This window comes from Pseudoalteromonas sp. NEC-BIFX-2020_015 (genome assembly GCF_012952265.1).
Taxonomy (GTDB): Bacteria; Pseudomonadota; Gammaproteobacteria; order Enterobacterales; family Alteromonadaceae; genus Pseudoalteromonas; species Pseudoalteromonas neustonica.
In genome coordinates this window covers 1-57,671 of the sequence record NZ_JABCJL010000026.1, presented here as the reverse complement: position 1 = coordinate 57,671, position 57,671 = coordinate 1, and the positions used below count along the sequence as shown (strand labels likewise).

Annotated in this window: 58 protein-coding genes (1 of these 58 running past the window's edge); 32 read left to right on the top strand and 26 right to left on the bottom strand. The window is 40.2% G+C overall.

The features are described 5' to 3' along the window. The 12 genes from atpA to mnmE form a co-directional block, all read right to left on the bottom strand. A protein-coding gene (gene atpA / locus HH219_RS17185) for a F0F1 ATP synthase subunit alpha (protein WP_054206607.1) crosses the window boundary here: on the bottom strand, positions 1 to 808 show its 5' portion. The gene continues 734 nt to the left of window position 1, outside the view; 808 of the gene's 1,542 nt are visible here — the first part of the coding sequence; it begins with the start codon at positions 806 to 808; the stop codon falls past the left edge of the window. A 14-nt stretch (positions 809 to 822) separates the two neighbouring features. After that, positions 823 to 1,356, bottom strand: coding sequence for a F0F1 ATP synthase subunit delta (atpH, locus tag HH219_RS17180; RefSeq protein WP_054206606.1), 534 nt, complete (start codon positions 1,354 to 1,356; stop codon positions 823 to 825). Positions 1,357 to 1,372: 16 nt separating this feature from the next. Continuing rightward, entirely contained in the window at positions 1,373 to 1,843 is a 471-nt protein-coding gene (gene atpF / locus HH219_RS17175) for a F0F1 ATP synthase subunit B (RefSeq protein ID WP_054206605.1), read from the bottom strand. A 41-nt stretch (positions 1,844 to 1,884) separates the two neighbouring features. Further along, complete coding sequence (gene atpE / locus HH219_RS17170) at positions 1,885 to 2,112, bottom strand: F0F1 ATP synthase subunit C (protein WP_086745850.1); 228 nt, start codon at positions 2,110 to 2,112, stop codon at positions 1,885 to 1,887. 78 nt (positions 2,113 to 2,190) lie between these two features. Beyond that, positions 2,191 to 3,048: a F0F1 ATP synthase subunit A gene (gene atpB, locus HH219_RS17165; protein WP_169328155.1), complete on the bottom strand. Its 858-nt coding sequence runs from the start codon at positions 3,046 to 3,048 to the stop codon at positions 2,191 to 2,193. A 15-nt stretch (positions 3,049 to 3,063) separates the two neighbouring features. Next, positions 3,064 to 3,444 carry an ATP synthase subunit I gene (locus HH219_RS17160; protein ID WP_054206602.1) on the bottom strand — a complete coding sequence of 127 codons (381 nt, stop codon included), beginning with the start codon at positions 3,442 to 3,444 and terminating at the stop codon, positions 3,064 to 3,066. Between the two features lie 142 nt (positions 3,445 to 3,586). Continuing rightward, positions 3,587 to 4,513 carry a ParB/RepB/Spo0J family partition protein gene (locus HH219_RS17155; RefSeq protein ID WP_169328154.1) on the bottom strand — a complete coding sequence of 309 codons (927 nt, stop codon included), beginning with the start codon at positions 4,511 to 4,513 and terminating at the stop codon, positions 3,587 to 3,589. 18 nt (positions 4,514 to 4,531) lie between these two features. Beyond that, complete coding sequence (locus tag HH219_RS17150; RefSeq protein WP_054206600.1) at positions 4,532 to 5,317, bottom strand: ParA family protein; 786 nt, start codon at positions 5,315 to 5,317, stop codon at positions 4,532 to 4,534. Positions 5,318 to 5,331: 14 nt separating this feature from the next. Beyond that, complete coding sequence (gene rsmG / locus HH219_RS17145) at positions 5,332 to 5,952, bottom strand: 16S rRNA (guanine(527)-N(7))-methyltransferase RsmG (RefSeq protein ID WP_054206599.1); 621 nt, start codon at positions 5,950 to 5,952, stop codon at positions 5,332 to 5,334. A gap of 15 nt (positions 5,953 to 5,967) precedes the next feature. Next, the gene (gene mnmG / locus HH219_RS17140) at positions 5,968 to 7,857 is read right to left on the bottom strand and encodes a tRNA uridine-5-carboxymethylaminomethyl(34) synthesis enzyme MnmG (RefSeq protein ID WP_169328153.1); all 1,890 of its coding nucleotides are present in this window, start codon (positions 7,855 to 7,857) and stop codon (positions 5,968 to 5,970) included. A gap of 427 nt (positions 7,858 to 8,284) precedes the next feature. Continuing rightward, entirely contained in the window at positions 8,285 to 8,737 is a 453-nt protein-coding gene (locus HH219_RS17135) for a flavodoxin domain-containing protein (protein WP_054455842.1), read from the bottom strand. A gap of 1,386 nt (positions 8,738 to 10,123) precedes the next feature. Then, complete coding sequence (gene mnmE, locus HH219_RS17130; protein ID WP_054206596.1) at positions 10,124 to 11,488, bottom strand: tRNA uridine-5-carboxymethylaminomethyl(34) synthesis GTPase MnmE; 1,365 nt, start codon at positions 11,486 to 11,488, stop codon at positions 10,124 to 10,126. Between the two features lie 241 nt (positions 11,489 to 11,729). On the opposite strand from mnmE, the gene HH219_RS17125 reads away from it, so the two are divergent. Both HH219_RS17125 and HH219_RS17120 read left to right on the top strand, forming a co-directional pair. Next, positions 11,730 to 13,874: a TonB-dependent siderophore receptor gene (locus tag HH219_RS17125; RefSeq protein WP_169328152.1), complete on the top strand. Its 2,145-nt coding sequence runs from the start codon at positions 11,730 to 11,732 to the stop codon at positions 13,872 to 13,874. A 9-nt stretch (positions 13,875 to 13,883) separates the two neighbouring features. Further along, positions 13,884 to 15,098, top strand: a complete 1,215-nt coding sequence (locus HH219_RS17120) for a PepSY-associated TM helix domain-containing protein (RefSeq protein WP_169328151.1) — start codon at positions 13,884 to 13,886, stop codon at positions 15,096 to 15,098. Between the two features lie 109 nt (positions 15,099 to 15,207). Here the strand turns inward: HH219_RS17120 and yidC are convergent, their stop codons facing one another. The 4 genes from yidC to rpmH all read right to left on the bottom strand — a co-directional run bounded on the left by yidC (position 15,208) and on the right by rpmH (position 17,862). After that, positions 15,208 to 16,884: a membrane protein insertase YidC gene (gene yidC, locus HH219_RS17115; RefSeq protein ID WP_169328150.1), complete on the bottom strand. Its 1,677-nt coding sequence runs from the start codon at positions 16,882 to 16,884 to the stop codon at positions 15,208 to 15,210. Between the two features lie 8 nt (positions 16,885 to 16,892). Continuing rightward, entirely contained in the window at positions 16,893 to 17,168 is a 276-nt protein-coding gene (yidD, locus tag HH219_RS17110) for a membrane protein insertion efficiency factor YidD (RefSeq protein ID WP_169328149.1), read from the bottom strand. A 126-nt stretch (positions 17,169 to 17,294) separates the two neighbouring features. After that, positions 17,295 to 17,720 (bottom strand): ribonuclease P protein component, encoded by a 426-nt coding sequence (rnpA, locus tag HH219_RS17105; RefSeq protein ID WP_054206592.1) that lies wholly within the window; start codon positions 17,718 to 17,720, stop codon positions 17,295 to 17,297. A 7-nt stretch (positions 17,721 to 17,727) separates the two neighbouring features. Next, positions 17,728 to 17,862: a 50S ribosomal protein L34 gene (rpmH, locus tag HH219_RS17100; protein WP_004335215.1), complete on the bottom strand. Its 135-nt coding sequence runs from the start codon at positions 17,860 to 17,862 to the stop codon at positions 17,728 to 17,730. 505 nt (positions 17,863 to 18,367) lie between these two features. On the opposite strand from rpmH, the gene dnaA reads away from it, so the two are divergent. The 9 genes from dnaA (at position 18,368) to HH219_RS17060 (ending at position 29,739) form a co-directional block, all read left to right on the top strand. After that, a complete protein-coding gene (gene dnaA / locus HH219_RS17095; RefSeq protein ID WP_054206591.1) occupies positions 18,368 to 19,762 on the top strand; it encodes a chromosomal replication initiator protein DnaA in 1,395 nt (464 codons plus the stop codon). A 13-nt stretch (positions 19,763 to 19,775) separates the two neighbouring features. Continuing rightward, on the top strand, positions 19,776 to 20,879 hold the full coding sequence (gene dnaN / locus HH219_RS17090; RefSeq protein WP_054206590.1) for a DNA polymerase III subunit beta: 1,104 nt from the start codon (positions 19,776 to 19,778) through the stop codon (positions 20,877 to 20,879). 6 nt (positions 20,880 to 20,885) lie between these two features. Further along, the gene (gene recF, locus HH219_RS17085; protein WP_054206589.1) at positions 20,886 to 21,980 is read left to right on the top strand and encodes a DNA replication/repair protein RecF; all 1,095 of its coding nucleotides are present in this window, start codon (positions 20,886 to 20,888) and stop codon (positions 21,978 to 21,980) included. Positions 21,981 to 21,992: 12 nt separating this feature from the next. Continuing rightward, positions 21,993 to 24,419 carry a DNA topoisomerase (ATP-hydrolyzing) subunit B gene (gene gyrB, locus HH219_RS17080; RefSeq protein ID WP_054206588.1) on the top strand — a complete coding sequence of 809 codons (2,427 nt, stop codon included), beginning with the start codon at positions 21,993 to 21,995 and terminating at the stop codon, positions 24,417 to 24,419. 142 nt (positions 24,420 to 24,561) lie between these two features. Continuing rightward, positions 24,562 to 25,464, top strand: a complete 903-nt coding sequence (glyQ, locus tag HH219_RS17075; protein WP_054206587.1) for a glycine--tRNA ligase subunit alpha — start codon at positions 24,562 to 24,564, stop codon at positions 25,462 to 25,464. 1 nt (position 25,465) lies between these two features. After that, positions 25,466 to 27,535, top strand: coding sequence for a glycine--tRNA ligase subunit beta (gene glyS / locus HH219_RS17070; RefSeq protein ID WP_169328148.1), 2,070 nt, complete (start codon positions 25,466 to 25,468; stop codon positions 27,533 to 27,535). Positions 27,536 to 27,595: 60 nt separating this feature from the next. Then, the gene (locus HH219_RS17065) at positions 27,596 to 28,045 is read left to right on the top strand and encodes a hypothetical protein (RefSeq protein ID WP_169328147.1); all 450 of its coding nucleotides are present in this window, start codon (positions 27,596 to 27,598) and stop codon (positions 28,043 to 28,045) included. Between the two features lie 69 nt (positions 28,046 to 28,114). Next, the gene (locus HH219_RS22110) at positions 28,115 to 28,624 is read left to right on the top strand and encodes a P-loop NTPase fold protein (protein WP_249118542.1); all 510 of its coding nucleotides are present in this window, start codon (positions 28,115 to 28,117) and stop codon (positions 28,622 to 28,624) included. Between the two features lie 23 nt (positions 28,625 to 28,647). Then, positions 28,648 to 29,739 (top strand): P-loop NTPase fold protein, encoded by a 1,092-nt coding sequence (locus HH219_RS17060; RefSeq protein ID WP_249118541.1) that lies wholly within the window; start codon positions 28,648 to 28,650, stop codon positions 29,737 to 29,739. Between the two features lie 34 nt (positions 29,740 to 29,773). Here the strand turns inward: HH219_RS17060 and tusA are convergent, their stop codons facing one another. From tusA to fadB, 3 genes are all read right to left on the bottom strand, one after another. Continuing rightward, the gene (gene tusA / locus HH219_RS17055; RefSeq protein ID WP_054206582.1) at positions 29,774 to 30,013 is read right to left on the bottom strand and encodes a sulfurtransferase TusA; all 240 of its coding nucleotides are present in this window, start codon (positions 30,011 to 30,013) and stop codon (positions 29,774 to 29,776) included. A 198-nt stretch (positions 30,014 to 30,211) separates the two neighbouring features. Then, a complete protein-coding gene (gene fadA / locus HH219_RS17050; RefSeq protein WP_054206581.1) occupies positions 30,212 to 31,381 on the bottom strand; it encodes an acetyl-CoA C-acyltransferase FadA in 1,170 nt (389 codons plus the stop codon). Between the two features lie 4 nt (positions 31,382 to 31,385). Continuing rightward, positions 31,386 to 33,545 carry a fatty acid oxidation complex subunit alpha FadB gene (fadB, locus tag HH219_RS17045; protein WP_169328146.1) on the bottom strand — a complete coding sequence of 720 codons (2,160 nt, stop codon included), beginning with the start codon at positions 33,543 to 33,545 and terminating at the stop codon, positions 31,386 to 31,388. A gap of 194 nt (positions 33,546 to 33,739) precedes the next feature. Between fadB and HH219_RS17040 the strand changes: the two genes are divergently transcribed. The 13 genes from HH219_RS17040 to HH219_RS16980 all read left to right on the top strand — a co-directional run bounded on the left by HH219_RS17040 (position 33,740) and on the right by HH219_RS16980 (position 43,992). Next, positions 33,740 to 35,626 (top strand): transglycosylase SLT domain-containing protein, encoded by a 1,887-nt coding sequence (locus tag HH219_RS17040; RefSeq protein ID WP_169328145.1) that lies wholly within the window; start codon positions 33,740 to 33,742, stop codon positions 35,624 to 35,626. A gap of 98 nt (positions 35,627 to 35,724) precedes the next feature. Continuing rightward, positions 35,725 to 37,047 (top strand): Xaa-Pro dipeptidase, encoded by a 1,323-nt coding sequence (pepQ, locus tag HH219_RS17035; protein ID WP_054455833.1) that lies wholly within the window; start codon positions 35,725 to 35,727, stop codon positions 37,045 to 37,047. 68 nt (positions 37,048 to 37,115) lie between these two features. Continuing rightward, positions 37,116 to 37,730 carry a YigZ family protein gene (locus HH219_RS17030; protein ID WP_169328144.1) on the top strand — a complete coding sequence of 205 codons (615 nt, stop codon included), beginning with the start codon at positions 37,116 to 37,118 and terminating at the stop codon, positions 37,728 to 37,730. 50 nt (positions 37,731 to 37,780) lie between these two features. Beyond that, the gene (locus HH219_RS17025) at positions 37,781 to 39,232 is read left to right on the top strand and encodes a TrkH family potassium uptake protein (RefSeq protein WP_054206576.1); all 1,452 of its coding nucleotides are present in this window, start codon (positions 37,781 to 37,783) and stop codon (positions 39,230 to 39,232) included. Positions 39,233 to 39,301: 69 nt separating this feature from the next. Beyond that, positions 39,302 to 39,982 (top strand): flagellar brake protein, encoded by a 681-nt coding sequence (locus HH219_RS17020; RefSeq protein ID WP_054206575.1) that lies wholly within the window; start codon positions 39,302 to 39,304, stop codon positions 39,980 to 39,982. Between the two features lie 450 nt (positions 39,983 to 40,432). Continuing rightward, positions 40,433 to 40,645, top strand: a complete 213-nt coding sequence (locus HH219_RS17015; RefSeq protein WP_054206574.1) for a calmodulin — start codon at positions 40,433 to 40,435, stop codon at positions 40,643 to 40,645. Positions 40,646 to 40,719: 74 nt separating this feature from the next. Continuing rightward, the gene (locus HH219_RS17010; RefSeq protein WP_054206573.1) at positions 40,720 to 40,932 is read left to right on the top strand and encodes a calmodulin; all 213 of its coding nucleotides are present in this window, start codon (positions 40,720 to 40,722) and stop codon (positions 40,930 to 40,932) included. 135 nt (positions 40,933 to 41,067) lie between these two features. Continuing rightward, entirely contained in the window at positions 41,068 to 41,280 is a 213-nt protein-coding gene (locus HH219_RS17005) for a calmodulin (protein WP_054206572.1), read from the top strand. A gap of 325 nt (positions 41,281 to 41,605) precedes the next feature. After that, positions 41,606 to 42,199 carry a DUF998 domain-containing protein gene (locus tag HH219_RS17000; protein ID WP_169328143.1) on the top strand — a complete coding sequence of 198 codons (594 nt, stop codon included), beginning with the start codon at positions 41,606 to 41,608 and terminating at the stop codon, positions 42,197 to 42,199. Positions 42,200 to 42,214: 15 nt separating this feature from the next. Further along, a complete protein-coding gene (locus tag HH219_RS16995; protein WP_054206570.1) occupies positions 42,215 to 42,700 on the top strand; it encodes an OsmC family protein in 486 nt (161 codons plus the stop codon). A gap of 491 nt (positions 42,701 to 43,191) precedes the next feature. Further along, on the top strand, positions 43,192 to 43,404 hold the full coding sequence (locus tag HH219_RS16990) for a calmodulin (protein ID WP_054206569.1): 213 nt from the start codon (positions 43,192 to 43,194) through the stop codon (positions 43,402 to 43,404). A 71-nt stretch (positions 43,405 to 43,475) separates the two neighbouring features. Further along, a complete protein-coding gene (locus HH219_RS16985; protein ID WP_054206568.1) occupies positions 43,476 to 43,688 on the top strand; it encodes an EF-hand domain-containing protein in 213 nt (70 codons plus the stop codon). 88 nt (positions 43,689 to 43,776) lie between these two features. Then, positions 43,777 to 43,992 (top strand): calmodulin, encoded by a 216-nt coding sequence (locus HH219_RS16980; RefSeq protein ID WP_169328142.1) that lies wholly within the window; start codon positions 43,777 to 43,779, stop codon positions 43,990 to 43,992. A 101-nt stretch (positions 43,993 to 44,093) separates the two neighbouring features. On the opposite strand, the gene trkA is transcribed toward HH219_RS16980, so the two are convergent. Genes trkA through def form a run of 4 tightly spaced genes read right to left on the bottom strand, consistent with a single transcriptional unit; the run spans position 44,094 to position 48,265 of the window. Continuing rightward, on the bottom strand, positions 44,094 to 45,470 hold the full coding sequence (gene trkA / locus HH219_RS16975; protein WP_054206566.1) for a Trk system potassium transporter TrkA: 1,377 nt from the start codon (positions 45,468 to 45,470) through the stop codon (positions 44,094 to 44,096). 16 nt (positions 45,471 to 45,486) lie between these two features. After that, entirely contained in the window at positions 45,487 to 46,785 is a 1,299-nt protein-coding gene (gene rsmB, locus HH219_RS16970; RefSeq protein WP_054206565.1) for a 16S rRNA (cytosine(967)-C(5))-methyltransferase RsmB, read from the bottom strand. Then, positions 46,778 to 47,731 (bottom strand): methionyl-tRNA formyltransferase, encoded by a 954-nt coding sequence (fmt, locus tag HH219_RS16965; RefSeq protein WP_054206564.1) that lies wholly within the window; start codon positions 47,729 to 47,731, stop codon positions 46,778 to 46,780. The genes rsmB and fmt overlap by 8 nt, the downstream gene beginning before the upstream one ends. A gap of 27 nt (positions 47,732 to 47,758) precedes the next feature. Continuing rightward, entirely contained in the window at positions 47,759 to 48,265 is a 507-nt protein-coding gene (gene def, locus HH219_RS16960) for a peptide deformylase (protein ID WP_054455816.1), read from the bottom strand. A gap of 118 nt (positions 48,266 to 48,383) precedes the next feature. On the opposite strand from def, the gene HH219_RS16955 reads away from it, so the two are divergent. From HH219_RS16955 to hemF, 6 genes are all read left to right on the top strand, one after another. Then, on the top strand, positions 48,384 to 49,505 hold the full coding sequence (locus HH219_RS16955) for a LysM domain-containing protein (protein WP_064435992.1): 1,122 nt from the start codon (positions 48,384 to 48,386) through the stop codon (positions 49,503 to 49,505). Positions 49,506 to 49,534: 29 nt separating this feature from the next. Next, on the top strand, positions 49,535 to 50,620 hold the full coding sequence (gene dprA / locus HH219_RS16950) for a DNA-processing protein DprA (protein WP_169328141.1): 1,086 nt from the start codon (positions 49,535 to 49,537) through the stop codon (positions 50,618 to 50,620). Between the two features lie 29 nt (positions 50,621 to 50,649). Next, positions 50,650 to 51,123, top strand: a complete 474-nt coding sequence (locus HH219_RS16945; protein ID WP_054206560.1) for a DUF494 family protein — start codon at positions 50,650 to 50,652, stop codon at positions 51,121 to 51,123. A 110-nt stretch (positions 51,124 to 51,233) separates the two neighbouring features. Further along, the gene (locus HH219_RS16940) at positions 51,234 to 51,806 is read left to right on the top strand and encodes a topoisomerase DNA-binding C4 zinc finger domain-containing protein (protein ID WP_169328140.1); all 573 of its coding nucleotides are present in this window, start codon (positions 51,234 to 51,236) and stop codon (positions 51,804 to 51,806) included. A 36-nt stretch (positions 51,807 to 51,842) separates the two neighbouring features. Then, positions 51,843 to 52,409, top strand: coding sequence for an L-threonylcarbamoyladenylate synthase (locus tag HH219_RS16935; protein ID WP_082355725.1), 567 nt, complete (start codon positions 51,843 to 51,845; stop codon positions 52,407 to 52,409). 2 nt (positions 52,410 to 52,411) lie between these two features. Beyond that, positions 52,412 to 53,362 (top strand): oxygen-dependent coproporphyrinogen oxidase, encoded by a 951-nt coding sequence (gene hemF, locus HH219_RS16930; RefSeq protein ID WP_169328139.1) that lies wholly within the window; start codon positions 52,412 to 52,414, stop codon positions 53,360 to 53,362. Positions 53,363 to 53,397: 35 nt separating this feature from the next. On the opposite strand, the gene HH219_RS16925 is transcribed toward hemF, so the two are convergent. Beyond that, positions 53,398 to 55,005 carry a HAMP domain-containing methyl-accepting chemotaxis protein gene (locus tag HH219_RS16925; RefSeq protein ID WP_054206556.1) on the bottom strand — a complete coding sequence of 536 codons (1,608 nt, stop codon included), beginning with the start codon at positions 55,003 to 55,005 and terminating at the stop codon, positions 53,398 to 53,400. An 88-nt stretch (positions 55,006 to 55,093) separates the two neighbouring features. After that, complete coding sequence (locus tag HH219_RS16920) at positions 55,094 to 55,531, bottom strand: group II truncated hemoglobin (RefSeq protein ID WP_054206555.1); 438 nt, start codon at positions 55,529 to 55,531, stop codon at positions 55,094 to 55,096. 68 nt (positions 55,532 to 55,599) lie between these two features. On the opposite strand from HH219_RS16920, the gene aroE reads away from it, so the two are divergent. After that, entirely contained in the window at positions 55,600 to 56,424 is an 825-nt protein-coding gene (gene aroE, locus HH219_RS16915) for a shikimate dehydrogenase (RefSeq protein WP_169328138.1), read from the top strand. Continuing rightward, positions 56,421 to 56,675: a DUF1488 domain-containing protein gene (locus HH219_RS16910; protein WP_054206553.1), complete on the top strand. Its 255-nt coding sequence runs from the start codon at positions 56,421 to 56,423 to the stop codon at positions 56,673 to 56,675. Before aroE ends, HH219_RS16910 begins: the two co-directional genes overlap by 4 nt. On the opposite strand, the gene HH219_RS16905 is transcribed toward HH219_RS16910, so the two are convergent. Then, a complete protein-coding gene (locus HH219_RS16905; RefSeq protein ID WP_054206552.1) occupies positions 56,672 to 57,205 on the bottom strand; it encodes a gamma carbonic anhydrase family protein in 534 nt (177 codons plus the stop codon). The genes HH219_RS16910 and HH219_RS16905 overlap by 4 nt on opposite strands. Positions 57,206 to 57,671: the final 466 nt, after the last annotated feature.

The following is a 57,671-nucleotide window of genomic DNA, read 5'->3' as shown; positions in this document are numbered from 1 at the left end:
AAGCAACTGCTTGCTTAGACAAATCATCATATACGATTAATGCGTTTTCACCACGGTCACGGAAGTATTCACCCATAGTACAGCCCGCGAACGGTGCTAAGTACTGAAGTGCCGCTGATTCAGAGGCAGATGCAACAACTACGATAGTATTTGCTAGTGCACCGTGCTCTTCTAATTTACGTACTACGTTAGCAATAGTAGATGCTTTTTGACCAATCGCTACATACACACACTTAACGCCTGTGTCTTTTTGATTGATGATTGCATCGATTGCTAGTGCAGTTTTACCTGTTTGGCGGTCACCGATCACAAGTTCACGTTGACCACGACCAACTGGAATCATCGCATCAATAGATTTATAACCAGTTTGCACTGGCTCATCTACAGATTTACGCTCGATTACACCTGGTGCAATTTTTTCTACAGGTTCAAACCCGTCGTTATCTAAAGCGCCTTTACCATCGATAGGTGCACCTAGTGTGTTTACAACACGACCAAGTAAACCAGCACCAACAGGAACTTCTAGGATACGACCAGTTGTGTATACTTTTACGCCTTCAGTAAGATCCGCGTACGGACCCATTACTACTGCACCAATTGAGTCGCGCTCAAGGTTTAGTGCGATAGCATAACGGTTGCCTGGAAGCTCAATCATCTCACCTTGCATACAGTCAGCTAGACCGTGGATGCGGATGATACCGTCAGTAACAGATACGATAGTACCTTCGTTACGAGCTTCACTTACAACTTCGAACTTCTCAATACGTTGTTTGATCAGATCTGAAATTTCAGTGGAATTAAGTTGCATGCTCTTTTTCCCAATTACGATTGTAGTGTTGTGGCTAAGCGGTTTAATTTACCGCGAACTGAGCCGTCGATTACAGTGTCACCAGCCTTAATGATAAGACCACCAACCACTGCAGCGTCTTCACTACAATTCAGCTTAACTTTGCGTGCGAAACGTTTTTCAAGTGCCGCTACCAATGTCTCTTGCTGCGCTGCAACAAGAGGGGTTGCCGAAATCACATCTACTTCGATTTCTTTTTCGTACTCTGCTTTAAAATTAGCAAATAACTTAGCAACCGCAGGTAAAGCGACTAAACGTCCATTTTCAGCCATCACCTTCACTAGGTTCTGACCTTGTTCGTTGAGCTGCTCTGCACAAATTTTAATAAATAACTCAGCTTGTGCAGTAGCATTAGGCAATCCAGCTAAAATAGCAGATGCTTGTTCATCACTGGCAACGTGGCCAGCAAAAAACAGCATCTCATTCCAACTGTCAATAGTGCCTTTTTCAACGGCAAGTTCAAAAGCCGCTTTAGCGTATGGGCGAGCGATAGTAGTCAATTCAGACATGCTCATACCCTCCTAGTTACAGCTCAGCGACAAGTTTTTCAACGATGTCACTATGTGTGGCTTGATTGATTTCGCGCTCTAAAATTCGTTCTGCGCCAACCACTGCAAGAGTAGCTACTTGCTTACGTAGCTCTTCTGTTACACGGTTACGCTCAGATTCAATTTCAGAATGCCCTTGAGCAATAATTTTTTCACGCTCTTGCTGACCACGAACTGTTTCTTCGTCAACAATTAGCACTGCACGCTTTTTAGCTTGTTCAATGATATCTGCCGCTTGAACTTTTGCATCTTTAAGCTGTTCTGCAGCTTTCTTTTGCGCTAGTTCTAAGTCTTTTTCGGCTCTATCAGAGGCAGCTAAACCATCTTCGATTTTTTTCTGGCGAGCTTCAATTGCACCGTTTAGTGGTGGCCATACGTATTTCATACAAAATAATACGAACACCGTAAATGCAATTAATTCACCGATAAGAGTGGCGTTTAAGTTCACAACCGCTCCTCCTTAAATAGTAAGCTGTTCAAAAAATAAAATTAAAGTACGAACAACAATACCATCGCGATACCAACACCAATCATTGCTACAGCATCGATTAGACCAGCTAGGATGAACATCTTAACTTGTAGTGAAGGTGCAAGCTCAGGTTGACGCGCACATGCTTCAAGGAATTTACCACCCATGTTACCGAAGCCGATAGCTGTACCGATAGCACCAAAACCAATTAGTAGAGCAACAGCGATAAACTTAATTGCTTCAGGCATTGATAATACTTGTTCCATTTTTTTCTCCAAAGTTTCAATTGTAAATTAAAGTTAAAAGTAAAATTGTAAATATAAAAATTAATGATTATCCGAGCTTGCCATGCTTAGGTATACAACTGTCAGCATCATAAATACGAATGCTTGTAGTACGATTACCAAGATATGGAATACAGCCCAAATAAAGTGCAGTGGTAACTGCATTAAACCTACCGCGCCGATCAAGATGAAAATCAACTCACCAGCGTATAAATTACCGAACAAACGTAGCGCTAACGAGAAAGGCTTAGCAACTAACGCGATTAATTCTAGTAATAAGTTACAAGGGATTAGAAACACCATTGCTAGCTTATTATTAGAACTAAATGGGTGAAGCGTCAGCTCTTTAACAAAGCCAAGCACACCTTTAATTTTGATTGAGTAACCGATCATCAAAATAAACACACCCAACGCAAGCGCAGCGGTTAAGTTGATATCAGTAGTAGGTACAATTTTCATGTACACGTCGTGTGAATCCATACCGAAGGCAGTTTCACCAACTAAACCAGCAAATGCAGGTAAGAAATCAACCGGTATTAAATCCATTAAGTTCATCAAGAACACCCAAACAAAAATTGTTAGGGCTAGAGGTGCTATTAGTTTGCTTTTACCATGGAAGGTATCGCGTACATTATCACCAATGAACTCAACGATCATTTCAATAAAGCACTGAAACTTACCAGGTACACCCAGTGTTGATTTTTTAGCGGCACTACGGAAGATCCATAAAAATAAAAGACCTAAACCGATAGACCATGCGAGGGTATCCACATGCCATGTCCAGAATCCACTGTCCGCACATGCTTTATTGAAGGCAAGACCGGTATCGGTCGAGCACATCTTCGCATTGGTCAAGTGGTGCTGAATATGGCTAGATAGAGTAACTTCTTCTGCAGCCATGTTATATCCCAAAAGTTAATGTTTAAAAAAAACGGGTGCAAACAATCCAGTAAATAACGCCAGTACATAACTACTAAAGAAAGGTAACAAAATTACCGGAAAATGCTTTAGCACTAGCGCAAACAATATGATTGTAAGCATAAATTTTAATCCGTTACCGCGCTTTAACGAGGTATACGCTTGATTTGCTCGGCTTGCACCCATATAACGAAATGCATAAACGGCAAATACACAGTGAGGAAGTACGGCTACAACGCCTCCAGCTAATGCTGAGAGACCGGCACTTACTCCCCAACCTAAAAAAACAATTATGGCAGCTACTAAGGCTACACTACCTTGCAAACAGATTAATTTAAATGCAGCCAATTGATAAGGTGCTGCTAACTTATTATTCACGTTTAGTTAACCTTACTGGCATTCTATTTGTCATGGCATGAAAACTGGCGAAATTATACTTAATCCTGCCAGTTTTGCAACTTGAGTCGGTGCTTTGTGGTGCAAAATCGCTATAAATGTCTCGTTTTAGACATGATATTAATTAATGCTGGGAATAGTCTTGGTTTATACGGTTTAAAATCCCGTCCAATTCATCTAAGTTAGTGTAGGAAATAACCAAATTTCCTTTACCTTTTTTGTTGTAATTAATTTCGACTTTCGCGCCTAAATTATCAGCCAGTTGTTGCTCTAACTGCTTGACATCAGGATCTTTTTCTGCAGTCTCTTTTTTTGGTACAGGCTCTAGAATCGACCGTACTAACTTTTCAGTTTCTCGTACGGTTAATGCCTTTGCGACAGCAAGACGTGCAGCATCTGATTGCGCCTCGCCTTCAAGAGCTAATAAACAACGTGCATGGCCCATTTCAATATCGCCATGTTCTAACAAAATTTTAACATCGTCATTTAAATTATTCAGACGCAATAAATTTGTTACAGTAGTACGTGATTTACCCACCGCATCCGCGACTTGTTGATGTGTTAATTCAAATTCAGTTAATAAACGATTTAACGCAACCGCTTCTTCCATCGCATTTAAATCTTCACGTTGTATATTCTCAATCAACGCAATAGCAACAGCAGCTTCATCAGCAACATTTTTTATGATACATGGAACAGTATCAAGCTTAGCTAGTTGAGCTGCTCGCCAACGACGTTCACCTGCGATAATTTCATAACTTTTTTCACCTATAGGGCGAACAACAATTGGTTGAATAATGCCTTGTGAACGAATAGAACTGGCAAGTTCTTCAAGGGCTTCTTCAGACATGTCTTTACGTGGCTGATATTTACCCGATTGAAGAAATTCAATCGGTAACTTTTGTAGTTCACTTGTATTATCTAATTGCGTATCTTCTACCTGCAAAATATGTGTGCTATCCGCTTGCACTTGCATTGCACTAGGTGCTGGTTTTGATGAGCTTAATAATGCATCAAGCCCTCGGCCTAAACCGCGTTTTTTTGCAGACATGTTATTTTTACCTCAAATTTAGGCGACGATTGGGGATGTTTTTTCTTTTCTGCGCAACATTTCACCAGCAAGTGCTAAATACGCTTTTGCGCCACTTGATGTCCGGTCATAGTACATTGCTGGCGCACCAAAACTAGGCGCCTCAGCTAGACGAACATTTCGCGGGATCACAGTGCGGTACACTTTATCACCAAAATGTTGCTTTAGTTGTTCTGATACATCATTAGCCAAACGATTACGCGGATCGTACATAGTACGTAAAATCCCTTCAATTTGTAATTTAGGGTTAACCAGTTTAGCGAGTTGGGTAATTGTGTCCATCAATGCAGTTAAGCCTTCAAGCGCATAATACTCACATTGCATAGGCACTAAAATTGAGTCTGCGGCCGCCATTGCATTAACAGTCAACATATTCAGTGATGGTGGACAATCAATAAAAATAAATTCATATTGATCTGATATTTTTTCAAGCGCATTACGAAGTCGAACTTCGCGAGCAAAAAGCTCCATTAATTTAACTTCGGCGGCGGTAACATCACCATTGGCGGCAATTAAATGATATTCACCTGATGTTTCTTTAGTAACCACTTCTTCAATCGGTTTATCTTCGATTAAAAGATCATAAATTGTTGCTACATCGCTGTATTTATCTACACCGCTGCCCATTGTCGCATTGCCTTGCGGATCCAGATCAATAAGCAGCACTTTACGTTTTGTTGCTGCCATTGATGCTGCGAGATTTACCGCTGTGGTGGTTTTACCCACACCACCTTTTTGGTTTGCTATTGCAATGACTTTTGCCACAGTGTTTCTGATCCCTAGTCTTTAGATAGAATAATTAAATGCCTTTGAGCATCTAACTTTGGTACTTCCAAGGCTATTTTTTCTTCGAACTTAATACCTTTAGGTAAAGATTCTAGCTCGTCACTTGGAAATACGCCTTTTAAGGCTATAAATTTACCTGAATGATCAATTAAGTGCGAACACCAGTCAACCATATCTTGTAAAGATGCAAAAGCTCGGCTTAATACACCATCTAATTTAACACTTGGTTGATAATCTTCAACTCTAGACTGCACAGGGGTCACATTATCAAGTCCAAGCTCATGCTTTACCTGCATTAAAAAACGCACTCGCTTGCCTAAACTATCCAATAAAGTAAATTGAGTATTAGGTAATGCAATAGCCAATACGATACCCGGAAGGCCAGGACCCGTACCCACATCAATATAATGATGACCGGGTAGGTGAGGTGCAACAACTAAACTATCCATAATATGCTTAATCATCATATCCTCAGGTAAACGCACTGAGGTTAAATTATAAGCTTTGTTCCATTTATTGAGTAACTCAACATACTGAACCAATTGTTGCTGTTGTTTTTCGGTTAGCGCAATATCAGTTTGCGCTAACAAAGTAGTTAATTGTTGCTGTAACACAGTATTCCTTAATAGCTACGCAATTTTACGTAGTAGGCCTTGCTTCTTCAGATAAACTAATAATAGCGAAATCGCTGCTGGCGTGATACCTGAAATACGCGATGCTTGACCGATTGTATCTGGACGCGCCTCGGTTAATTTAGCAACCACTTCATTTGATAAACCCGAAACTGTCGAGTAATCATAATCTTTAGGCAAAATAGTTAACTCATGACGAAGTTGCTTATTGATCTCATCTTGTTGACGAGCAATATACCCTGCGTACTTAGTATGGATCTCAACTTGCTCTAATGCAGTTGCGTGATCAAATTCAGATCCCAACCCTTCGATCGCCATTAGATCGTTATAGCGGATCTCAGGTCGGCGTAACAATTCTTCTAAACTTGCTTCTCGAGTTAATGGTGTTTTTAGTAACCCATTAACTTGATCAATAGCTACGTGATCTTTATGGATCCACGTTTCTTTGATCCGTTGAGATTCTTTTGCAATGATATCCATTTTTTCATTAAATGCTTGCCAACGATCATCGTTAACTAAACCAAGTTCACGACCTTTTGCAGTTAAGCGAATATCCGCATTATCTTCACGTAGTAATAAACGGTATTCAGCACGACTCGTAAACATACGGTACGGCTCTTTAGTACCTAACGTGGTTAAATCGTCGATTAATACGCCTACATAGGCTTCATCACGGCGCGGTGTCCAAGGTTCTTTTCCTTGTACTTGTAATGCAGCATTCATACCTGCAATTAAGCCTTGAGCGCCAGCTTCTTCATAACCTGTTGTACCATTGATTTGTCCAGCAAAGAACAAACCATCAATAAATTTAGTTTCTAACGATTTCTTTAAATCGCGCGGATCAAAGTAATCATATTCAATAGCGTAACCTGGACGACAAATATGGGCATTTTCAAAACCAGTAATTGATTGCACTATTTCTAACTGCACATCAAAAGGTAGACTTGTTGAAATACCATTAGGGTAAAGCTCATAAGAGGTTAGGCCTTCAGGCTCTACAAATATTTGATGCTTGTCTTTGTCAGCAAAACGTACAATTTTATCTTCAATAGAAGGGCAATAACGTGGGCCTATCCCTTCAATAACACCAGAGTACATTGGAGAGCGGTGTAGGTTATTACGGATCACTTCATGGGTTTTTTCATTTGTATATGTAATATAACACGCTATTTGTTGTGGATGATCTGACTCTTTACCCATAAATGAAAATACAGGCGTAGCAGTATCTCCCGGCTGCGCTTCCATTTTACTAAAATCAACAGTCCGGGCATCAATACGTGGAGGTGTGCCTGTTTTTAAACGATCAACACGAAATGGTAATTCACGTAAACGATTTGCTAATGCAATAGAAGGTGGATCACCAGCACGGCCACCTTTAAAGTTTTCTAAGCCAATATGGATTTGGCCACCCAAAAAAGTACCAACGGTTAATACAACTGAAGGTGCACTGAAGCGTAAACCCATTTGGGTAACAACACCGATTACTTGATTATTTTCAACCACAAGATCATCACATGATTGTTGGAAGATTTTTAAGTTATCTTGTTTTTGCAAAATGTCTTGAATTGCTGCTTTGTAAAGTGCGCGATCTGCTTGTGCACGAGTTGCACGAACTGCTGGGCCTTTTGAAGAATTTAGAGTACGAAACTGGATCCCGCCTTTATCGATGGCTTGTGCCATTGCACCACCTAGCGCGTCTATTTCTTTTACTAAGTGGCCTTTGCCAATACCGCCAATTGCTGGGTTGCATGACATTTGACCAAGGGTATCCATGTTGTGAGTCAGCAGTAGGGTATTCATACCCATTCGAGCAGCAGCTAATGCGGCTTCAGTACCTGCATGGCCACCACCAACAACGATAACATCAAAACTTTCGTGAAAAATCATTTAGGGATCCTACTTAAATCAACCAGCAAACTTCCAAGGGGAGCGTATTCTACCTATAAATTTACAGAAGATAAATGATTAAACTGTGCTCAAGATCTAAGTAAGTGATCTCTAATAATATAAAGGATCTTTTAAAGAGATCTTTTATTATTATTACTACTACTGATCGCTATTTCTGTTGATAAGGTCTAGTTTATAATTAAAAACATAAAGTTAGATCGGATCTAAAGGTGTTTATATGATCGGATCAAGCTCCGTATAAGCTCTGATCAAAAAGGCACTTTATGCACAGGGGGTGATCGAATAGATCTTATCCCATGGATAACATACCTTTAAAACGCAGTTAGATCATAGCTTATCCACAATCCGATCTAAATTATCAGTAAATTGTGGGTAACTTTATATTTATGATCATTATTAAGAGCGGCTATTTAGCAATACCGCATTTATCGATCCAGCTCGGTAACCAAGCCAAAGCAGTATCTTCTGGTAATTCTTCATCAAGGATATTGAGCTCTAAGCGTTCTGCAACACAGTTAGCACCTTTACTGAGTAAAAGCTGCTCTAAATTACGTCCCGCAAGGTTGTAAGTGTCATAACTTGTATCGCCTAAACCAATAACACTAAACTTTAAGCCTTTTAAATCAGCTGCTTGATTTACATTATCAATGAAAGCTAGCAGGTTTTCAGGGTAGTCACCTGCGCCATAAGTTGAAGTGCAAAGTAACCAGATCGTGTTTTCTTTATTTATACTAGAAAAGTTAGGTTGATCATGAACTTCAGTATCGATCCCTTGGCTTATTAATTGCTCTGCAAGTTGTTCGCCCACGTACTCTGCAGATCCCATCTGACTGCCAATAATGATATTAACTGAATCCATAACTTTTGATGATCGCCTACTTATTAAGATACCGTTTATGATAACTGAGTTTACTCATCAGTAAAGTACAGAATGGATCTTTGTATAAGTATTTTTGCTACTTTTTTATTCCAATATCATTTTATTAATTTAAGTTTTTGTTTTTAATGAATATAATAACTTATTCCAAATTGTAATCATCTGATCAAGTTGTTGATAAATAGTGGGAAAGCTATGGTTGAATGCATAGGTTAATTCATCGTTTGTAGCTAAGTTATTGATCATAAAATTTTATACAGTGTGTTCTGCGATTATAAAAATGATTTAACACAGGAGATCTGATTGTGGATAGATCTCCTGTTGATAACGATCGTTTAGGGTTAATAAATATTTATAATTTTTCGATCTTTATCGGTTCGGTAGATCTATTTCTATAAATTTTTATAAAAAGCAGTAAAAAAGGGTTAGAAATTAGATGATCCTGCAAATTATTTCAAGGGATCGTTATATTTCTAGCGATTAATTTGGAGAAATGTCCAAAAAAATAGTGATTGTGGATAACTTATAAATTTAAAATCTAAATTTTGAATAATTGAGAAGTGATATTGATGACAGTTTTTAAATATTTGCCTATTACTACAGTAAATCTTCACGGATAACCGTTAGGTTTATGAGTGAGGGAAGGGGATTTTTAAATCGATTACTGTGGTTAAGTAGGATTTAATAGATAAAAGTAGGCTTAATTAAAGTGCTTTTTTTGACATAAATTTGTGATCAATACCTGTTTTATTGATAAGGAATAGTTATTTTTCCAAGCCATCCACCAGCATTTATTGATTAATATAAGGGGGTTTTAACAATACTAAAGGGCTTTTGTCATTACGCAATGATCATATGCTGAGCTAAATATATAGATTACAGTGACTGCAATGTTTAATTTATGGCTTGCCTGCATCAATCCATTGGCCTATTAGCACATCACCAAAAGGCTATTACAGAATGCCATGCTCGAGAAATGATTGACTCTAATAAAGGAGGTAGAGCAATTGCCGAGAGCAACTACATGTCAAAGTTTCTGCCTGTTATCACTGCATTTATCTTTCGCTATAAATGGTCATTAACTTAACACGATTGGTATAGTGACGTGATATTGATTTTTTACCGCATTAATAGGAAAGTTAATTGGTTTATAGACGAAGAAAAGTAACATTGTTTGGTATTGTATTATCCGCGAACCTCAGCTGAAATAAGTAATAAAATGGCGTTGGTTAGTATAATAGTGATGCCTAAATCGCTTTTAACTCCAACGACGCTCGTATCTTGAGGTGGCTTGGGTATATGACTGATGGAATCAAAAACTGAACGTAAATAGAGTGAAAATACACTCCATTTACGTTTATTAGGCTTTTACTTACCGATACAAAATGAGCTAAATATCTTTCCAAGTAAGTCGTCAGAGGTAAACTCTCCGGTGATCTCGTTTAAATAATTTTGTGTTAAACGTAGTTCTTCAGCGAGTATTTCTCCGGCTATGTGCATTTCTAATTGATCTTTACCTACGTGCAAATGATGTGCCGCGCTTTCTAAAGCATCTAAATGACGACGGCGTGCCATAAAACCACCTTCTGTTGCGCCTTGAAAGCCTATACATGCCTTTAAGTGAGTACGAACTAACTCTATACCATCAGCATTTTTAGCGCTTAAGCTGATCACTGGATATTGTTGTTCTTCTGCCATACCAACCGTATCGCCAGATAAATCGGCTTTATTTCTGATCACTGTAACGCCCATGCCCTCAGGAAGCTTAGCCATAAATTCAGGCCAAATAGTATGCGGGTCGGTGTCTTTCGTATCAGTGCCATCAAGCATAAACAACACGCGATCGGCTTGTTTTATTTCATCCCATGCGCGCTCAATACCTATTTGCTCAACTTTATCAGGGCTTTCGCGCAGGCCTGCTGTATCAATAATATGCAGCGGCATGCCATCAATATGGATATGTTCACGTAGTACATCACGGGTGGTGCCTGCTATCTCAGTTACGATGGCGGCTTCACGTCCAGCAAGGGCATTGAGCAAGCTAGATTTCCCCGCATTAGGGCGACCAGCAATAACGACACGCATACCTTCTCGCATGATACTGCCCTGCTTGGCTTGATTAGTGACGTTATTTAACTGTTCAATAATGCCGTTTAAATCACCAGAGACTTTACCATCAGATAAAAAATCGATTTCTTCATCTGGAAAGTCAATGGCAGCTTCTACGTACATACGCAAATGAATGACTTTTTCTACCAAAGTGTCGATACGCTTAGAAAACTCACCTTGTAGCGAGTGCAGGGCGCTTTTAGCGGCTTGTTCGCTGGTGGCATTGATTAAGTCGGCGATGGCTTCTGCTTGAGTTAAATCCATTTTATCGTTCATAAATGCACGTTCAGAAAACTCACCAGGCTTGGCTAATCGCACACCTTCTATTTGGCTTATCTCTTTTAGTAGCATATCAAGCACAACAGGGCCGCCGTGGCCTTGTAGTTCAAGTACGTCTTCGCCTGTGAATGAGTTAGGGCCCGCAAAGTAAATTGCAATTCCCTGATCAAGTTGTTCGCCAGCAAGGTTTTTAAAGGGTACATAATCGGCATAACGTACCTTAGGACAACGACCAATGATTTTTTCAGCAACGGTTTTTACTAAACTGCCAGAAACGCGAATAATACCTACGCCACCTCTTCCGGGGGCGGTCGCCTGTGCTGCAATAGTGTCTTGATTGATCATGCTAATAATTTGCCAATTTTATGAATAACGATATGTGCGTATTGTAACCTATGGCTTTATAGCATGCGAATAGCAGGGCAATAAAAAGCCAATTAAAGAATCGGTTAAAACTTCTTGGTGGTAGAAACTTAAACGCTGTGTAAGGTTTATATTTATTTAAATTTAAGACATAGCAACCTCATTGCAAATGATAATCGCATTTATTATCATGTATTAATTATCACTTCATCATTATTATTTTATGCGTTTATCACCTTTAGTACTGGCTATAATTACAGGTTTTTCAGCTTCATCTATTGCTTCAGAACAAACAACAACAGAACAAGAAAAAATAACAGATATTGAAAAAATCTCTGTTATCGGGCGAGCATTTTCTTTATATCGGCCTATGGATTCAAGTTTTGGCACTCGAACAAACACAGAGATTGAAAAGATCCCACAATCTATTCAAATACTTCCGCAAGAGTTAATAAATGATCAGGCAGCCCGTCAAATTACCGATTTATATAGCAATATAGCCGGTGTAAATGCATTTAGTTACTCAGGCGTGACGTTTCGTGGTTTTCGCCAAGATGAAATTTTATATGATGGTGTAAAAGGTGATCCATTTAATGGTTTTGCTGTTCCTCAGTTATTTAATATTGAACAAATCGCGGTATTAAAAGGCCCTGCAGGGGCCGTTTATGGCAGTGGTAATCCAGGTGGAATCATCAATTATGTAACTAAAAAACCAAAATTTACCGATAAGCATAGTATTGAGTTTGAAGTTGGCAACGATGACTTTTTTAGTGGCGCATTAGAAAGCACAGGCACGCTTAACGATAATTTAGATAATCATGCTTATCGTGTCGGCCTTTATCGTGACTCAGAAAAGCCGTTTCGCAATAATACGAGTAGTGACAATACCATTGTTGATCTTGGTTATACCTGGTTAATTAGTGGTGCTACAGAGTTGACGGCGCAGTACACTTACATAGAACAAGAATTAGGTGGGGCCCGTTTACGTGGTGTACCTGCGGATGATGAAGGTAATTTTCTTGCCGATATAAGTTGGAATCATAATGAAGCAACCGATTTTCAAAATGTAGAAGCTCATGTTTACCAAGCAACACTTAAACATGAAATTAATGATATTTGGCGTACCGATATAACTGCACGTTATTTTGATAATGAAGAAGTGCAAAACTACCATGAGCCTAGGGGCTTAGTAGATACTGACGAAGATGGTGTTGTTGATTGGACTCACCGTGAGTTTCGAGATCAAGTTAGGGAAAATAAGGGTTTTAGCTTAACAGCCAATGCTGTTGTTGAATTTGAACTTGCTGATATGCAGCATCAAATGTTATTTGGCAGTGATTTTTATGAGCATGATTTTAATAGTACCTATCGCACTGCAACGCAACAAAGTCGAGGCGGCCCAGTTACTGGTTTAAGCTTACTTAATTCTGAGTACGGTTTAACCTCAGGGGCTGATTATGCACTCGATACCATTACTCCCAGACTTGGCCGCACAAATAGCTCTCGTTTAGGCTTTTATACCCAAGATCAATTAGATGTAACGGATAACTGGAGTATTACTGCGGGCTTAAGATACGATCGCTTTGAAGATAAGGATGAGCTTAATCAAACTGAGTTTTCAGACAGTGACGTAACTTATCGCATTGGTACTAGCTACAATATTAACGATGTCTTTTTTCCATATGCATTGCATGGAACTGGGTTTGTCCCTCAAAGTGCCAGTAATCAAGATACCGCTAAAGGCGGCCCTTATTCACCGGAAGAAAGTCGCATTAACGAGCTAGGCCTACGCACTAAATTGCTGAATGATAGCCTTGCCGTAAATATGGCTGTTTACGATATTGTTCGTGAGAATATTCTTCAACCAAGCTTATTAGGTGACGTAGCTAAAGATGGCGTTGACGATTTAGTCGCTATTGGTGAAGTGCAAAGTAAAGGTTTTGAAGTTGAAGTGGTGGGTGATATTACAGAATATTGGGTTGTAACTGCCAATTATGCTTATAATGATACCCGTATTACTGAAGCAAGCGATAGTATTCGTAATCAAATACCTAACAGTGACAAGTTTGCTAACGCACCACAAAATACGACAGGTATCTGGACTCGTTATGAGCTACCGACCTTATATTCTTCTATTTCTGCTGGTTTAAACTATGTAGATGAACAATTAAGTTTAGGCGGGCAAGCGGTTAAATCATACACTGTTTATAATATGGCATGGCAAACCACCATAGATAATTGGCAATGGCAATTATCAGTTAAAAACCTGTTTGATAAAGAATATGCGTCAAGTGGGTTTATTGAACGTACAGGGCATTTTCCTGGTGAGCCACGTCGTATTTATTTGAGCGCTAAATACAACTTTTAATCGTGCTGTGTGAAAGCAAAAAGTTGGTTTAATTTACACTCCTGGGCAGGACTCTTTGTAGGGGTTCTGCTTTTTGTTATTTGTTTTTCAGGAACATTAGCAACGTTAAGTCATGAGATAGAGTACTTAAGTGATAAAAAATTTCGGGCAATTAGCAATTCGGGTGAAACCAATTATATAGCTATTGAGCACACATTAAATAAGACATACCCCAGTGCGCAAATTCTCTATATTCACAGACATAAGCAAGATTATTTAGCTACTGAAGTTGCTTTAAAATATCATGATGAATTTTTATTTGTTTACCTTGATGGTGCGACAGGTGCGTGGTTAGGAGAGGGGAAATGGGCACGTGTATCGCGTTTTTTGCGCAATTGGCACATGAACCTTTCATTAGGCTGGATCGGTAAGTTAATTGTCACCTCTTTAAGTTTGCTATTGTTGGTTTTATTTATATCTAGCTTTTATGTTTACCGTCAGTGGTGGCTTGGGTTCTTTAAAAAGCCAAGTCAGCTATTAAAAACCAAGCGCAGCAGTTGGGCTGATTGGCATAAGTTACTCGGGCTATGGAGTTTGTGGTTTATCGCTGTAATGTCGATAACAGGCACATGGTACTTGATTGAACATGGCTTGCAAACGGCTAGAATTGATCATTATGTAGCCGAACCCAGCGCATTGCGTGATTTGCGAAAAGTGCCTGTTCAAGAGTCAAGTGCCCCATTACACGTAGCTACCTTAACGCACAAAGCGCTGCAAGCTTTTTCAAGTTTGGATATTCGTTATATTCGCTACGGGAAAAAGGCAAATCAAGCTGTAGAAGTTAGAGGGTATAACAATGATATATTACTTAGGCTCCGTGCTAATCGAGTTTATTTACACCCAACAACAGGAGTTGTACTCGGGATTCAAAAAGGAGAAAACCTACCAATCATTGCGCGTATTAAAGATACGGCCGATCCTCTTCACTTTGGTAATTTTGCAGGAATTGGCACAAAATTAATTTGGACTATTTTTGGTTTGGCTATGAGCTTTATTAGTGCCACTGGCATGTATATGAGCTGGCTTAGAGTTAAGCGCAAAGTTACATTGACTAAATGGTTAGGCGTTGCCGGTGGTGCTGCCACAGTATTGGTTGTAGCTTCTGTGATTGTGACCAGTGTCAGTTTTAGTGTTCGTACAGTACCTGATTTACTTTTTGCTCCTGCTTTAGCACGCCCTAAATGAATGTTCTCTAGCGCTGTTTGCACCTTTTTTAACTCGCTAGAATAGTTAAAGAGATAAGCAGGCAATAAAAAAGGCGACCTAAGTCGCCTTTATCTAAGTAAACGAGCAATTAGCCCCTTACTTTTATTCCTTGTTTTTCCATACCGCGATAAATATAGAGCATTTGTGCGATAGAGATAAGGTTTGATACTAACCAGTAAAGTACTAGACCTGATGGGAACCAAAGGAAGAACACTGAGAAGATAACCGGCATAAAGGTCATCATCTTTTGTTGCATTGGATCGGTAACCGTCATTGGTTGTAGCTTCTGCGTTATAAACATACTCGCACCAAACAAGATTGGTAATACGTAGTATGGGTCTTTCGCTGATAAGTCAGTTAACCATAAGAAAAACTCAGCATGGCGAAGTTCTGTAGATTCTAAAAATACATAAAACAACGCTAAGAAGATTGGCATTTGTAGCAAAATAGGGAAGCAGCCACCCATTGGGTTTACTTTCTCTTTCTTGTACATTTCCATGGTCGCTTGGCCGAACTTTTGACGGTCGTCACCATATTTTTCTTTAAGCGCAGCCATTTTAGGCTGAAGGGCACGCATCTTCGCCATTGACGTGTATTGCGCTTTAGTTAGTGGGTACATTAATGATTTAACAATAATAGTAATGGCGATAATAGCCAGACCCCAGTTACCTAAACCACCAATGCTGATATCAAATAATCCAAAAAACGAACCTTCACCCGAGTATAAAAATTTAAGTAGTTCGAATAAAGGCTGTGAGATAAAAAATAACCAACCGTAATCGACTGTTAAATCTAAATTAGGGTGAAGCGCTTCTAATTTATCAGACTCTTTCGGGCCCATATAATAAGTAGCACTAATTTTAGCTTGCGTACCAGCTTGAATATTAACAGGTTCTGCTTTAGTACCAATAATGGCTGCGGTGCCATTTTTTATTACGCTGTAAAGGGTATTTTGTTGGTCTTGTGCAGGCACCCAGGCACTTACAAAATAATGCTGAATAAAGGCAATGTAACCACCAGTCGTATTAATGCTGAGGTTTTTATCTGCCATATCTGAAAAGCTGTATTTTTCATATGGTTCATCGGCACTACCGTAAGCGGCACCAAGGTAGTTTTGATCAACTAAGCTGCCTTTTTCTTGTATTGTACGTTCTACTTGTGTGTAAAGTTGTACTTGAATAGGTGAGTTAGTTACGTTGTTAACAGTGTACTCAAGGGCAACATCATATTGGCCTTTTTTGAATACATACGTTTTTGTAAACGTCACACCGTTGCTATCAGTAAATGTTAAAGGAACGCGAAGTTCATCACCATTCATCGTGAAGCTTTTTTGTTCGGTGCTATAAACAGGTCGACCTTCTGTTGAAGCATCTGGGCCATTTAAACCTGCTAAACCACTTTGCGAGAAGTATTGGTTGCCATCAAACTCACCTAAAAGCATAAATGGTGTTTCTTCACCTTTTACTTCTTCATATTGGAGTAGGTCTGATTCAACAATATCACCACCGCGGGTATCAATTTTTACAGTGAATACGTCAGTTGTAACTTCGATTACAGAGCGTTTTGCACTGGTTGCTGCAGTTGGTAACTCACCATCTGCTGATGATGGAATATAATCATCAGAATTAAGCGAATTAGATTTTAGTGTTTGTGTGTTGGCACTAGGATCGACTTTTGGTGCATTGTAATCACTATTCCATTCTTGGAATAATAAAAATGATACAAGCATCAAGCCGATGAATAAAAACGTGCGTTGCGATTCCATAACAGCTCTTATTTCTCGTGTTGGTGGTTAATATGGGTTATTTTTTCAGGCACGGGATCATCCCCGCCTGAATGTAAAGGATGGCATTTTAATATGCGTTTAATCGCTAACCAACTCCCTTTTATTAATCCATGCAAATTAATTGCTTGAATAGCATAAGTGGAGCAGGTTGGATTAAAGCGACAATGCGGACCTAATAGCGGACTAATCCACTTTTGATAACCCCGAATTAATAACACTAAACAGCGCTTTGGAAAAGCAACAAGTGGTTTGATTAACCTCATGATGTTCATGCCTCTGCGTAATATTTAGTGGGTGGATACCATGAATTTAAACACCCTAAATGGAATTTTAAATGCATGATTAAAAGGTGAGCTAAAGATACCTTAATTAACCCTATAATTCTATTGCTATTGGCTTTGTTTATTGGATTTAGCCGATTTGTTAGGGCGTTTTTTAAAGGGTGGTGGTTTAGGCGCATCAGGTTTACAGCGTTCATTAATTTTACGCCATAACTTACCGAGTTGTTTAGTTAGCTCTTCATTTGACTGTTCATCAATACCACTTTTAACCATCAAAACAATATCGATATTATCAATAGTGTGTTGGTTTAAACGAAAACTTTCGCGAGCAAGACGTTTAATACGGTTTCGTTGGCAAGCTTTTTTAACCCGTTTTTTAGCGACAGTGAGTCCTAAGCGAGGTTTTGCTTGGTCATTGGGTTTTGCTAATAAGGTAAAAAAAGGAGTTGCGGCCCGAGCGGGTTCATTAAAGATGCGAGAGTAATGCGAGGGAGTTAACAGACGTAACTCCCTGCCAAAGTTAAAGTCTTCCACTTATATATTAAGCAGAAAGAACTTTACGGCCTTTAGCGCGGCGACGAGCTAATACTTTACGGCCATTTACAGTTGCCATGCGAGCACGGAAACCGTGTGCACGTTTGCGTTTTAAAACGCTAGGTTGAAAAGTTCTCTTCATAACAATTCCATCCGATCGGTTAAAGGTTAAAACATCCTATGCAGGTCGCGATCCTGGCACAGGTGCCATTGCGAGCGCGAGATATTATAGACGAAGGCCCATAAAGTCAATCATAATTACATTAATAGTATAAAGGTATAATAGATCTAAGCTGGGGATCTATTAGGATCCTTATTATAAAGAAGTTTTCCACAGCCACTGTATAAAAAGTGCATAAAAGCTTGGGGTAACTAAAATAGATCGTAGGTTTTAATCGCGATCTAACGTGTTTTTTGTTATGATCATCCTTTGGTTGGGAAAATAATATTCATTTAAAATCAGTGTTTTAAATGTTTTTTGTGCAGAGATCATCTTTTTAAAAGAAATCAATCTTGTACTTGTGGATAAAGTCCCTTCATAATACTCGGTCTTGGGTGAAATAAATGCCTAATTTGTAGTCGTAAATGTTTAATTTTCCATCATTATTGATGACCGGGAATGAAACTGAATCTTTGGGAGTTTAACTGTGTATCTGTCGGTTTGGCAAAGTTGTTTATATGTATTGCAAGATGAACTGCCTTCGCAGCAGTTCAGTATGTGGGTAAGACCACTTCAAGCAGAAAGTACCGAAGATACCCTGACGATTTATGCGCCTAATCGTTTTGTTCTTGATTGGGTGAGAGAAAAATATTTAAACCGGATTAATGAACTACTTGTAGAAATCTGTAAAGACGAAGCACCAGAGTTACGTTTTGATGTAGGCAGTAAACCAATTTTGAATACTCAGGCAGCGACTGCACCTGTAGTTGATAATTCATCGGTTACTTTTTCGCAACCAGCAAGTCGTCAGCAACCTAAAGAAGCTAAAGCTGTTGTAGAGCCTGCGCCTAAATCTGCTTATAAATCGAATATTAAAGAAAACTATACTTTTGACAGCTTTGTAGAAGGTAAATCTAATCAGTTAGCTAAAGCTGCGGCAACGCAAGTAGCCGATAATCCAGGCGCTGCTTTTAACCCTGTATTTATATACGGTGGCACTGGCTTAGGTAAAACGCATTTATTACATGCGGTTGGTAATGGTATTTTGGCAAATAAGCCAGATGCAAAAATTGTTTACATGCACTCAGAACGTTTTGTGCAAGATATGGTGAAAGCACTGCAAAATAACGCTATCGAAGAATTTAAACGTTATTATCGTAGCGTTGATGCTTTAATGATCGATGATATTCAGTTTTTTGCTAATAAAGAGCGTTCACAGGAAGAATTTTTCCATACTTTCAATGCGTTACTTGAAGGTAATCAACAAATTATTTTAACCTCTGATCGTTATCCAAAAGAGATTGAAGGGGTTGAAGATCGCCTTAAATCGCGTTTTGGTTGGGGTTTAACTATCGCAATAGAGCCGCCAGAGCTTGAGACGCGAGTTGCAATTTTGATGAAAAAAGCGCAGCAGAGTAAAATTAATTTACCGCATGAAGTTGCCTTTTTTATCGCAAAAAAATTACGTTCAAATGTACGTGAATTAGAAGGGGCACTTAACCGTGTTATTGCCAATGCAAACTTTACTGGTCGTCCAATTTCTATCGATTTTGTAAAAGAAGCATTACGTGATTTACTCGCCTTGCAGGACAAGCTAGTAACAATAGATAATATTCAACGCACAGTTGCTGAGTATTACCGTATTCGAATTTCCGATCTTCTGTCAAAGCGCCGTAGTCGTTCTATAGCGAGGCCTCGCCAAGTAGCAATGGCATTGTCTAAAGAGTTGACTAATCACAGCTTACCGGAGATTGGCGATGCATTTGGCGGGCGTGATCACACGACTGTGTTACATGCATGTCGTAAAATTAAATCACTACGTGACGAAAGCCACGAAGTGAAAGAAGATTATCAAAACCTAATAAGAACATTGTCATCTTAAGGCTGACTTTATTATGCAAATAACCATATCAAGAGATCAATTCTTAAAACCTTTAGTGCAAGTATCGGGTGCAATCGAGCGCAAACATACTTTGCCGATTCTATCTAACGTTTTGTTAGAGGTTGAAGATGGTCTGCTTTCAATGACAGGTACAGACCTAGAAATTGAGCTCGTCGCAAACGTGTTTGTTGGCGACGATGTTGATGATACAAAATTGACTTTGCCAGCTAAAAAATTACTCGATATTTGTAAAAGCTTGCCAGACGGTTCAGAGCTGACATTAGCAAGTCAAGATCATCAGTTATTACTGACCAGTGGTAAAAGTCGTTTTTCATTAACAACGCTTGCTGCTGAAGACTTCCCTAATTTAGAGCAGTGGGACGGCGAGGTTGAGTTTCAGCTAACCCGACTTGAGCTGCGAAAATTACTTGAAAGCACCCATTTCTCAATGGCAAACCAAGATGTACGTTATTACTTAAATGGCATGTCGTTTGAAGTTGATAATGCAGACATTAAAACAGTCGCAACAGATGGTCACCGTTTAGCAATCGCACAAAAGCAGTTGCCGCAGTCATTAAATACTCAGCGCCAGTTAATTATTCCGCGTAAAGGCGTGCAAGAAATTATGCGATTGATGGTTGCTGATGATGAGTTAGTAACAATTCAGTTTGGTGCTAACCACATTCGTATTATTGACACTGAATTTACTTTTACCAGTAAATTAGTTGATGGACGCTTTCCTGATTACCGTCGTGTTTTACCTCGTGGCGGAGATAAAGTGATTACTGCAAACCGCGAGTGGTTACGCAGTGCGTTTCAACGAGTATCAATATTGTCGAACGAAAAGTTTAGAGGCGTACGTTTAAACTTATCGAATGGGCTATTAAAAATTACAGCCAATAACCCAGAGCAAGAGCAAGCAGAAGAAATTGTTGAAGTTGGGTATCAAGGTGATGATTTAGAAATAGGCTTTAACGTTTCCTATGTACTTGATGTATTGAATACACTTAAAACAGAAGATGTATTATTTACGCTTGCCGATTCGAATAGTAGTGCATTGATCGAAGGTGCGGGTGATGAAGAAGCCATGTACGTTGTTATGCCTATGCGCTTATAGTCACTTATGAGTTTAAGTCATTTGAGCCTCAGTCATTTTCGTAATATTGAGGCTCTCACATTAGAGCCAATTGATGGAATAAATGTAATATATGGTGAAAACGGTAGTGGTAAAACGAGCCTTTTAGAGGCGATATATTTCCTTTCTCATGGCAAATCATTTCGCACGCCTAAACACCGAAGTATCATTACTCACCATCAAGAAAAATTTACCATTCATGGTCGTAAGTCTCTTTACAATTTATCGATACCAATTGGTATTAGTAAAACACTCAGTGGTGAAACAGAATTAAAAATACAGGGTAAATCTAGCCGTCGAGTGTCTGAACTTGCTCAGTTAATGCCTGTACAGGTAATTACTCCTGAAAGCTATTCACTGTTTTTTGGCGGGCCTAAAGAACGGAGAAAGTTTTTAGATTTAGGATTGTTCCACGTGGAACAAGACTTTTTTTATCTCTGGCAATCGTTCAATAAAGTATTGAAACAACGTAATGCACTACTGAAAAGTAAGCCTAAGAATTATTTTGACCAAATCAAGTTTTGGGATAAAGAATTTGTTAGACTGGCAGAACAAATAAATAATTTACGAATTGCGTATATAAGTAGGTTTAAGCAGCAGTTTTTTGGTAAAATGTGTGCAGAATTAACGCTTATACGCGATTTAGAAATAAGCTTTTATGCTGGATGGAAAGAGAGTGAATCTCTAGCCGATGCTCTTGAGCAAAGTTTTGAGCGCGATAGTCGCCAAGGCTTTACAAATAAAGGGCCACATAAAGCTGATTTTAGTTTTAGTGTCGCTGGCAACAGTGTTGAGAATACATTCTCACGCGGTCAACTCAAACTATTGCTTTATGCGTTAAAAGTAACGCAAAATAGTTTGATTGAGTCAGAGACAGAAAAGCAATCAATATTGCTAATAGATGATTTACCTTCGGAGTTAGGGGAAGATACGAAAGAGAAAGTCGGCCAATTACTGTCGCACTGTCGCTCTCAAATATTTATCTCTGCTATTGAATCCGAAAGTATTTCTGCTGTGGTGGAACCCATGCAACGAGAACTACAAATGTTCCACGTGAAACATGGCAACCTAATAACAAGATAAGTGGGATTAACCATGTCTGAGAATTACGATTCGTCGAGTATTAAAGTACTAAAAGGATTAGACGCAGTAAGAAAGCGTCCTGGAATGTATATAGGGGACACCGATGATGGCACAGGCTTACACCACATGGTGTTTGAGGTCGTTGATAACTCTATCGATGAAGCCTTAGCAGGTCATTGTGATGACATCTATGTGACAATTCATTTAGATGGTTCAGTCTCTGTTCGAGATAACGGCCGTGGTATTCCAACGTCTATTCATGAAGAAGAAGGTGTATCAGCTGCTGAAGTAATTATGACAGTACTGCATGCTGGTGGTAAGTTTGATGATAACTCATATAAAGTATCAGGTGGCTTGCACGGTGTTGGTGTTTCAGTAGTTAATGCGCTTTCAGAAAAATTAAAGTTAACAGTTCGCCGTGAAGGCAAATTGCATGAGCAGTTTTATACAATGGGTGTTCCTGACGCGCCATTAGCTGTAATTGGCGATTCAGAAACAACAGGTACTGAACTGCGTTTTTGGCCAAGTGCTGAAACATTTACTAACTTAGATTTTCATTACGATATTCTAGCTAAGCGTTTACGCGAATTATCATTCCTGAATTCAGGTGTGAGTATTATTTTAAATGATGAACGCGAAGAGAATAAAAGTGACCACTTCAAATATGAAGGGGGTATTCAAGCGTTTGTAGAATACTTAAATCGTAACAAAACACCTATCCATAAAGGTGTATTCCACTTTACTCACGAACGTGAAGAAGATGGAATTAGCGTTGAAGTGTCAATGCAGTGGAATGATGCTTACCAAGAAAACATTTACTGTTTTACAAATAACATTCCACAACGTGATGGTGGTACTCATTTAGCCGGTTTCAGATCTGCGCTAACACGTACACTTAACAACTATATGGAAAAAGAAGGCTTTAACAAAAAAGCTAAAACAACCAGTAATGCCACCGGTGATGATGCCCGTGAAGGCTTGACTGCAGTTGTAAGCGTTAAAGTTCCTGATCCTAAGTTCTCATCACAAACGAAAGATAAGCTAGTTTCGAGCGAAGTTAAATCCGCGGTAGAACAAGCAATGGCTGAGAAATTCACTGAATTCTTACTAGAGAATCCAGTGGATGCGAAGATAGTTGTTGGTAAGATCATTGATGCTTCGCGTGCCCGTGAAGCCGCGCGTAAAGCCCGTGAAATGACTCGTCGCAAAGGCGCTATGGATTTAGCTGGTTTACCAGGTAAGTTAGCAGATTGCCAAGAAAAAGATCCAGCACAGTCTGAACTATATATAGTGGAAGGGGACTCTGCTGGCGGATCAGCCAAGCAGGGTCGTAACCGTAAGAATCAAGCGATTCTTCCGCTTAAAGGTAAAATACTAAACGTAGAAAAAGCGCGTTTTGATAAGATGCTTTCTTCACAAGAAGTAGCAACCCTTATCACTGCACTTGGTTGTGGTATTGGCCGTGATGAGTATAACCCTGAAAAGTTACGCTATCATCGTATTATTATCATGACCGATGCTGACGTCGATGGTTCGCACATTCGTACACTACTATTGACCTTCTTCTATCGTCAAATGCCAGAAATCGTAGAACGCGGTTATATTTATATTGCACAACCACCACTTTATAAAGTGAAAAAAGGTAAGCAAGAGCGTTATATTAAAGATGATCCCGCGCTTGTCGACTACCTAACTTCATTAGCATTAAATGGTGCTGCATTGTATACCAGCGCAGATGCATCGGCACTTGAAGGTGAGGCTTTAGAATCGATTGTTCATGATTACCAAAATACTGTAAAAGTTATTGAGCGCTTAAAGCGTAAATACCCGAACACAGTGATGGAACGTTTAATTTATCAAACAGAACTAAATGAAGCTGATTTGTCTGACGAAGCCAAAGTCATTGCATGGACTAATACCCTTGTTGCCGATTTAGTTGAGCGTGATGAAGATGCGACAATCTTTGCTGCTGCAACTGAGCACGATACTGAGCGTAACTTGTATTACCCAGTGATCAATATTCGCCAACATGGTGTTGATAAAGCACATGTACTAAGCCATGACTTTATCTCTTCACGTGACTATAAGCGCATCGCAGTGACGGGTACTAACATTGCCAATATCCTAAGTGAAGGCGCATATATACAACGTGGTGAGAAGACACTAGCCGTTGATAATTTTGTCGATGCATTAGAGTGGTTAATTACTGAATCTAAGCGTGGCTTATACATCCAACGCTATAAAGGACTGGGTGAAATGAATCCGAGTCAGCTATGGGAAACTACTATGGATCCTTCAGCTCGTCGTATGCTGCAAGTAACCATTGAAGATGCCGTTGGTGCAGACCAGTTATTCGCTACGTTAATGGGTGACCAAGTTGAACCGCGTCGTGAGTTTATCGAAACGAACGCACTACGCGTAGTTAACCTCGATGTTTAATTCTCTTTGAGAATCAAAAAAGGAGCCTAAAGGCTCCTTTTTTATTGGCTGCAATTGCACAAACTGCTTAAAACCTGACTTCGCACAAGGTATACTGAGTGTAATTTTCACGCTACATCACAGCAGATACTAAAAGCCAAATATGCAAAAATATGACGTTAAAACCTTTCAAGGTTTGATCCTGGCTTTACAGGATTACTGGGCACAGCAAGGCTGTGTCATTATTCAGCCACTCGATATGGAAGTAGGCGCAGGGACATTTCACCCGCAAACATTCTTAAAATCTATTGGTCCAGAGCCAATGTCGAGCGCGTATGTACAACCATGTCGCCGTCCTACCGATGGCCGTTATGGTGAAAATCCAAATCGCTTACAGCATTACTATCAATTCCAAGTGGTATTAAAACCATCACCAGAGAATATTCAAGAGCTTTATTTAGGCTCTTTAGCCGCTGTAGGCATTGATACACTTACTGACGAAGTTCGCTTTGTAGAAGACAACTGGGAGTCACCTACATTAGGTGCATGGGGTCTTGGTTGGGAGATTTGGTTAAACGGCATGGAAGTAACACAGTTTACTTACTTTCAACAAGTGGGTGGCTTAGAGTGCTCTCCTGTAACGGGTGAAATCACCTACGGACTTGAGCGCCTAGCAATGTACATTCAAGGCGTTGACAGTATTTACGATCTTGTTTGGGCTGATGGTCCAATGGGTCGTGTTACCTATGGCGATGTTTTTCACCAAAACGAAGTTGAGCAATCAAAGTATAATTTTGAACATGCTAACGTTGAAGATCAGTTTGCACAGTTTGATAAATGTGAAGCGCAAAGCCAAAAGCTAATTGAAGCTGGCTTACCATTACCAGCGTATGAGCAGGTAATGAAAGCATCGCATGCATTTAACTTGCTTGATGCACGTCATGCAATTTCAGTGACAGAGCGCCAACGTTATATTTTACGCGTTCGAGCGTTATCTAAAGCATGTGCACAAAGTTATTATGATGCACGCGAAGCGCTTGGTTTCCCGCTGTGTAAGGATAAGTAGCATGTCAGCACAAAATTTATTAGTCGAAATTGGCACTGAAGAGTTGCCACCAAAATCACTGCGTAAACTTGCAGAAGCATTTGCTGTAAACTTAACCGCTGAACTTGCGAGCTTAGAGCTTACTCACCAAGGTGTTAGTTGGTATGCATCGCCTCGTCGTTTAGGTTTACAAGTAACAGCATTAGAAGCTAAGCAACAAGACAAAGAAGTTGAAAAACGCGGCCCTGCAACTAAAGCTGCATTTGATGCAGAAGGTAACCCAACTAAAGCGGCAATGGGTTGGGCTCGTGGTTGTGGTATCGAAGTAAGTGAAGCACAAACACTTGAAACCGATAAAGGCGCATGGTTACTACATATTGCCAAAGTTGCAGGTAAAGACACTACTGCGTTAATGAATGATGTAGTGAATAAAGCGTTAGCAAAATTGCCTATTCCAAAGCCAATGCGTTGGGGCGCGAATAAAACACAATTTATTCGTCCTGTGCATACCGCCACTATTTTGTTTGGCGATAAGCTCATTGAGGGCGAAGTACTTGGTAAAGCAATTAGTAACCAACTACAAGGCCATCGTTTTCATCACCCAGAAAAAATTAGCATTAACCATGCTGATGATGTTTTTGAGGTGCTTAAGTCTGCACATGTTGTTGCTGATTACGAGGAGCGCAAAGCGCAAATACGTAGCCAAATTGAAGCAGCTGCAAAAGCAGTTAATGCCGTTGTTGCAATGGATGAAGATTTACTTGAAGAAGTAACTTCACTTGTTGAATGGCCAGTTACCTTGACCGCAACATTTGAAGAAGCATTTTTAGATGTACCAGCCGAAGCGCTGATCTACACCATGAAAGACGATCAAAAATATTTCCCGTTACTAGATCAAGATGGCAAATTACTTAACAAGTTTTTGTTTGTGTCAAACATTGAAAGTAAAAACCCAGCCGTTGTAATTTCTGGGAATGAAAAAGTAGTGCGCCCACGTTTGGCTGATGCGCAGTTCTTTTTTGAAACAGATAAAAAGAAAACACTTGAAAGCCGCCTAGAATCACTTGATAGCGTATTGTTCCAAAAGCAATTGGGCACGCTTAAAGATAAGTCTGAGCGTATTGCACAACTTGCCGGTTATATTGCTGAACAACTTGGTGCAGATAAAGCCCTTGCAGAGCGCGCTGGTTTGTTAAGTAAAACTGACCTAATGACTGAAATGGTCATGGAGTTTACTGACGTTCAAGGTGTTATGGGGATGCACTATGCACGTCATGACGGTGAAGCTGAAGATGTAGCCATGGCACAAAACGAGCAGTACATGCCACGCTTTGCCGGTGATAGCTTACCAACAAACTTGATCAGTTGCGCCGTTGCGATTGCAGATAAGTTTGACACGCTGGTGGGTATATTTGGTATTGGCCAAGCGCCAAAAGGAGATAAAGACCCATTTGCTCTTCGTCGTGCAGCGATTGGTGCACTGCGTATTATGGTTGAGAAAGAGTTGTCATTAGACATTCTTGATCTGGTTGCTAAGTCGCAAAGTTTGTTTGGCGAAAAGCTAACAAACGCAAATGTATCAAACGATGTATTTGAATTTATGCTAGGGCGCTTCCGCGCTTGGTATCAAGACGAAGGCATTGAAGTAGACGTAATTCAAGCTGTGTTAGTACGCCGTCCAACTAAACCAGTTGATTTTGACCGTCGTGTTAAAGCCGTAAGCCACTTCCGTACGTTAGACGCGGCAGAAGCGCTTGCAGCAGCAAATAAACGTGTAAGTAATATTCTTGCTAAGAATAACATTACAGCACAAGGCACTGTTGATGAGAGTTTATTAAGCGACGACGCTGAAAAAGCGCTTGCAGCACAAGTCGCAAAATTTGCCACTGACCTTGCTCCGCTTTATGCTGCGGGCGATTATCAAGAAGCATTAGCACAACTTGCGGGTATCCGTGAAAGTGTTGATAACTTCTTTGATAATGTGATGGTAATGGCAGACGATGAAGCCGTTAAGCAAAATCGTTTAGCACTGTTAAGCCAATTAAGTGGCTTATTTTTAGATATTGCTGATATTTCTGTACTGCAGAAGTAAGTTCAGCGTAGCTTAAAAAGCCAGCAGCTATGCTGGCTTTTTTGTATAAGAGGTTAACTAATGAAACGAATTATTACGCTTGCGCTCGCAAGCTTATTAACCGCATGTTCAAGCCAACTACAAATGCCTGATATTAGCGATGTACTACCAAGTAAAGAGCTTGACCGTACTATGTACTTACGCGGTGACTTCAATTTATGGGACGCAGAAACGCAATATGCATTTACTCAAGTCGCGCCTGCGCTTTATCAAGCGAACGTAAAGTTTTCAACACCGGGTAAGGTGTACGAATTTAAAATTGCCGATATGGATTGGAGTGCTGGTTATAATTGCGGATTCAGTGAGCAAGATCCAACAGGCCAATCGCTGACGTTAGGACAAAGTGTTATTGCCGATTGTGACACTACTTATAATTACTTTAGCTTCACCCCAGCAATAAAAGGCAGCTACATCGTCAGCATTGATTATAGTGACTATGATCAACCGAAAGTGACGATAACTAAAAAATAGCTGTCAGCTTTAAGCCGTCAGCTTTCAGTTGCCCGAGTGAATTTTTAGATTTGTGACAAGGACGTTAGAATGAGTATTAAGCAGTGGAATGAAGAAGTAAATATTAATGGTGTTACTTATCCTGCTGATCAGTTAAATAGAAAGCAAGATGCTGAACTTCTGACTAAGATTCTTGTTCGTCGCTCAAACTCGAATAGAGAAAAGCCTAATAAATCTTCTTATGTAATTAACGTTAATGCTGAATGGGGCGCAGGTAAAACTTATTTCGTAAAACGTTGGGCTGAAGACTTAAAGCACGAGCATCCTGTAGTGTATATAGATGCTTGGTCAAATGACTTTATGGACTCACCCATTATTACAGTACTTGCTGAAATACAAGAGCAACTTTTAGAAACAATCAATCAAAGCCATTTAACCCAAGCCAAAAGAAAAAGCTTTAAGAATATTGGCATATCAGTACTACCAAAAATTCTAGCTGCGTTAGTTAAACGCTATGGTGGATTTGATATTGAAGATTTATTTGTTGATGAAAGCTCTGACAAGAAGCTACGCCATCAACACAAAGCAGTAAATCATTAGATTTATCCGCAGCAATGGAAGCAATGGCATCTCAAGCATTCAAAGAACATAGTGATTATAAAAAAGGTGTAAAAGAACTAAAAACAACAATTAAAGAGTTAGTTAAATACTCCATTGAAAAACCTAAAAATGGACTGCGAGCAACAGCCCCTGATTACCCTGCATTCATTTTTATTGATGAGTTAGACCGTTGCCGCCCAACTTATGCAGTAGAAATGCTTGAAGCTATAAAGCATATCTTCGATATTGAAGGGTTAGTAATAGTTGTTTCAACACATACAGAAGAACTGCAGCACACAATAAAAGCATTATACGGGAGTGATTTTAATGCAACTGACTACCTTAAGCGGTTTTTTGATACTAAGTATCACCTTGACGTTAGCGTATCTGCAAGCTTAATAAAAGCTAACTGTGATATTTCAATACTTAACGATGGTGGATTGAATGGTCGAGGGGTAATTTTATTTCCTTATGTTCTTAATGATAATAATGAATTAAAAGAAAATGTATTGCTTTTAATTGCCTCCATTGCTAGCTGGCAGGAGTTGTCTCCGCGAACGGCTATTCAATTTGCTGAACGATTGCTCACTTCAATAGAGTTAGTAGAGAGCCATAAAACTATAGATATTGTACTTTTATCTGTCCTGTTGTGTCTTTATGTAACTAGCAATCCAGAATATGATGATATTATTACAAAATTAAAATTAGATAATCCAAATTTTGATATGCAAACTAGGAGCTCGAAGTTACGCCTTGCTGAGCAGAACTTCGATTTAGAAAACTCACTAAATATCCTTACTAATAACAGCGAAGAGACAAGACTATTTGAGCAACAGTTCTGGTTATCTGAGAATGAAATTATTAAGTTTAAAATGAAAAAAACTAGCTTTACAGGCTTTAATTTTTTGTTATACATAAAAGTAATTAAGAAAGTTTTAAATCGTAAAGAAATTAATAATACTGACTACTTAACTAACTTTGGCTATGACGGAAGAGGTGCAATTGACAACAGTAAGTTGTTGGAAGCCTATATGACATATTATGGTTTAAATAAGTGTCAAATTACCTATTACTTGAATTTAATAAGCTTAACAAATAAATTTGCTGATAGCTGATAGCTGATAGCTGATAGCTGATAGCTGATAGCTTTTACAACCCTTTCTTCACTAAATACCTATACGGTACGGCATCTACTTCTTTGGCTATTAGGGTGTGATCCATAAACATGCAGAAGCTGGGTATGTCGCGGGTAGTGGAGGGGTCGTCTGCGGTGATTAATAAGGTTTCGCCATTTTCCATTTTGCGTACCGCGCTTCTGATCATCATGACAGGCTCTGGGCAACGTAGGCCGATGGCGTCTAATTGGTGATCGGGGTTATCAAAACTCATGGTTGATTTACCTTAGCGTATGCGGTCGCATTTAATGGTTAATTTAAGGCTGCTAGTTTAACGACCTGAACGCGATAAATAAAGTCACTTCAATGATACATATCAAGGCCAATCTGGGAAACGAATCATAAAAAAGCCGTACTGAATTAATCAGTACGGCTTTTAATCACCAAGAGATGGTTTACGTGTTCAAACTAATTAGTCTTGAACACGTTCAAATATAGTCGCGATGCCTTGGCCTAAACCAATACACATGGTCGCTAAACCGTATCTTGCGTTTTTATCTTCCATTAAGTGAATCAGCGATGTGCTAATACGCGAGCCTGAACAACCCAGAGGGTGACCAAGAGCGATAGCACCGCCGTTTAAATTCACTTTCTCATCAACTACATCAGCAAGACCTAAGTCTTTTAATACCGGTAGTGATTGCGCGGCAAATGCTTCGTTAAGTTCAGCTACGTCGATGTCATCAATAGTGATACCAGCTTGTGCAAGTGCTTTTTTACTCGCTGGTACTGGGCCGTAACCCATAATTGATGGATCGCAACCCGCAACCGCCATCGCTTTTACGCGGGCACGAATTGGCAGGCCAAGAGCTTTCGCTTTTTCTTCGCTCATTACTAACATCGCAGATGCACCATCAGAAAGAGCTGAAGACGTACCGGCAGTTACTGAGCCCGATGCAGGATTAAACACAGGGCGAAGCTGTGATAAGCCTTCTACTGTTGTTTCTGGGCGAATTACTTCGTCATCTTCAACTAAAATCAGTGAGCCATTATCATCATGACCTTCCATTGCGAGGATTTCGCGACGGAAACGACCTTCAACTGTTGCTGCATGAGCACGCTGATGCGAACGATATGCAAATTGGTCTTGCTGCTCACGGCTAATGCCGTGAATTGTTGCTAGGTATTCTGCTGTTAAACCCATTGAACCAGATGCTTGCGCGATTGAAGTTGCAAGACCTGGATGGAAATCATTACCGTGAGTCATTGGTACGTGACCCATGTGCTCAACACCACCAATTAGGTAGGTGTCACCCGCGCCAGTCATAATTGCGCGAGCAGCGTCATGTAATGCCTGCATTGATGAACCACATAAACGATTCACCGTTGTTGCAGGAACTGAATGCGGAATGCCTGCAAGCAATGATGCATTACGTGCAACGTTAAAACCTTGCTCTAAAGTTTGTTGTACGCAACCCCAATAGATATCGTCAATCGATGCTGGATCAACGGCTGGGTTGCGATCAAGTAAACCCTTCATTAGGTGAGCACTTAAATCTTCGGCACGCTTGTGTTTAAATACACCGTTTTTAGAACGGCCCATTGGCGTGCGAATACAATCTACAATTACTGGAGTATTCATGGTCTTATCCTTCCACCTTATAGAAAATACGGCCTTCTTCAGCCCATTTGCGAGTTTGCTCAGATACTTGGTAAATCGCACCTAGGTGAGCGTATTTGTCTGCGGTTGCAACAAAGTTAGCTAGCCCAGTTTGATCTAAGTAACGGAACGCACCGCCTCTAAATGGAGGGAAACCGATGCCGTAAATAAGTGCCATGTCAGCTTCTTGTGGAGAAGCAACAATGTTTTCTTGTAAACAAAGTAGCACTTCGTTGATCATTGGCACCATACAGCGATCGATAATTTCTTGTTTATCAAACTCTTTTGGTGCATCAGTGATTGAACTCAGTAGCTCAACTGCTTGTGGATCTTGGGCTTTTTTCAAGCGGCCACGACGATCTGGCGCATATTGGTAGAAACCCGCTTTGTTCTTTTGACCAAAACGTTTTTCGTTAGCGAATACTGAAACTGGATCTTTTTCTGCTCGTGACATGCGCTCAGGGAAACCATCAGCCATAACACCTGTACAATGATATGCAGTATCAATACCTACAACATCAAGTAAGTATGCCGGGCCCATTGGCCAACCAAACACGTTTTCCATTACTTTATCTACTTTGGCAAAGTTAGCGCCTTCGACAACTAATTTACTAAAGCCTGCAAAGTATGGGAATAAAACGCGGTTTACAAAGAAACCTGGGCAGTCATTTACAACAATTGGAGATTTACCTAGTTTTAAGGCGTAATCAACGACGGCATTAATGGTTTTTTCCGAGGTTTTCTCGCCGCGGATAATCTCAACTAATGGCATTTTAGGCACAGGGTTAAAGAAGTGCATACCACAGAAGTTTTCAGGCTTTTCAAGGGCAGTCGCTAACTCATCAATACGAATTGTTGATGTGTTTGAGGTTAGAATCGTACCTGCTGGCATATCTTTTTCAAGACCTGCAAGCACCGCTTGTTTAACTTTAGGGTTTTCAACAACGGCTTCAACTACGATATCAGCGCTTTGTAAATCGCTATCGTTAAGAGTTGGTTTGATTTTACCTAACGTCGCAACCATTTTGTCCATCGTCATATGACCACGTTGAACTTTTTGGCCTAAAAACTTAGATGCTTCGGTCATACCTAAATCAAGCGCATCCTGCTGGATGTCTTTCATTATGATTGGCGTGCCTTTATAAGCCGATTGGTAAGCAATACCACCGCCCATAATACCAGCACCAAGTACAGCTGCTTGTTTAATGGCTACATCACTGGCTTTAGCTTGTTTGCGCGCTTTACCTTTGATGTATTGATCAGCTAAGAATATGCCTGTTTGCGCAGCAGCTTCTGGTGTACGAGCTAATTTAGCAAAGTTGGCATTTTCAATCGCCATTGCTTCGGCGCGTTCACAGTTAGCAGCTGCTTTAATAGTACGAACCGCCATGATAGGAGCAGGATAGTGGCCTTTGGTTTTACCCATTACCATACCTTCTGCCATTGCAAAGCTCATGCCTTGCTCAACGCGGTTTAATTTAAGCGGTTGGAGTTTAACATTACGTTTTGCTTGCCAATCTAGCTTGCCAGCAATCGCTAATTCAAGTGTTGATATACTTGACTCTAAAAGTTTGTCAGCACTAACTACCGCGTCAACAGCGCCTACTTTGAGGGCGTCAGCTGCACGATTTTCAGAACCGGCGGTGATCCAAAGCATGGCGTTGTCGGCGCCAACAATGCGCGGTAAGCGCACTGTGCCACCAAATCCTGGCATTATGCCAAGTTTAACTTCTGGTAGGCCAATTTTTGCGGTTGTACTAGCAACACGATAATCGGTAGCGAGTACCCACTCACAACCACCGCCAAGTGCTAAGCCGTTTATGGCGCTTAGCGTTGGGAATGGTAAATCTTCTACCGCATCAAAAACATCAGTGGCATCTTTAATCCAGGTAACTAATTCAGCTTCTGGCTTAGTGAATGTCGGTAAAAATTCGAAAATATCGGCACCAATAATAAAGTGGTCTTTATCACTGGTAAAAATCATGCCTTTGATGTCGCTGTTGGCGGCTAATTCTTTTAATGCGTAAGCGCAATCTTTCAAGGTTTGCTGAGACAAGGTGTTTACAGAACTTGCAACACAAAATTTGAACTCGGCGATATTATCCTTGATGAAAGCAACTTCAAAGGAATCGCTTTTATATAACATTATTATTCTCCCTAGTTAGTGAACTAAGACTGGTACGATGAGTTTGCATTTCAATCAGTGTGCTTGCTTTAAATTAAAAATGCAACGAAAAATTTACTAAGCGGACTTTCTACTGGTTAAAATATAGCTTGTTTGATGCTAAGGTGTAGGTGAAGTGTTTGTCTTTTATTTACCTTTGAATATTTAAGGTCATCATGAAAAAACAATTGTTAGGTTTTACGGCAGCTGCATTACTCTTTCCTTTTTTTTCTGCCCAAGCCGATTCTGCCCATAAGGCATTTTTAAGCGCTGAAAAAATAGCTAAAAATGGAAGTTATCAAGAGTTTAAAGAAGCAGCAATACAGCTCGATCATCCACTTAAGCCGTACGTTGAAAAAATGTATTGGCAACGAAACCCAAGTATTGAGCGTCAATCTGAGATAGAAAATTATTTATCAATTTACGAACACACACCATTGGAGTGGCCAGTACGTAAAGCATGGTTACAGCATTTACAAAAGCATAATCGTAAAGCTGCATATATACAAAATTACCGTACCACTAGAAATAATGAGCTGACTTGTACTTATCTTAAATACCAGCTGGATTTGGGTGCCCCAAAAAAAGCAATTTTTAATCAGGTCACCGATTTATGGGTGGTAGGTAAGTCACAGCCCAAAGAGTGTGATTCATTATTTAGCTTATGGCGCAAGCAAGGTTATATGAGTGAAGAGTTAGTGTGGCAACGTATAACTTTGTCTGCTCAAGGTGGTACGCGTAGCTTATTACCTTATTTAAAGACGTTGTTGCCTCGTAAAGAACAATATTTGGCCGATCTGTACAGTAAAGTACGCAGTGATCCAAGTTCTGCGGCGGGTTTATATCGTTATAAGCACAAATCAGTTAAAGAAGGTGAAATAGCCCATTATGGTATTAAGCGGCTAATTTGGCGTGATAAGGCTTTAGCACTTAAAGCGTGGGAAAAACTAGACGCGATGTTTGATTACACCGATGAGCAAAAAGCTGATGTGTATTATACATTTGCGTTAGCGCTTGCTTCAAGTGGCCATGAAGAAGCACGTTTTTGGTTAAGTAAAGTACCTAAAGAGCGCCAAGACCGTAAATTGATGCAATGGCAATTGGGTAATATGCTCAAAACTCAAGATTGGTCGGGCATTGTGGCGTTTTTTACTGGCAAAGAAAATCTCAGTCTTGGTCAGCAATATTGGTTGGCCTATAGTTTAGAACAACGTGGTGATAAGGAAAGAGCAAATACAATTTGGCAGGGAGTTGCGCAAGAGCGAGATTATTATGGCTTTTTAGCAGCTGCGCGCTTGGGATTACCCGTGCAGTTGAATAATCAACCTTTACTAGTGAGTGACAAGTTGATGCTTAATGTTGCTAATGCACCAGGTTTTAAACGGGCAAAAGCGTTGTATGAGTTAAAACGCTTTACTTCAGCACGACGAGAGTGGAATTATTTAACGAATACATCAAGTGAAGAAGAGAAATTGGCAGCGTCAAAATTGGCTGCCGAACTTGATTGGTACGACAGTACTATTTACACCTTAGCGCAAATTAAAGCGTGGGATTATGTGGAGCTGCGTTTTCCATTTGCCTTTCAAGATTTATTTGAGCGTTACAGTAAACGTAACCACATTGATGTGACGTGGAGTATTGCTATTTCTCGTCGAGAAAGTTCCTTTGCGCCCGATGCACGTTCACATGCCAATGCACGAGGGTTAATGCAATTATTACCTAGTACCGCTAAATATGTAAATAAGAGTAGGGTGTCAGGAAGCCGTTTAAATCAACCCAAAACCAATATTCGCTTAGGTACTGAGTATTTAGAGTATCTAAAGAAGAAAAATAAAGGTAACGAGGTGCTTGCAACAGCGTCATATAATGCAGGGTATCATCGTATAAAGCGTTGGTTGCCAGAAGAGGCAATGCCTGCGGAGTTATGGGTAGAGCTTATTCCGTATCGAGAAACACGCGACTATGTTAAGAATGTATTCGCTTATAGACAGGTATACCACACGCGTTTGGGGCGTGAGGGGAATGTATTGGCGCCTATTTTAGAAATGAAAATGGGTGGGTAAATATCCCCTCAGGTGCTTTAGCGCATCAGCTGGTGGTTTGGGGATATATGAGTCTATGATAGACTCAGTGCAAGTTAAATTTAACAGATGGGTTTACTATGGATAAATTAGCCGTTTTATACGCCGAACATATTGCAACACTGCAGCAGCGTACTCAAACTATTGTTGAGCGTGAAGGATTAGAAGGTTTAGTGATCCACTCAGGACAAGCTAAGCGCCAATTTTTAGATGACATGTATTATCCGTTTAAAGTTAACCCGCATTTTAAAGCTTGGTTACCTGTAATCGATAACCCACATTGTTGGATAGTTATAAATGGGACTGATAAGCCAAAGTTAATTTTTTATCGCCCTGTTGATTTTTGGCATAAAGTACCTGATGAGCCGCGTGATTTTTGGGCTGACTACTTTGATATTGAGCTGTTACTTAAGCCTGATCAAGTTGAAAAGCTATTACCGTACGATAAAGCAAATTATGCTTATATTGGTGAGTACTTAGAAGTCGCACAAGCGCTCGGTTTTAATATTATGAACCCTGAGCCAGTACTTAATTACTTTAACTATCATCGTGCGTATAAAACTCAATATGAGCTTGAATGTTTACGCCAAGCAAACCGTATTGCAGTTGATGGTCATAAAGCAGCGCGCGACACTTTCTTTAATGGTGGCTCAGAGTTTGATATTCAACAAGCTTACTTAATCGCTACACGTCAAAGTGAAAATGAAATGCCGTACGGCAATATTGTGGCACTTAACGAAAACTGCGCTATTTTGCATTACACGCATTTTGATCCTAAAGCGCCACACGCACATCATTCATTCTTAATTGATGCTGGTGCTAATTTTAACGGTTATGCCGCTGATATTACTCGTACCTACGATTTTAAAAAATCAGGTGAATTTGCTGATTTAATCAATGTAATGACTGATCATCAAGTTGCATTAGGGAAAGCGTTAAAGCCGGGTATGCTATATGGCGAGCTTCACTTAGATTGCCACCAGCGTGTAGCGCAAGTACTGAGTGACTTTAATATTGTTAAACTACCCGCAGCTGAAATTGTTGAGCGCGGCATTACATCTACTTTCTTCCCGCATGGACTTGGCCATCATCTTGGTTTGCAAGTACATGACATGGGCGGCTTTATGGCTGATGAAAGTGGTGCGCATCAAGCGCCGCCAGAAGGGCATCCTTTCTTACGTTGTACTCGTTTGATTGAGAAAAACCAAGTGTTCACCATTGAGCCTGGTTTATATTTCATAGATTCACTATTAGGTGATTTAGCGCAAACCGACAACAAACAGTTTATTAACTGGGAAAAAGTTGAAGCGTTTAAACCATTTGGTGGTATTCGTATCGAAGATAACATTATCGTACACGAAGACAGCTTAGAAAATATGACGCGTGATCTAAACTTAGCTTAATTCTCTAAGTTTGAATGATTGGGGCCATATGGCCCCATTTTTTTGGTTGAATATTGGTTAACTAAAGTATGTCAGAATATAAATACCCCGCAGCGGATGTGTTTCATCAAGAAGAAATTAAAAAAAGCACCTTTATTGTGCACATTGCACATACGCCCGATTTAGCCTGTGCAAAAGCATTCATTAAAAGTATTGAAGAAAAGTACAGTGATGCGCGTCATAACTGTTGGGCACATGTAGCAGGTAACCCGGGCGGTAGTCATGTGTATGGATTTTCTGATGATGGCGAGCCTAACGGCACGGCGGGTAAGCCAATGCTAAATGTGCTGGTAGGATCTGGTTTAGGAGAGATCACAGCTGTGGTTACGCGCTACTTTGGTGGTATAAAGTTAGGAACCGGTGGTTTAGTGCGAGCCTATGGTGGATCACTCAATAATGCGTTGGCGCATTTAACAACAATCTTAAAAGTCCCCAGCGTGGAGTTGATTGGTTATAGTGATTACAGTGCACAAGGAGGGATAGAGCAGCTGCTGAAAACACAGTACCAAGTACTTAATATCGAAAAACAATTTACTGCTAATATTGAATGGGTTATTACTATTGATAGCCGCCAAGCTAAGCAAGCCATAAAAGATATTTATGATTTGAGCCATGGTGCGGTTGAGTTAAGTATTAAAGAGTAAGACAATAACCATTACTCACTAACCATTACCCTATAAAAAGCGATCGCTCAATGCAATTTCGTACCATCATTAAAATTCTCGGCCAACTCGTTGTACTGTTTAGTATCACCATGGTGCCGCCGGCAATTGTATCGCTTATTTATAAAGATGGTGGCGGTGTGCCATTTGTTCTCGCTTTTATATTTAGTGTTGTTATTGGCTTACTTGCGTACTACCCAAATAGACATGAGCAAGGGGATTTAAAGGCCCGCGAAGGCTTTTTAATCGTGGTGCTATTTTGGTTGGTACTAGGTGCGTTTGCATCCTTGCCGCTAATCTTTTTACAAGAGCCAAATTTATCTTTAGCAGATGCTGTGTTTGAAGCATTCTCAGGTCTAACGACAACTGGGGCAACTGTGCTTACTGGTATTGAGTACCTTCCTAAATCAGTTTTGTTTTATCGCCAACAGCTGCAGTGGTTGGGCGGTATGGGGATAATCGTACTTGCAGTGGCTGTTTTACCTATGCTTGGCGTTGGTGGTATGCAGCTGTATCGCGCTGAAACACCTGGGCCTGTTAAAGATTCAAAAATGACGCCGCGAATAGCCGATACAGCCAAGCATCTTTGGTATATTTATGTCGCGTTAACAGTTGCCTGTACGCTTGCTTATTGGGCCGCAGGCATGGAATGGTTTGATGCGATTTGTCATGCTTTCTCTACAATTGCGATAGGTGGATTTTCTACTTATGACGCGTCTATGGGGCACTTTGATAGTCCATTAATTAACTTTATCTGCGTGGTGTTTTTAATTATCGCAGCTGTTAACTTTACGTTGCACTACGCTGCGGTATCGAGTCGTAATCTCAACGTATATTTACGTGATCCTGAGTTTAAAGTGTTTTTATTTATACAGTTAGCGCTGGTGGTTGTGTGTTTTACGGTACTGTCTTCAAATAATGTTTATGCTAACGGTGATGAAACACTCGATCAGGCACTTTTTCAAGCAGTGTCGATTAGTACTACCGCGGGGTTTGCCACGGACAATTTCTCTGCGTGGCCATTATTTTTGCCAATATTGTTGGTTTTTTCGAGTTTTATTGGTGGCTGTGCAGGCTCGACCGGTGGCGGTATGAAAGTTGTGAGAGTCTTTTTACTCTATCTGCAAGGCGTGCGAGAGTTAAACCGTTTGGTTCATCCTCGGGCTATTTATTCTATCAAGCTGGGCCGTAAAGCCTTGCCTGATAAGGTTGTTGAGGCCGTATGGGGGTTTTTCTCTGCGTATGCGCTGGTGTTCGTAATAATCATGTTAGCCTTAATGGGCACTGGTATGGATAACATTACGGCGTTTTCAGCTACGGCTGCATGTTTAAATAATTTAGGCCCAGGTTTGGGGGATGTTGCTGCCCATTATGGCGCGATCAGTGATGGTGCCAAGTGGTTATTAACGATTGCGATGGTGTTTGGGCGCTTAGAGATATTCACCTTGTTAGTATTATTTACCCCGACCTTTTGGCGCGGTTAATCAGTTATGACTTGAAAAGTATTCAGGCCATTTGTTGCATTAGAACATTGATATGTAGTTGGAAAGGATATGCCAAAAACAAAACAACAATTAAATTTAGAGAATTTAGCGCACATAACGGCTGGCAGTATTGTCGATGTAGAGGTTTTAACACCCACCACGAGTAAGCGTATTAAAACGGAGTTTGTCGGTTTTTTAAATGATAGGTTCGTTATATTAAATTATCCCTCGCCCAAGCGTTTAAGTAATGCTGGTGAATACTTAAAAGACGGTGTTGTTGTCATTGTTAGGGCTGTGCTCGAAAGCGGTGGTGGGCAGGTTATTGCTTTTCGTCAACAGATACTGTCGGTATCATCGCACCCAGCACGACTTATTTATTTAAACTTCCCAACCCAAGTTCAGCTATTTAGGTTACGCTCACAAACGCGTATTCCAACATTACTACCTGCAACAATAAAACTCAGCGATGAGCGAGAATTACATGGGGTGATTAAGGATATCTCAGTGACGGGTGTGATGTTTGATGTAAAAGGCAAAGATGACCTGACAAAATTAAAGAACACACAATGCAATATAGTATTAGATAAAAATAACAAAGGCGTCACAGAGTTTAGTGGACAAATATGCAGTATCAAAACCCATGCTACAGGCTCACAGTTTGGTATTCAGTTAACAGCAAGTGAAGAGGAAATGAAATCCTTCATGAAGGATCACTTTATTGACCTCTCAGTGCTCGAGCCGCTTGTTTAAATTTGATGATTTTCGCTATTTTGCAACAAAATGGCGAAAATCATGTAACTCTTCTCAAAATCGGTTTAATTATTTTAATAGTCATTACTTATCAGTGGTTTATTTTTAAAATTAAATTTAACTTCAAGCTATCTGTATATACATTAAGCTTTTCCGTGTTTCAAAAGATGCTCATAGAGAATGATTTTTCGTTTTGATGCTGTTTTGTGTCTTTTTCATTTTACGTAAGTCACTGATAAATTAAGTTTTAATTTTACCCTCCTTTATTTTGTTGCTATTTAGCAACAAAAAACACAATAAACACCTCTAAATTCCGCGCTAAACTCTTTAAGATTTTGATTTTGTTGAGCTTATAAATGTTGGCATCGAAGTTGTAATAGTCTAGTTGTACTGAACGAAAACATGATTACTACTTTGTTCTAAACCATAAACATTGAAGGAATATTTATTATGAATACATTAAATAAAACACTAGCACTTATCGCATTAGCATCATCTTCAGCAGCATTTGCTGCAACCGACTTTGATACGTTAGATGTTGATGGTAGCGGCGCAATCAGCCAAAGCGAAGCGTCAGTTGATGCAGAGCTTATGGCAAAGTTTGCTGAACTAGATACAGACGGTAACGGTGAGTTGTCTAAAGATGAGTTCTCAAATTCGTAATATAGGCATTCTTTTACTAAAGGGATCTCTGAAAAGGACTTCCATTCTTAATTTATCTACAAGGAATATTTATTATGAACACATTAAATAAAACATTAGCACTTATCGCATTCGCATCGTCTTCAGCAGCATTTGCAGCAACCGACTTTGACACGCTAGATGTTGATGGTAATGGCGTGATTAGCCAGCAAGAAGCATCAGTTGATGCGACTATTTCTGCAAAGTTTGCAGAACTTGATACTGACCAAAACGGTGAGTTATCAAAAGAAGAGTTTTCACAAGCTTAATACCGAATACTTAGTTTATCCTGAGTTGCCAAAGACAACCTAAATGGGAAAGGAACCTATGATAAAGGATAGCAAGGACGGCTTTAACCAGTATTGAAACCAATTTTTTGATAGTACATTGAAGGAATATTAATTATGAACACATTAAATAAAGCATTAGCACTTATCGCATTAGCATCGTCTTCAGTAGCATTCGCTGCAACCGACTTTGACACGCTAGATGTTGATGGCAATGGCGCAATAAGCCAAAGCGAAGCATCAGTTGATGCCGAACTTATGGGGAAATTTACAGAGCTTGATATTGACCAAAACGGTGAGTTATCAAAAGAAGAGTTCTCTAAAGCATAATATGATTTTTTAAAATTGATTCTTCCCTGATCATTTTACTCTAAAGCAGCCACCCTCCTGGCTGCTTTTTTGTTTGTTTATCGAACGTTTATACCCAAACCACCTCAAGATGCAGAATTCAGCGTTCCACAGGGGCTTAATATCAAGGCGTTACTTTGCAATAATGGTCGTCCCTTTTAAGAAGTAACAACGTAGAGAGTAAGCGCCTATGAAACGCCCAGAGGGTTGGTTTAAAAGCGACGCTCGCATATTGAGGTGGCTTGGGTATACAGGTTTGGAAAATAAGTTTATTATCAAGGCGTTAATTCATACATGGAGGTGAGTAATGTTATCGCTAATTTCTTCGTACGCCGCAATTATAGCCAGTATATGGATTGTGGTAGGTGTTTATGTGGCTGGTCGGTTTTACCCAAATTACAGTCATAGAAAACAATTTTGCAGTGAGCTTGGTGCCACTGGTAGCCCCACAGAAAAATTATCTCCCCTTATAAATAATTACCCACTAGGCATACTTTTTTGCCTATTTGGCTGGCATGTTCTTGCATTTGATGATGCATCTATTCTCATTAATCTAGTTGCTTGGCTAGTCATTGTTCATGGTATAGGAACTTGGGTGGCTGGTTATTTCCCTATGGATGCAGATCCTTATATAAAAACGCCAACTGTGAGTTGTAATATCCACTCTTGGGCTGGTTTTATTATGTTACTTTCATTGCTAATTGCGCCGTTGTTGGTGGTTTTTAGTGAGAGTGTGTCGGTTATTTTTCGGTGGTTTTCAGCGGTGTCGGCCGGATTTACAATTTACTTTTTAGTGTTGTTGGCTAAAGCGTTTAAGGAAAGAAAGCACGCAGGGGTTTATCAGCGTGTATCTTATGGTATTCAGCTATTGTGGCTAAGTGCATTTTCGTGGGTGATCTAAATAAGAGGAATTGAAATGTCAGAGTATCAAGTGAAAATTGACTGGACGCGCAAAGCGGATGAATTGTTTATAGATAACAAATACAGTCGATCTCATCAGTGGGAGTTTGATGGTGGTTTAAGCGTGGCGGCATCATCTTCTCCGCATATAGTGCCACTACCGTATTCGGTTGCTGAAAATGTCGATCCAGAGGAGGCATTTATCGCTTCGTTGTCGAGCTGCCATATGTTGTTCTTTTTATCTATTGCTGCAAAACATAAAATTAAAATTGATAGTTATATTGATAATGCTGTCGGCGTGATGGAAAAAGACGATGCGGGTAAAGTCGCTATGACACTGGTTACATTAAAGCCGAAGGTAACACCGTCAGAGGGGCAAGCGTTGAGCTTTGAGGAACTGGAATCTTTTCATCACCAAGCGCATGAATTGTGTTTTATTGCCAACTCAGTAAAAACTAAAATAGTCACTGACATTGTTTATTTTAGAGACACTCGGTTATAAGCAAAATTTAACCGCTTTGCCATTGTGATTTCGCACAATGGCAACAAACCACACTTTTAAGCAAAAACCAGCTCCGTTATTTTCTTTTCTGTTAAAATATATTTTCAAATCAATTAAAATCAAAGGCTTAAGTTTATTGTTTTACAGGTTTATTTTTTAAACTATGGCTATTCAGTTGCAATACGATTTTAGACACTCTAAAAGTGAGCTAAAAAAGCGTATGAAAGATAAAACTGTGTCATTTATTAAAAAACTAAGCTATTGATTATTATTGATTTAATTTTTATGTAAAGTGACTTGTTGCTAATTGGCCACAAAAAAGAGTGGTTAAACCTTTTTATTCTTCCTTTTCAACTATCAACATCATGATTTTAAACAACTATTTATAGTTGGCATCGAAGTTGTAATAGCTAGCTTGTATTGAACGAAATGAGATTGCCCCCGGTAGTTTATATAGCGTTCGTAAACATAAATATTGAAGGAATATAACGATGAATACATTAAATAAAACATTAGCACTTATCGCATTAGCATCATCTTCAGCAGCATTCGCTGCAACCGACTTTGACACGTTAGATGTTGATGGCAGTGGCGCAATCAGCCAAAGCGAAGCATCAGTGGATGCAGATTTAATGAGCAAATTTGCCGAATTAGATACCGACGGTAACGGTGAGCTTTCAAAAGAAGAGTTCTCGAACGCGTAACGTTAACCTTAGTGCCAGCGTTTAGCTGGCGAGCTTGAAACCAAGCATTGTAAATTTGAAGGAATATAACTATGAATACATTAAATAAAACATTGGCACTTATCGCATTAGCATCATCTTCAGCAGCATTCGCTGCAACCGACTTTGACACGTTAGATGTTGATGGCAGTGGCGCAATCAGCCAAAGCGAAGCATCAGTGGATGCAGAGCTAATGAGCTTATTCTCTGAACTAGATACCGATGGGAATGGTGAGCTTTCTGTAGAAGAGTTTGCAAAAGCTTAATTTTTATAAAGTGATTTCTTAAAGAGATTTTCGATACCAATATAATGAAAAGTAAAAATACTACTTTTTATTTATGAGGAATAAAACGATGAAACATATTAATACAACATTTGCTATTTTGGCCCTTGCAGCTTCATCAGCAGCATTTGCTGCGGTTACCTTTGAATCATTTGATACCGATGGTAATGGTGCTATTACCAAAGAAGAGGCATCGGTAAATACACGCCTTGTAGAGATATTTGCAGACTTAGATACTGATCAAAACGGTGAGTTATCAAAAGAAGAATTCGCCAAGGCACAATAAGCTTTCCTTAGCGGAAAATAAAATGAACACTTCATATACGTAAAAGCAGCTTAACTTGAGCTGCTTTTTTTTAATTGAACCGGTATATAAAGCATATTTTCTTATAAGAAAATCGCACTTACTTGGAATAGTTTTTCAACGACGTTGATATGCTTTTTATCAATTAAAAACATGATAACGTGATCACCAGAGTGAATAACCGTGTCGTCGTGCGCAATTAATACATCATCGTTACGAACGATTGCACCAATAGTAGTCCCTGCAGGAAGCTTGATATCAGCAATTGCACGCCCTACAACCTTTGATGTGTTTTCGTCGCCATGGGCAACAGCCTCAATCGCTTCTGCCGCACCTTTACGTAAAGAATACACATTTACAATGTCACCACGGCGAACATGAGTAAGCAGCGCTGAAATTGTTGCTTGTTGCGGTGAAATGGCGATATCAATTTCACCACCTTGCACTAAATCAACATACGCACCGCGCTGAATAAGCACCATGGTTTTTTGTGCACCCATGCGTTTGGCAAGCATGGCCGACATGATGTTTGCTTCATCGTCATTAGTCACCGCAATAAACACATCAACTTGTTCTATGTGCTCTTCCGATAGCAGCTCTTGATCGGATGCATCCCCACAAAACACCACGGTGTTATCGAGCATTTCAGACAGCTGCTCGGCACGCTCTTTACTGCGTTCGAGTAACTTTACACTGTGATTTTTTTCAAGTGAACGGGCAAGCCCTGCACCGATATTACCGCCACCTGCGATCATAATTTTTTTGTATGAACGCTCGAGCTTCTGTAGCTCATTCATTACTGCTCGAATGTGCTTAGTTGCAGCGAGGAAGAATACTTCATCATCTGCTTCAATAACGGTGGTGCCGAGTGGCTTTATTGCTTTACCTTGGCGATAAATGGCAGCAACACGCGTTTCAACGTTAGGAATATGCTCTTTTAAGGCTGATAGCGCATAACCAACCAATAAGCCACCGTAGTATGCTTTAACAGCCACTAACGAGAGCATGCCATCACCAAACTGCAAAACCTGTAAAGCCCCTGGGTAGTCAATCAAGCGACGAATATACTTGGTGACCAATTGCTCGGGTGCAATGTAGTGATCAACCGGTAAATCATCATTTTGAAATAACTTTTCACGGTACTTTAGGTATTGCTCTGAGCGAATACGTGCAATTTTAGTGGGCGTTTTAAATATACTGTAAGCAACTTGGCAAGCGACCATGTTCACTTCATCTGAACTGGTCACTGCTATTATCATATCGGCGTCTTCCGCACCGGCGCGGCGTAGTACGTCTGGGTGTGCACTGTGTCCTGTCACACCTTGCAGGTCGTACTTATCTTGCAACTCACGTAAACGGTTGCCATCAATATCAACAACCGTGATTTCGTTTTGTTCACCTACGAGGTTTTCAGCGAGCGTTCCGCCTACTTGTCCAGCACCGAGTATGATTATTTTCATGGTTTACTTGAGCTTCTTATGAGTGTTTTTTTACAAGTTTGGCATAATAGAAACCGTCGCTTTCACCGGGCAGCAATTGCAGACCTGGGTTTGCTGGCGTGTCGTTATCATGTAGCGGAATATGCTCAACGTCATTGTTGTTTGCTAAAAACTTAGCAACTTGTAATTGGTTTTCTTGTGGTAATACCGAGCACGTTGCATAAATTAAGGTACCACCGGGCTTAAGTAACGGCCAAATGTTATTTAGAATATCACCTTGTAATGTTGCAAGATCATTGATATCAGAGGCACGGCGCAACCATTTTATGTCAGGGTGGCGGCGGATCACGCCTGTTGCAGAGCAAGGGACATCTAATAAAATGCGGTCAAACTGTTGTTCGTCCCACCATTTGTGTGGTTGAGAAGCATCAGCACATTGTAAATCAGCACCTAGACCAATACGGACAAGGTTTTGTTTTACGCGCTCAAGGCGTGTTTCGTCGCAATCAAGAGCAAGTACGTCGGCATCAGCAAGCTCTAAAATATGACATGTTTTACCACCAGGGGCAGCACACGCATCTAAAATGTGCTCTTCAGCTTTTGGATCTAAAAAGCGTGCCGCTAATTGTGCTGCAGCATCTTGTACTGAACATGCGCCGGTGTCGAATTCGGGTAATGAGAAAACATCTCGTGGTTTATCTAGCTTAATGCCATCAGGAAAGTCAGCATTTAATGTGTGTGCGATATCATTGGCTGTAAGCATCTCGCTATATTCAGCTGTGTTATATTGCGCTTGATTAACACGTAACCACATTGGTGCTTGCTGTTGGTTGGCTTCTAACAGTGCTTGCCAAGAGTCAGGGTACGCTTCGGTAACTTGTTTGATAAACCAGTTTGGGTGGTTGTATAAACAGACCGGAATTTGTTTGGCTTTTTCTTCTAGCTCTTCTTGCTGGCGCTGAAAGCTGCGTAATATAGCGTTGATCAAACCTTTTAGACCCAGAGCTCTTAGCTGCTCTAAAGCATTTACTGTTTCACTGATAGCTGCATGAGGTGGAACACGCATATGTTGTAGTTGGTAAATGCCAACATACAGCAAAAACTGGAATATACGGCGCTTTCCCTTGAGAGGTTGTTCAACTAAATGCTGGCAATAATTCTCTAAGCTTGGCAAATAACGCAGTACACCGTAACAAATTTGCTGTAATAAGGCTTTATCTTTAGGGGGTAAACCTTGGCTTGCAAAAGGCAGCTCTTGATTTAGAGATGCGCCTTTATCTACGACGTTATATAAAGTTTCGGCGGCAAGCGCGCGTACGTTGGGAGCTTTACTCATTGTTTTCGCCTAATATTGTACCAGGAGTTACCCAGTCTGCTCGGCCGTTTAAAAAGTCAGTAATGGCCATTGGCTTTTTGCCTTGTGGTTGTACTTGCGTGATATTAAGTGCGTTAGTGCCACAGGCAATCACAATGCCGTGTTTATCGCTTTGTAAAACAGTGCCTGTAGGGCCTGTTTGTTCAACAACATTGGCTTGGTATACTTTTACAGTGTTTTCGCCCATTTGGGTAAAACACACTGGCCACGGATTGAATGAACGAATGTTACGTTCAATCTGTGCAGCGTCCATTGTCCAATCAATGTTTGCCTCTTCTTTAGAGAGCTTTTTAGCATAGTTAGCCAGTTCATCATCTTGTACTTGTGGTGTAATTTCACCATTAGCCAATTGAGTGATGGTGTTGATGAGTGCGCTTGGGCCTAAATCAGCAAGCTTATTGTATAGGCTGGCACTGGTCTCAGTAGCATCAATAGGGCAACGGCTAATATGCAGCATGTCGCCGGTATCTAGGCCTTCATCCATTTGCATAATAGTGACGCCAGTCTCAGTATCCCCGGCCCAAATAGCACGCTGTATTGGTGCAGCACCGCGCCAGCGTGGCAAAATTGAACCATGTACGTTTAAGCAGCCTAAGCGAGGTGCATCTAAAATAGCTTTAGGTAACAGCAGTCCATATGCAACAACAATCATAATGTCGGCATTAAGGTTGTTTAGCTCAGTGAGTGCGTCGTCACTTTTTAATGAGGACGGTTGAAAAACAGGTAATTCATGCGCCAGCGCAAGTTCTTTTACTTCACTGGCTTTGAGTTTTTTTCCGCGACCAGCAGGGCGATCAGGTTGGCTGTATACGCCAACAATTTGATGCTCTGAATCGATAAGAGCTTGTAAATGGCGCGCAGCAAAATCGGGCGTACCGGCAAAAATAATGCGTAATGGTTGTGTCACTGAACTTCCTAATTAATTCTAAGGTACTTATTGCGCTGCAAGCTTGGCTTCTTTTTCAAGTTTTTTACGAATACGTTGACGCTTTAACGGGGATAAGTAATCAATGAATAACTTACCAATTAAGTGATCAAGCTCGTGTTGGATGCAAATAGCTAAAAGTTCATCAGCATCTAAAGTGAACTCTTCACCTTTCTCATTAAGGGCTTTTACAGATACTGTTTCTGCGCGATCAACTTTTGCGTAAGAATACGGTACAGATAAACAACCTTCTTCACTGACTGTTTCACCCGCTTGGGTTATAATCGTTGGGTTGATCAACACCAAGGGTTCATTGCGTTCTTCTGATACATCAATGACGACAATGCGTTGATGAATGTCAACTTGGGTTGCGGCTAATCCAATGCCGTTCTCGTCGTACATAGTCTCTAGCATGTCTTTTACAATTTGACGAATTTGGTCGTCAACATGCGTTACTTCTTTTGCAATTGTACGTAAACGTTCATCTGGAAATCTTAAAACTTCTAACCTAGCCATAGTAACCTTTTTCACTTGTGCTTAATTTAGGGTATTGTATGCTCTTATTTTAGCCATTCGCGTTCACCTTTAACAGGTTTTGGTTGATAATAATGAAAAAACACCACAAGGAAGCTCAATGAAATACCCATTATTCGCAGCAGTGTTGGCACTAAGTACTGCATTTCCATCGGTAGCCGATGTGTTAAATATAAAAAAAGATGCGCCAAAACAGTATGTTGTAAAAAAAGGTGATACGCTTTGGGATATTTCAGCTATCTATCTAAATAAGCCGTGGTTGTGGCCTGAGCTTTGGCAAATGAATCCGCAAATTGATAACCCACACCTTATTTATCCCGGCGATGCCCTTTCTTTGATTTATGATGAGCACGGAAATCCACGCTTAGTGATTAATTCAGGTTATAAAAAATTGTCGCCACATGGACGAATTACACCAAAAGGTCGTAATGCAATCCCAACTTTGCCACTAGAACTATTACGCCCTTATTTGACTTATGAGCAAGCGCTAAGTAGAAAAGAGATAGCGGAAAAACCTTATATTTTAGGTGCTAATGTAAACACTAAAATGAACACCGAAGGTCATATTGTGTATGTTAAAGGCGAGCTTAAATTGCATGAAGCTTATGCTATTTATCGTAAAGGCAAAGCGTATATTGATCCTGAGACGAATAAAGCACTGGCATATAAATCACAATTAGTGGGTATAGGCCGCGTATTCAGAGAAGGTGATTTATCACAAGGAGTGCCTTCCTCTGTTAAAGTGACTGAGGCTAAACAGGAGATCAGAGCCACAGATTTCTTAATGCCAGCAATGCAAGGGCAAGCCTTACCTGCCTATTTTAAAATGCAGCGCCCAGATGAGCCGATTACAGGTAACATTATTGCAGCAACAAGTAGATTAAGAGAATTCAGCACAATGGATATTGTAGTGCTAAACTTAGGTTTAGAGCAGAATATTAAAGCAGGCCATATTTTAGATATTGAACGTCAATCACCTACAGTGTTTGATGGACGTAATGGCCCTCGCTATGAAGAAGATTCTAATAGCCTTGAAAAATTCATGAAAAAGAGCGATGAATTTTTTGGGGTTGAGCCAGATAAAAACTCTACAGTGTGGCATATGCCAAAAGAAAAAGTTGGCGAGCTAATGGTATTTAAAGTACATGAAAAAGTTAGCTACGCTTTAATCGTAAAAAACCAGCACCCAATCCGCATCGGTGATTTTGCAGTTATAAATTAAATCAGGTTTGAGTGCTCTAAGGAGAGAGCATGGAAAATTCTTCGGGCAAGCTAGCACACTGGCTTGCCTTTTATTTATGTAAAGGCTTGGGCGTTAAAACTTTACTGGCTCTAGCGCAAAACCAGCCATTAGAGTGTTTATTTGAACTTAACCACGAGCAGTTAGTAGAGTGCGGCCTTAGTTCACAAATCGCTAGCAACTTACTTGCTACTGATTGGCGGCAAGTCGATTACTATCAGACATTAATTGCTCAATCAGATATAACTGCAATTAATTATTTTGATTCCCCCTTATATCCCCCGTTATTAAAAGAAGTGGCTAGTGCACCCTTGTTATTATTTTGCCGCGGTAATTTAGAACTACTGAATAGTCCACAAATAGCGATTGTTGGCAGTCGTCATGCTACACCATCAGGGCTAGAAATAGCGGCTGAGTTTGCGCATCAGCTTACTCTTGCAGGGTTAACTGTTACCTCAGGAATGGCACTTGGCATTGATGGTGCAGCCCACAAAGGAGCGCTTGCGGGCAACGGTAAAACGATTGCAGTACTTGGCACAGGAGTTGATGTGTATTATCCCAAACGGCATAAGCTGCTTACAGATAAAGTATGTGAACATGGTTTATTAGTGAGTGAGTTTTTACCTGGCACAGCCGCTAATGGTAATAATTTTCCGCGCCGAAATCGCATAATATCGGGTTTATCACTCGGTGTATTAATTGTCGAGGCGCAAATTAAAAGCGGCTCACTCATTACAGTCCGCTATGCACTGGAACAAAATAAAGAAGTGTTTGCTGTGCCAGGTTCAATTAAAAACCCGCTATCAGAAGCAAGTCACTTTTTAATAAAGCAAGGGGCAAAATTAGTCGAAAATGTCAGTGATATTTTAGATGAAGTAAGCTTTTCCTGTCAAAACAGTCTATATAATATAGAGAAAGCGTCGACTAACGAACCCACATGCGAAGTACTTTGTAGTGTAGGTTTTGAAGTGACTGCAGTCGATGTAATTGTTCAGCGTAGCCAATGGCCGATAGATAAAGTACAAGCACGTTTACTTGATCTTGAGCTTGAAGACCGGGTCGAGCGGGTATTAGATGGCTATATCCGAGTTCGCTAGATTATAGATACTTATATAAGGGAAGTAACATGTTCGATATCCTCATGTACCTCTTTGAAAATTATATTCATAGTGAAGCTGAAATTTATGCTGAGCATAATGAACTCACAGATGAGTTATTACGTGCGGGCTTCAATAAGCCCGAAATATACAAAGCATTGAATTGGCTAGAGCAATTAGCTGAACTACAGCACAGTGATGAAATTCCTTATCTCAATGCTTATCCACAACATGCGGTACGTATTTTTACAGAGAGTGAATGTGAGATGCTTTGTGTTGAGTGCCGTGGTTTTTTAATGTTTATAGAGCAGATTGGGGTTATAAATAGTGCGGTTCGTGAAATGGTCGTGGATCGCTTACGTGCTTTAGATAAACCTTTTATAACGATTGATGATTTAAAATGGGTAATACTAATGGTGCTATTTAATGTGCCTGGTTCCGAGTTTGCTTATTCTCAAATGGAAAAAATTATTTTTAATGAGCCCGCTGAGGTTTTACATTAAACATCGACTTTTTCAATACGTGTGCTTTTAGAGGATTTAGGTGGGTATGCTTGTATCTTAAATTAGTTTGGGTATATTAGGCGAAAATTAACCAACCGCTTTGGAAACACATGAGCAAAATTGATCATTCACTTTTCTCTGCAAACCAGCACGCCTTAGAAAAAGAGTACGAAGTGTGCCCTCAATGTGGTTCTGAGTTAGTTATTCGTAATAGCAAGTCAGGTCCTTTTCTTGGCTGTGCAAGTTACCCTAAATGTGACTTTATTCGTTCTTTAGTACAGCATGATACTCAGCAAATTAAGGTTCTAGAAGATAGCCCTTGCCCTGAATGTGCAAACCCGCTGGTGGTTAAAAATGGTCGCTATGGCATGTTTATTGGTTGTACAGGCTACCCTGAATGTCATTATATTGCCCATGACGAGCCTAAAGAAAATGAAGACGTATTACCTGCATGTCCTAAATGTACTAAAGGGCAGCTAGTTGCACGTAGTAATAAATTTGGAAAAACCTTTTACTCATGTAACAGCTACCCAAGTTGTAAGTACACTTTAAATCACAAACCTATTGAACACACTTGCCCACAATGCCAGTGGCCAGTGATGACACAAAAGAAGATGGCGAACAGTGATGTGTTACAATGCCCCCAGAAAAACTGCTCGCATAAATTGACGGTGAGCGACTAATTAGCAGCTTTAACTTTTTGTATGTGGAGAATTCCTGTGGCCGATTCAACCTCTGTGCCTAAAACCGCCCTTACTGCTTTGCAGCAAGGAGGTGTTATTGTTTATCCAACTGAAGCAGTATATGGGTTAGGTTGCGACCCAGACGACCAACACGCCGTTGAAAAATTATTAGCGATCAAGCAACGCCCAGTCGAAAAGGGCTTAATTTTAATTGCTGATAATTATGGCCAGTTACTAAAATATGTTGATGACGCAAAAATTCCTATGGATAAACGCGCTGATATTTTTTCTAGTTGGCCAGGGGCGATTACGTGGGTAATGCCTGCAGCTAAAAATACACCAAAATGGTTAACAGGGCAGTTTGATACCATTGCGGTACGTGTAACAAATCACCCAACGGTTAAGCGTTTATGCCAAGAACTTGGTAAGCCTTTAGTGTCGACAAGTGCTAATTTATCAGGGCAAGATACAGTAACCAGCATTGAAATGGCGAAGAGTGAATTTGATCAACAGGTTGCGTTTTATGTTGATGAGCCATTAGGTGGCCGAACTCAGCCAAGCACTATTAAAGACGTAATGACCGGTAAAATATTTAGAGGATGAATATGCACAGTAATCTGCTTGAACAAGTAAAAACGTATTTAATGGCTTTGCAAGACACTATTTGCGAAGGCTTAGAGCGCGCTGATGCGAACGCTAAGTTTGTTGAAGATAGCTGGCAACGTGCAGAGGGGGGCGGAGGGCGAACGCGCGTCATTCGTGATGGAAATATCATAGAACAAGGCGGCGTTAACTACTCTCATGTGTTTGGTGCATCAATGCCTGCATCTGCTACCGCGCATAGGCCAGAACTCGCTGGACGTAGTTTTCATGCTTGTGGGGTGTCGTTAGTTATTCACCCTAAAAACCCGCATATACCAACTAGCCATGCAAACGTGCGATTTTTTATTGCAGAAAAAGAAGGCGAAGAACCTATTTGGTGGTTTGGTGGCGGGTTCGATTTAACACCTTTTTATCCTGTATTTGATGATGTTAAGCATTGGCACCAAGTGGCGCATGATCTGTGCGCTCCTTTTGGCGATGACGTGTATCCTCGCTATAAAAAGTGGTGCGATGAATATTTTTATATCAAGCACCGTAATGAAACTCGTGGTGTGGGTGGCTTGTTTTTTGATGACTTGAATGAGCATGGCTTTGAGCAAAGCTTTGCTTTAATGCAAGCTGTTGGTAATGGCTTTCTCGATGCTTATGTGCCGATTATAGAACGTCGTAAAAGCGACGAGTACACACAGCAACAACGTGACTTCCAGCTTTATCGCCGAGGTCGTTATGTTGAGTTTAATTTAGTGTGGGATCGCGGTACGTTGTTTGGTTTGCAAACAGGTGGCCGTACAGAATCTATTTTAATGTCTATGCCGCCACTTGCGCGCTGGGAATATAATTATACGCCAGGGGCAGAAAGTCCTGAAGCGCAGCTTTACCAATTCTACTTGAGGCCACAAGCATGGCTAAGTAGTGAACCGGAGCAATTAGTTTCCCGAGACTGGCAATTATAATACCGAGTTGGCGCTAATTGATTTAGCGCCGCACCTTAATTTAATTTAAAACGTCTGACCTGCTCATCCAACGAGCGAGCTAGCGATAATAGTTCTTCACTTATTTTTTGATTGTCGTTGGCATCGACTAATGAGCGCTCCGCATTATCACTGATTGCCACAACACTTTGATTAATTTCTTCAGCAGCTAAGCTTTGCTGTTCTGTTGCATCAGCAATTTGTACATTTAGCTGATTAATTTCGCTCATCTGAGAGGAAATATCTTTTAAAGCCTGTGCAACTTTTTTGACTTGTAGCGCCCTATCATCAGCTTCTTCACACGAGTTACTCATCATAGTGACGGTTTGCGAGGCTTCTGATTGTAGCTTATCTATTGTGCGTTTAATCTCGTCTGTTGAATCATGAGTACGTGTTGCTAAAGTGCGAACTTCATCGGCGACAACAGCAAAGCCTCGACCAGCTTCTCCCGCTCTTGCTGCTTCTATTGCAGCATTTAACGCGAGTAAATTAGTTTGTTCAGCAATGCTACTGATCACTTCAAGTACTTTTCCCACTTCTAAGGTTTGAGCTTGTAGCTGACTTACTTGCTGGGCTGCGCTACGAACATCGTCAGCGAGTTGATTTATGCTTACCTGCGTATGCTCAGCAACGCGTAAGCTCTGTTGTGCAAGCACATTACTACTCTCCGATTTTTCTGAAGCAAAGTGAGTGGTATTTTTAACTTCGTTAGATGAGCTTTCCAGTTCATTAATTGCAGCCGCAACAGAGTCTGTTCCTTGTTTTTGGCTTAATATTGATTGTTCAGTCGCATCGACAGAGGCATAAATGGCTTCGGCAGAATGAATCAACACTTTTGATGAATGTGACACTTGCGCAATATTTTCTTTAAAGGCACTTATCATCTGATTAAAGCTATTTGCTAAGGAGCTTAACTCATCGTTATTGTTATCCTCAATTTTGAGGCTTAAATCATTATTGCTAGTGGCTAGGTGCATCATGCGATCAATGTTATTGAGGCGTTTAATGAATATTCTTCTAAAGAGTAAACCCAATAATAAAAAAGCAGTTACAAAAAGCGTAGATAGCAGGGCTGTATTGATAAGTGTATTTCGCGTTACTTTTGTTTCAATATCTGCGAGTGAATAACTAATTTTTACAACCCCTAATACATCACCTTCTTGTGCCTGATGGCAACCAAGGCAATTCGTTCCTTTATGATCACTGCTTGCAAGCATCGGCTTTAAATAGGTCATATAACGCGTACTTTGCTGTTGTTCAATGAAAAGGTCTTCTTTTCCATTAAGTGCTGCAATCTCTGCGTCGTTACTTGGAGCTTGGTTTGCAGCGCCTGGGCCATAAAGTTTGTTTACAATGGGGCTACGGATTATATGGGCATCTTCAATATTTGGGTGATTACGTAATTTGCTGCTTAGTATTTCTCGATTCGCCATTGTGCCAGTGAGCATCATGGTATTGATGGAATCAAAGTAATTATCAGCAAGTAGCTTAATGTTGCTGGCAATTGTTTCCTGGGCAAGGGTATGTTGCTGATTTGAACTACTGAAAATACTTGCAAAAAGTACTAGCACGCCGGTGATTGCCAGTAATGCATAAATTTTATGTTGGATGGATTTCACGCGCATAATACTCTTCTAAACAAGATAGCGTTATTATCTGTATTTAGAAGAGTACGACATTGATATAGCGCAAACTTAAAAGATTAAAATCGCTTTAGTGCTGGTTGATCATGTGACTGGCAAGCTGCGCCAATGATTTTCGTAACCCTTCTCGTAATAAAGGATTATCAATTTCAGCATCTAACGCTTTATCCATACAATACATCCATTGATCGCGTAAATCTTGATCGATAGGAAAAGGCATATGGCGTTTACGCAGCATAGGGTGACCATGTTTTTCTACAAACAAATCAGGGCCGCCTAACCAACCGGATAAAAACTCAAAAAATACTTGGCGAATACGATCTAATGGTTGAGGATGCATATCATATAACGGTTTAGCGTAATCATCGGTGGCCATAATGTCGTAGAATCTATTTGCAAGTGCAAACGCGCCAGCTTCTCCACCCATCATTTGATAAGGTGTTTTTTCGGGAGTAGGTGCTTGCTGTGGCTCAGGTTGTTTCGATTTAGAAAAAAGTCGTTTAATCATAGTTTTTATCATCGTTAATTAGCAGTAAATTACTCTGTAATATTACTAAACAAAGAGGTTGCTCGAATATGGACAAATATGCAGTTTTTGGAAATCCCATTAAACACTCAAAATCCCCTGCGATACATAAGCAATTTGCAACCTCATTGGGCGAGAAGATCGATTATCGGGCAATACTAGCACCAATAGATGGCTTTAAAATAGCGGTTGCTGATTTTTTTGCTGCTGGTGGTAATGGTGCCAACGTAACTATGCCATTTAAAGAGCAAGCATATGAATTAGTTGATGAGCGAACTGAGCTTGCCACCATTGTCGGTGCTGTAAATACAATAAAGCTGCTAGATGATGGCCGCTTATTAGGTGATAACACCGATGGTGTTGGCTTTGTTAATGACTTGCTCGCAAATAAAGTTGCTATTAAAGGTAAACGTATTTTACTGATTGGTGCTGGTGGTGCGGCGCGAGGGGTTGTATTGCCATTACTGGCACAGCAGCCGAGTGAAATCATCATCGTCAATCGCACCGCGGCAAAAGCCAAAGCATTAGCACAGCTGTTTGCTCAATATGGCGCAGTGACAGGCTATGGATTTGATGATTTACCTGAAGGTGATTACTCACTAATTGTAAACTCTACATCTAGTAGTATGTTGGGTGAGTTGCCAGCACTCGACAAAAAGCACCTTAATAATTGTAAATGTGTATATGATATGTTTTATTCACTACAAAACACTCTGTTTATGCAATGGGCACAGGATTACAAAGCCGATATTAGCGTACTCGATGGTAGCGGTATGCTCGTTGGGCAAGCAGCACAAGCTTACTTTGTTTGGCGTGATAAAATGCCAGCAATACTCCCTATTGTGCGATCATTAAAAGCTGGAGAATTGATATGAATCAAGCAATTCAATTTATAGATCGATTTGAATTTAATGTGCAAAGCCAGCAGTTAACGTTTTTTGCCCAAGTAAGTGGCCTAATGGTTAAATGTGTTATTGATACGCAAAGTCTAGCATTGGCAGATCAGCAAGCGGCTAAGGCGCACTTTGAAGCTGTACGTTTTGACTATGAAGATATTGCCGAGCAACTAATCGAAGATGAAGAGTATAACTCGGCGGGAGAGATTGTTGTTGCAGTGCTGAATTAACCTTCAGCTAGGTATTCATCTTTGAGCTCAACATAATTGATGGCTGACACTTTTAAAAAGCTCAGCTCTTGCTCTGTTAAAGGGCGGGCTTGTTTTACTGGGCTGCCAACATAGAGGAAACCAGACTCTAAACGTTTGTTTGGTGGGACTAATGAACCGCCTCCAATAATCACATCGTCTTCAACTATCGCGTTATCCATTACAATAGCGCCCATACCGACTAAAATACGATTACCTAACCGACACCCGTGCAGCATTACTTTATGGCCAACAGTAACATCGTCACCAATGATAAGCGGATAACCATCAGGGTTACTTTTACTTGGACGAGTAAGGTGTAGCACACTGCCATCTTGTACATTAGTACGTTCACCAATACATATATAGTTAACGTCTCCACGTGCTGCGACTAATGGCCATACACTACTATCTTTACCTAGCGTTATATTACCAACTAAAACAGCGGACTCATCAATATAAACAGATTGATTAAAAGTAGGGGTTATTCCCTTGTAAGAACGGATAGTCATAAAAACACCTAATAAAATGAAAGTGATTGAATCTGATGATAGCAGCAGAGCTAATAAAATGGCTAGTATGGATCTATGTTGCTCACTAAACTAGCACTTTCAAGGTGTTTAGCTCGTAAACCGAACGAACAGTACTTTATTTCAAGTTTTCTTCAAATAACGCTTGCGTAAAATCAGCCGCGCCCTATAATGCGACCCCACTGAGACGGCAGACAGCAACGCTTAGCGGGGCAAGAGTTAATCAGTGAGTCGAGTAAAACTTGGGTTTGAATTTTTATAAAGTTTAAATTTAAGTGTTGACAAAAAAAGTGGAAAGCGTAATATGCGCAGCCCTAGCGGGATAAAGTTTAACTTTAACCGCAACGTTCTTTAACAATATAAAGCAATCATCTGTGTGGGCACTCGTACAGATTGAGTTCTAACAGCCGAGCTTAACTTTCTTTTTAGATAGCTAAGCAAGGCAAAA

Bases quoted from the DNA above. Each gene is read 5' to 3' on its own strand.
- atpH (WP_054206606.1), bottom strand. From the start codon at position 1,356: ATGTCTGAATTGACTACTATCGCTCGCCCATACGCTAAAGCGGCTTTT.
- atpE (WP_086745850.1), bottom strand. From the start codon at position 2,112: ATGCCTGAAGCAATTAAGTTTATCGCTGTTGCTCTACTAATTGGTTTT.
- atpB (WP_169328155.1), bottom strand. From the start codon at position 3,048: ATGGCTGCAGAAGAAGTTACTCTATCTAGCCATATTCAGCACCACTTG.
- HH219_RS17155 (WP_169328154.1), bottom strand. From the start codon at position 4,513: ATGTCTGCAAAAAAACGCGGTTTAGGCCGAGGGCTTGATGCATTATTA.
- mnmG (WP_169328153.1), bottom strand. From the start codon at position 7,857: ATGATTTTTCACGAAAGTTTTGATGTTATCGTTGTTGGTGGTGGCCAT.
- HH219_RS17135 (WP_054455842.1), bottom strand. From the start codon at position 8,737: ATGGATTCAGTTAATATCATTATTGGCAGTCAGATGGGATCTGCAGAG.
- mnmE (WP_054206596.1), bottom strand. From the start codon at position 11,488: ATGATCAATCAAGACACTATTGCAGCACAGGCGACCGCCCCCGGAAGA.
- HH219_RS17125 (WP_169328152.1), top strand. From the start codon at position 11,730: ATGCGTTTATCACCTTTAGTACTGGCTATAATTACAGGTTTTTCAGCT.
- yidC (WP_169328150.1), bottom strand. From the start codon at position 16,884: ATGGAATCGCAACGCACGTTTTTATTCATCGGCTTGATGCTTGTATCA.
- yidD (WP_169328149.1), bottom strand. From the start codon at position 17,168: ATGAGGTTAATCAAACCACTTGTTGCTTTTCCAAAGCGCTGTTTAGTG.
- rpmH (WP_004335215.1), bottom strand. From the start codon at position 17,862: ATGAAGAGAACTTTTCAACCTAGCGTTTTAAAACGCAAACGTGCACAC.
- dnaN (WP_054206590.1), top strand. From the start codon at position 19,776: ATGCAAATAACCATATCAAGAGATCAATTCTTAAAACCTTTAGTGCAA.
- recF (WP_054206589.1), top strand. From the start codon at position 20,886: ATGAGTTTAAGTCATTTGAGCCTCAGTCATTTTCGTAATATTGAGGCT.
- gyrB (WP_054206588.1), top strand. From the start codon at position 21,993: ATGTCTGAGAATTACGATTCGTCGAGTATTAAAGTACTAAAAGGATTA.
- glyQ (WP_054206587.1), top strand. From the start codon at position 24,562: ATGCAAAAATATGACGTTAAAACCTTTCAAGGTTTGATCCTGGCTTTA.
- glyS (WP_169328148.1), top strand. From the start codon at position 25,466: ATGTCAGCACAAAATTTATTAGTCGAAATTGGCACTGAAGAGTTGCCA.
- HH219_RS17065 (WP_169328147.1), top strand. From the start codon at position 27,596: ATGAAACGAATTATTACGCTTGCGCTCGCAAGCTTATTAACCGCATGT.
- HH219_RS22110 (WP_249118542.1), top strand. From the start codon at position 28,115: ATGAGTATTAAGCAGTGGAATGAAGAAGTAAATATTAATGGTGTTACT.
- HH219_RS17060 (WP_249118541.1), top strand. From the start codon at position 28,648: ATGGCATCTCAAGCATTCAAAGAACATAGTGATTATAAAAAAGGTGTA.
- tusA (WP_054206582.1), bottom strand. From the start codon at position 30,013: ATGAGTTTTGATAACCCCGATCACCAATTAGACGCCATCGGCCTACGT.
- fadA (WP_054206581.1), bottom strand. From the start codon at position 31,381: ATGAATACTCCAGTAATTGTAGATTGTATTCGCACGCCAATGGGCCGT.
- fadB (WP_169328146.1), bottom strand. From the start codon at position 33,545: ATGTTATATAAAAGCGATTCCTTTGAAGTTGCTTTCATCAAGGATAAT.
- HH219_RS17040 (WP_169328145.1), top strand. From the start codon at position 33,740: ATGAAAAAACAATTGTTAGGTTTTACGGCAGCTGCATTACTCTTTCCT.
- pepQ (WP_054455833.1), top strand. From the start codon at position 35,725: ATGGATAAATTAGCCGTTTTATACGCCGAACATATTGCAACACTGCAG.
- HH219_RS17030 (WP_169328144.1), top strand. From the start codon at position 37,116: ATGTCAGAATATAAATACCCCGCAGCGGATGTGTTTCATCAAGAAGAA.
- HH219_RS17025 (WP_054206576.1), top strand. From the start codon at position 37,781: ATGCAATTTCGTACCATCATTAAAATTCTCGGCCAACTCGTTGTACTG.
- HH219_RS17020 (WP_054206575.1), top strand. From the start codon at position 39,302: ATGCCAAAAACAAAACAACAATTAAATTTAGAGAATTTAGCGCACATA.
- HH219_RS17015 (WP_054206574.1), top strand. From the start codon at position 40,433: ATGAATACATTAAATAAAACACTAGCACTTATCGCATTAGCATCATCT.
- HH219_RS17010 (WP_054206573.1), top strand. From the start codon at position 40,720: ATGAACACATTAAATAAAACATTAGCACTTATCGCATTCGCATCGTCT.
- HH219_RS17005 (WP_054206572.1), top strand. From the start codon at position 41,068: ATGAACACATTAAATAAAGCATTAGCACTTATCGCATTAGCATCGTCT.
- HH219_RS17000 (WP_169328143.1), top strand. From the start codon at position 41,606: ATGTTATCGCTAATTTCTTCGTACGCCGCAATTATAGCCAGTATATGG.
- HH219_RS16995 (WP_054206570.1), top strand. From the start codon at position 42,215: ATGTCAGAGTATCAAGTGAAAATTGACTGGACGCGCAAAGCGGATGAA.
- HH219_RS16990 (WP_054206569.1), top strand. From the start codon at position 43,192: ATGAATACATTAAATAAAACATTAGCACTTATCGCATTAGCATCATCT.
- HH219_RS16985 (WP_054206568.1), top strand. From the start codon at position 43,476: ATGAATACATTAAATAAAACATTGGCACTTATCGCATTAGCATCATCT.
- HH219_RS16980 (WP_169328142.1), top strand. From the start codon at position 43,777: ATGAAACATATTAATACAACATTTGCTATTTTGGCCCTTGCAGCTTCA.
- trkA (WP_054206566.1), bottom strand. From the start codon at position 45,470: ATGAAAATAATCATACTCGGTGCTGGACAAGTAGGCGGAACGCTCGCT.
- rsmB (WP_054206565.1), bottom strand. From the start codon at position 46,785: ATGAGTAAAGCTCCCAACGTACGCGCGCTTGCCGCCGAAACTTTATAT.
- def (WP_054455816.1), bottom strand. From the start codon at position 48,265: ATGGCTAGGTTAGAAGTTTTAAGATTTCCAGATGAACGTTTACGTACA.
- HH219_RS16955 (WP_064435992.1), top strand. From the start codon at position 48,384: ATGAAATACCCATTATTCGCAGCAGTGTTGGCACTAAGTACTGCATTT.
- dprA (WP_169328141.1), top strand. From the start codon at position 49,535: ATGGAAAATTCTTCGGGCAAGCTAGCACACTGGCTTGCCTTTTATTTA.
- HH219_RS16945 (WP_054206560.1), top strand. From the start codon at position 50,650: ATGTTCGATATCCTCATGTACCTCTTTGAAAATTATATTCATAGTGAA.
- HH219_RS16940 (WP_169328140.1), top strand. From the start codon at position 51,234: ATGAGCAAAATTGATCATTCACTTTTCTCTGCAAACCAGCACGCCTTA.
- hemF (WP_169328139.1), top strand. From the start codon at position 52,412: ATGCACAGTAATCTGCTTGAACAAGTAAAAACGTATTTAATGGCTTTG.
- HH219_RS16925 (WP_054206556.1), bottom strand. From the start codon at position 55,005: ATGCGCGTGAAATCCATCCAACATAAAATTTATGCATTACTGGCAATC.
- HH219_RS16920 (WP_054206555.1), bottom strand. From the start codon at position 55,531: ATGATTAAACGACTTTTTTCTAAATCGAAACAACCTGAGCCACAGCAA.
- aroE (WP_169328138.1), top strand. From the start codon at position 55,600: ATGGACAAATATGCAGTTTTTGGAAATCCCATTAAACACTCAAAATCC.
- HH219_RS16910 (WP_054206553.1), top strand. From the start codon at position 56,421: ATGAATCAAGCAATTCAATTTATAGATCGATTTGAATTTAATGTGCAA.
- HH219_RS16905 (WP_054206552.1), bottom strand. From the start codon at position 57,205: ATGACTATCCGTTCTTACAAGGGAATAACCCCTACTTTTAATCAATCT.